At 33.2% G+C, this 57,671-nt stretch carries 48 protein-coding genes and 1 other RNA gene (1 of these 49 running past the window's edge); 25 read left to right on the top strand and 24 right to left on the bottom strand.

The window, feature by feature from the left end:
• Positions 1 to 1,120: the 3' portion of a thioredoxin-like domain-containing protein gene (locus DK508_RS00265; protein ID WP_109298734.1), read on the top strand. It extends 17 nt beyond the left edge of the window; the window shows 1,120 of its 1,137 coding nt (coding positions 18-1,137); the start codon falls outside the window, past its left edge; it ends in the stop codon at positions 1,118 to 1,120.
• A gap of 53 nt (positions 1,121 to 1,173) precedes the next feature.
• On the opposite strand, the gene DK508_RS00260 is transcribed toward DK508_RS00265, so the two are convergent.
• On the bottom strand, positions 1,174 to 1,824 hold the full coding sequence (locus DK508_RS00260; RefSeq protein ID WP_109298733.1) for a rhomboid family intramembrane serine protease: 651 nt from the start codon (positions 1,822 to 1,824) through the stop codon (positions 1,174 to 1,176).
• A 135-nt stretch (positions 1,825 to 1,959) separates the two neighbouring features.
• On the opposite strand from DK508_RS00260, the gene DK508_RS00255 reads away from it, so the two are divergent.
• The 3 genes from DK508_RS00255 to DK508_RS00245 all read left to right on the top strand — a co-directional run bounded on the left by DK508_RS00255 (position 1,960) and on the right by DK508_RS00245 (position 4,843).
• On the top strand, positions 1,960 to 2,859 hold the full coding sequence (locus tag DK508_RS00255; protein WP_109298732.1) for a lysophospholipid acyltransferase family protein: 900 nt from the start codon (positions 1,960 to 1,962) through the stop codon (positions 2,857 to 2,859).
• 94 nt (positions 2,860 to 2,953) lie between these two features.
• The gene (locus DK508_RS00250; RefSeq protein WP_255411274.1) at positions 2,954 to 3,880 is read left to right on the top strand and encodes a lysophospholipid acyltransferase family protein; all 927 of its coding nucleotides are present in this window, start codon (positions 2,954 to 2,956) and stop codon (positions 3,878 to 3,880) included.
• Between the two features lie 63 nt (positions 3,881 to 3,943).
• Positions 3,944 to 4,843, top strand: a complete 900-nt coding sequence (locus tag DK508_RS00245; RefSeq protein ID WP_109298730.1) for a lysophospholipid acyltransferase family protein — start codon at positions 3,944 to 3,946, stop codon at positions 4,841 to 4,843.
• A 42-nt stretch (positions 4,844 to 4,885) separates the two neighbouring features.
• Here DK508_RS00245 and glmM read toward each other — a convergent pair whose 3' ends face one another.
• Positions 4,886 to 6,274 (bottom strand): phosphoglucosamine mutase, encoded by a 1,389-nt coding sequence (glmM, locus tag DK508_RS00240; RefSeq protein ID WP_109298746.1) that lies wholly within the window; start codon positions 6,272 to 6,274, stop codon positions 4,886 to 4,888.
• Positions 6,275 to 6,395: 121 nt separating this feature from the next.
• Between glmM and DK508_RS00235 the strand changes: the two genes are divergently transcribed.
• The 6 genes from DK508_RS00235 (at position 6,396) to DK508_RS00210 (ending at position 11,501) form a co-directional block, all read left to right on the top strand.
• Positions 6,396 to 6,980 (top strand): ACP phosphodiesterase, encoded by a 585-nt coding sequence (locus DK508_RS00235; protein WP_109298729.1) that lies wholly within the window; start codon positions 6,396 to 6,398, stop codon positions 6,978 to 6,980.
• Positions 6,977 to 8,677, top strand: a complete 1,701-nt coding sequence (ggt, locus tag DK508_RS00230; protein ID WP_200831828.1) for a gamma-glutamyltransferase — start codon at positions 6,977 to 6,979, stop codon at positions 8,675 to 8,677. The genes DK508_RS00235 and ggt overlap by 4 nt, the downstream gene beginning before the upstream one ends.
• A gap of 10 nt (positions 8,678 to 8,687) precedes the next feature.
• Positions 8,688 to 9,359, top strand: coding sequence for a DNA alkylation repair protein (locus tag DK508_RS00225; protein ID WP_109298727.1), 672 nt, complete (start codon positions 8,688 to 8,690; stop codon positions 9,357 to 9,359).
• 77 nt (positions 9,360 to 9,436) lie between these two features.
• Positions 9,437 to 9,997 carry a Crp/Fnr family transcriptional regulator gene (locus DK508_RS00220; RefSeq protein ID WP_109298726.1) on the top strand — a complete coding sequence of 187 codons (561 nt, stop codon included), beginning with the start codon at positions 9,437 to 9,439 and terminating at the stop codon, positions 9,995 to 9,997.
• Between the two features lie 79 nt (positions 9,998 to 10,076).
• Positions 10,077 to 10,619, top strand: coding sequence for a hypothetical protein (locus DK508_RS00215; RefSeq protein WP_109298725.1), 543 nt, complete (start codon positions 10,077 to 10,079; stop codon positions 10,617 to 10,619).
• Positions 10,620 to 10,622: 3 nt separating this feature from the next.
• Positions 10,623 to 11,501, top strand: coding sequence for a sterol desaturase family protein (locus DK508_RS00210; RefSeq protein ID WP_109298724.1), 879 nt, complete (start codon positions 10,623 to 10,625; stop codon positions 11,499 to 11,501).
• Between the two features lie 145 nt (positions 11,502 to 11,646).
• Here the strand turns inward: DK508_RS00210 and dnaK are convergent, their stop codons facing one another.
• Positions 11,647 to 13,563, bottom strand: a complete 1,917-nt coding sequence (dnaK, locus tag DK508_RS00205) for a molecular chaperone DnaK (RefSeq protein ID WP_109298723.1) — start codon at positions 13,561 to 13,563, stop codon at positions 11,647 to 11,649.
• Positions 13,564 to 13,791: 228 nt separating this feature from the next.
• Between dnaK and DK508_RS00200 the strand changes: the two genes are divergently transcribed.
• On the top strand, positions 13,792 to 15,216 hold the full coding sequence (locus DK508_RS00200) for an L-serine ammonia-lyase (protein ID WP_109298722.1): 1,425 nt from the start codon (positions 13,792 to 13,794) through the stop codon (positions 15,214 to 15,216).
• A 64-nt stretch (positions 15,217 to 15,280) separates the two neighbouring features.
• Here the strand turns inward: DK508_RS00200 and DK508_RS00195 are convergent, their stop codons facing one another.
• Complete coding sequence (locus DK508_RS00195) at positions 15,281 to 15,766, bottom strand: nuclear transport factor 2 family protein (protein ID WP_109298721.1); 486 nt, start codon at positions 15,764 to 15,766, stop codon at positions 15,281 to 15,283.
• Positions 15,767 to 15,910: 144 nt separating this feature from the next.
• On the opposite strand from DK508_RS00195, the gene panB reads away from it, so the two are divergent.
• Together panB and DK508_RS00185 are read left to right on the top strand one after the other, a co-directional pair.
• Complete coding sequence (gene panB / locus DK508_RS00190) at positions 15,911 to 16,729, top strand: 3-methyl-2-oxobutanoate hydroxymethyltransferase (protein ID WP_109298720.1); 819 nt, start codon at positions 15,911 to 15,913, stop codon at positions 16,727 to 16,729.
• 24 nt (positions 16,730 to 16,753) lie between these two features.
• Entirely contained in the window at positions 16,754 to 17,449 is a 696-nt protein-coding gene (locus DK508_RS00185; RefSeq protein WP_109298719.1) for an RluA family pseudouridine synthase, read from the top strand.
• A 69-nt stretch (positions 17,450 to 17,518) separates the two neighbouring features.
• Here DK508_RS00185 and DK508_RS00180 read toward each other — a convergent pair whose 3' ends face one another.
• The 3 genes from DK508_RS00180 to DK508_RS00170 form a co-directional block, all read right to left on the bottom strand.
• Positions 17,519 to 18,379, bottom strand: a complete 861-nt coding sequence (locus DK508_RS00180; protein WP_235016233.1) for a DMT family transporter — start codon at positions 18,377 to 18,379, stop codon at positions 17,519 to 17,521.
• A 3-nt stretch (positions 18,380 to 18,382) separates the two neighbouring features.
• On the bottom strand, positions 18,383 to 20,860 hold the full coding sequence (locus DK508_RS00175; RefSeq protein ID WP_109298718.1) for a T9SS type B sorting domain-containing protein: 2,478 nt from the start codon (positions 20,858 to 20,860) through the stop codon (positions 18,383 to 18,385).
• 129 nt (positions 20,861 to 20,989) lie between these two features.
• Positions 20,990 to 22,534, bottom strand: coding sequence for a hypothetical protein (locus tag DK508_RS00170; RefSeq protein WP_109298717.1), 1,545 nt, complete (start codon positions 22,532 to 22,534; stop codon positions 20,990 to 20,992).
• A 207-nt stretch (positions 22,535 to 22,741) separates the two neighbouring features.
• On the opposite strand from DK508_RS00170, the gene DK508_RS00165 reads away from it, so the two are divergent.
• The 7 genes from DK508_RS00165 to DK508_RS00135 all read left to right on the top strand — a co-directional run bounded on the left by DK508_RS00165 (position 22,742) and on the right by DK508_RS00135 (position 28,427).
• Positions 22,742 to 23,914, top strand: a complete 1,173-nt coding sequence (locus DK508_RS00165; RefSeq protein ID WP_109298716.1) for a 2-isopropylmalate synthase — start codon at positions 22,742 to 22,744, stop codon at positions 23,912 to 23,914.
• A gap of 65 nt (positions 23,915 to 23,979) precedes the next feature.
• Complete coding sequence (gene leuC / locus DK508_RS00160) at positions 23,980 to 25,362, top strand: 3-isopropylmalate dehydratase large subunit (RefSeq protein ID WP_109298715.1); 1,383 nt, start codon at positions 23,980 to 23,982, stop codon at positions 25,360 to 25,362.
• A 4-nt stretch (positions 25,363 to 25,366) separates the two neighbouring features.
• The gene (gene leuD, locus DK508_RS00155) at positions 25,367 to 25,954 is read left to right on the top strand and encodes a 3-isopropylmalate dehydratase small subunit (RefSeq protein WP_109298714.1); all 588 of its coding nucleotides are present in this window, start codon (positions 25,367 to 25,369) and stop codon (positions 25,952 to 25,954) included.
• 18 nt (positions 25,955 to 25,972) lie between these two features.
• Entirely contained in the window at positions 25,973 to 27,088 is a 1,116-nt protein-coding gene (leuB, locus tag DK508_RS00150; protein WP_109298713.1) for a 3-isopropylmalate dehydrogenase, read from the top strand.
• A gap of 172 nt (positions 27,089 to 27,260) precedes the next feature.
• Positions 27,261 to 27,980 carry a hypothetical protein gene (locus DK508_RS00145; protein ID WP_109298712.1) on the top strand — a complete coding sequence of 240 codons (720 nt, stop codon included), beginning with the start codon at positions 27,261 to 27,263 and terminating at the stop codon, positions 27,978 to 27,980.
• A 12-nt stretch (positions 27,981 to 27,992) separates the two neighbouring features.
• Entirely contained in the window at positions 27,993 to 28,220 is a 228-nt protein-coding gene (locus DK508_RS00140) for a putative signal transducing protein (protein WP_109298711.1), read from the top strand.
• A gap of 3 nt (positions 28,221 to 28,223) precedes the next feature.
• Positions 28,224 to 28,427, top strand: a complete 204-nt coding sequence (locus tag DK508_RS00135; protein ID WP_109298710.1) for a hypothetical protein — start codon at positions 28,224 to 28,226, stop codon at positions 28,425 to 28,427.
• Here DK508_RS00135 and DK508_RS00130 read toward each other — a convergent pair.
• Together DK508_RS00130 and DK508_RS00125 are read right to left on the bottom strand one after the other, a co-directional pair.
• Positions 28,424 to 29,980 carry a GMC oxidoreductase gene (locus tag DK508_RS00130; RefSeq protein ID WP_109298709.1) on the bottom strand — a complete coding sequence of 519 codons (1,557 nt, stop codon included), beginning with the start codon at positions 29,978 to 29,980 and terminating at the stop codon, positions 28,424 to 28,426. The genes DK508_RS00135 and DK508_RS00130 overlap by 4 nt on opposite strands.
• The gene (locus tag DK508_RS00125) at positions 29,977 to 31,827 is read right to left on the bottom strand and encodes a fatty acid desaturase (protein WP_109298708.1); all 1,851 of its coding nucleotides are present in this window, start codon (positions 31,825 to 31,827) and stop codon (positions 29,977 to 29,979) included. Before DK508_RS00125 ends, DK508_RS00130 begins: the two co-directional genes overlap by 4 nt.
• An 86-nt stretch (positions 31,828 to 31,913) precedes the next feature.
• Here DK508_RS00125 and DK508_RS00120 point away from each other — a divergent pair, with 86 nt between their 5' ends.
• The gene (locus DK508_RS00120) at positions 31,914 to 32,513 is read left to right on the top strand and encodes a TetR/AcrR family transcriptional regulator (RefSeq protein WP_109298707.1); all 600 of its coding nucleotides are present in this window, start codon (positions 31,914 to 31,916) and stop codon (positions 32,511 to 32,513) included.
• A gap of 1 nt (position 32,514) precedes the next feature.
• On the opposite strand, the gene DK508_RS00115 is transcribed toward DK508_RS00120, so the two are convergent.
• The 8 genes from DK508_RS00115 to DK508_RS00085 all read right to left on the bottom strand — a co-directional run bounded on the left by DK508_RS00115 (position 32,515) and on the right by DK508_RS00085 (position 43,147).
• Entirely contained in the window at positions 32,515 to 33,378 is an 864-nt protein-coding gene (locus DK508_RS00115) for a DUF4249 family protein (RefSeq protein WP_109298706.1), read from the bottom strand.
• 11 nt (positions 33,379 to 33,389) lie between these two features.
• Complete coding sequence (locus tag DK508_RS00110; protein ID WP_109298705.1) at positions 33,390 to 36,032, bottom strand: TonB-dependent receptor; 2,643 nt, start codon at positions 36,030 to 36,032, stop codon at positions 33,390 to 33,392.
• Positions 36,033 to 36,067: 35 nt separating this feature from the next.
• On the bottom strand, positions 36,068 to 37,054 hold the full coding sequence (locus DK508_RS00105) for a FecR family protein (protein ID WP_160114500.1): 987 nt from the start codon (positions 37,052 to 37,054) through the stop codon (positions 36,068 to 36,070).
• 182 nt (positions 37,055 to 37,236) lie between these two features.
• Complete coding sequence (locus tag DK508_RS00100; protein WP_109298703.1) at positions 37,237 to 38,139, bottom strand: DUF4249 domain-containing protein; 903 nt, start codon at positions 38,137 to 38,139, stop codon at positions 37,237 to 37,239.
• A gap of 3 nt (positions 38,140 to 38,142) precedes the next feature.
• The gene (locus DK508_RS00095) at positions 38,143 to 40,491 is read right to left on the bottom strand and encodes a TonB-dependent receptor (RefSeq protein WP_235016232.1); all 2,349 of its coding nucleotides are present in this window, start codon (positions 40,489 to 40,491) and stop codon (positions 38,143 to 38,145) included.
• A 67-nt stretch (positions 40,492 to 40,558) separates the two neighbouring features.
• Positions 40,559 to 40,729, bottom strand: coding sequence for a hypothetical protein (locus DK508_RS20985; RefSeq protein ID WP_160114499.1), 171 nt, complete (start codon positions 40,727 to 40,729; stop codon positions 40,559 to 40,561).
• Positions 40,730 to 40,847: 118 nt separating this feature from the next.
• Positions 40,848 to 41,384 (bottom strand): RNA polymerase sigma-70 factor, encoded by a 537-nt coding sequence (locus DK508_RS00090; protein ID WP_255411272.1) that lies wholly within the window; start codon positions 41,382 to 41,384, stop codon positions 40,848 to 40,850.
• A 137-nt stretch (positions 41,385 to 41,521) separates the two neighbouring features.
• A complete protein-coding gene (locus DK508_RS00085) occupies positions 41,522 to 43,147 on the bottom strand; it encodes an ABC-F family ATP-binding cassette domain-containing protein (protein ID WP_109298700.1) in 1,626 nt (541 codons plus the stop codon).
• Between the two features lie 261 nt (positions 43,148 to 43,408).
• Between DK508_RS00085 and DK508_RS00080 the strand changes: the two genes are divergently transcribed.
• Positions 43,409 to 44,854 carry a peroxiredoxin gene (locus tag DK508_RS00080; protein WP_109298699.1) on the top strand — a complete coding sequence of 482 codons (1,446 nt, stop codon included), beginning with the start codon at positions 43,409 to 43,411 and terminating at the stop codon, positions 44,852 to 44,854.
• 54 nt (positions 44,855 to 44,908) lie between these two features.
• On the opposite strand, the gene fsa is transcribed toward DK508_RS00080, so the two are convergent.
• From fsa to ffs, 3 genes are all read right to left on the bottom strand, one after another.
• A complete protein-coding gene (gene fsa, locus DK508_RS00075) occupies positions 44,909 to 45,562 on the bottom strand; it encodes a fructose-6-phosphate aldolase (protein WP_109298698.1) in 654 nt (217 codons plus the stop codon).
• A 135-nt stretch (positions 45,563 to 45,697) separates the two neighbouring features.
• Entirely contained in the window at positions 45,698 to 46,519 is an 822-nt protein-coding gene (locus DK508_RS00070; protein ID WP_109298697.1) for an SDR family oxidoreductase, read from the bottom strand.
• Between the two features lie 97 nt (positions 46,520 to 46,616).
• Positions 46,617 to 46,715: signal recognition particle sRNA small type (gene ffs / locus DK508_RS00065), an RNA gene on the bottom strand.
• An 87-nt stretch (positions 46,716 to 46,802) separates the two neighbouring features.
• Here ffs and DK508_RS00060 point away from each other — a divergent pair.
• From DK508_RS00060 to DK508_RS00050, 3 genes are all read left to right on the top strand, one after another.
• On the top strand, positions 46,803 to 47,882 hold the full coding sequence (locus DK508_RS00060; RefSeq protein WP_109298696.1) for a glutaminyl-peptide cyclotransferase: 1,080 nt from the start codon (positions 46,803 to 46,805) through the stop codon (positions 47,880 to 47,882).
• Positions 47,883 to 47,964: 82 nt separating this feature from the next.
• A complete protein-coding gene (locus DK508_RS00055) occupies positions 47,965 to 49,743 on the top strand; it encodes a DEAD/DEAH box helicase (protein ID WP_109298695.1) in 1,779 nt (592 codons plus the stop codon).
• Positions 49,744 to 49,825: 82 nt separating this feature from the next.
• Entirely contained in the window at positions 49,826 to 50,587 is a 762-nt protein-coding gene (locus DK508_RS00050; protein WP_109298694.1) for a carboxypeptidase-like regulatory domain-containing protein, read from the top strand.
• Positions 50,588 to 50,603: 16 nt separating this feature from the next.
• On the opposite strand, the gene DK508_RS00045 is transcribed toward DK508_RS00050, so the two are convergent.
• The 4 genes from DK508_RS00045 to DK508_RS00030 all read right to left on the bottom strand — a co-directional run.
• A complete protein-coding gene (locus DK508_RS00045) occupies positions 50,604 to 50,969 on the bottom strand; it encodes a VOC family protein (RefSeq protein ID WP_109298693.1) in 366 nt (121 codons plus the stop codon).
• A gap of 25 nt (positions 50,970 to 50,994) precedes the next feature.
• Complete coding sequence (locus tag DK508_RS00040; RefSeq protein ID WP_109298692.1) at positions 50,995 to 51,651, bottom strand: RNA methyltransferase; 657 nt, start codon at positions 51,649 to 51,651, stop codon at positions 50,995 to 50,997.
• A gap of 1,641 nt (positions 51,652 to 53,292) precedes the next feature.
• Entirely contained in the window at positions 53,293 to 54,249 is a 957-nt protein-coding gene (locus tag DK508_RS00035) for a type IX secretion system membrane protein PorP/SprF (RefSeq protein ID WP_109298691.1), read from the bottom strand.
• A 69-nt stretch (positions 54,250 to 54,318) separates the two neighbouring features.
• Positions 54,319 to 57,671 (bottom strand): gliding motility-associated C-terminal domain-containing protein (locus DK508_RS00030; RefSeq protein WP_200831827.1); only part of this gene is annotated, 3,353 nt, incomplete at its 5' end.

The raw sequence follows: 57,671 nt of genomic DNA, 5'->3' as shown, positions 1-57,671 counted from the left end.
ACTGGCTTCAATACTATTGATTGTTGCTTGTCAAAAAGAAGAAAAGGGGTATTTGATTACCGCAGATGCCGAAGGTTTTGCCGATGGTTCTGAAATTTATGTCAATGCCATAAGCCAATCAAATCGCCCAGTTATTATTGACACGGCTATAGTAAAAGAAGGTAAAGTCAGAATTGAGTTACCTCCAGCCGAAAGTAATGATTTCAATTACTTAACATTTAAAAATCTTTCAGGAAATGTATTGTTCTTGGCAGAAAACAATCCTATACACATAACCATCTATAAAGATAGTTTAAGATCATCAGTAGTTAAAGGAGGCACAGAAAATAAATTATTTTTCGAATATTTAAGTACTCTAAAATTATTTAATGAAGAAAAATTAGAATTGAATACCCAATACCAAATTGCTTCAAAACTAAAAGAAGCAGATAAAGCTCTAAAAATAGCAACACAAAGAGAAGAATTAATTGAAAAAGAAAAGCAATACCGAAAAGATTTTGCCGATAAAAACAATTCTTCAATTGTAGCTGTGATGGCATTGACAGATTTATTAAATCTAAAAGTAGTTTCGGCAAAAGAAGCAAAAAGTCAATTTACAGCGCTAGCTGATACACTTAAAACTTCAAGATTAGGCAAAAACTTAGATCGATTAATTAATAACGCAATGGCTGTTTCTATGCAAAAAAGGATTGATATAGGTAGCGCTGCCGAAGATTTTTCTGCGCCTTCACCAAATGGTCAAACGCTATCCTTAAAAGGATCTATGGGTAAGGTTACTATTATAGATTTCTGGGCCTCTTGGTGTAAACCTTGTAGAATAGAAAACCCTAACGTAGTTAAAGTATATAATAAGTATCACGATAAAGGACTAAACATTATAGGTGTTTCTTTGGATAAAAAACAGGAATCTTGGACCAAAGCTATTGCAGATGATAATTTAGATTGGAATCATGTATCTAACTTACAGTTTTGGCAAGATCCTATTGCTCGTGCATATGGAGTAAGATCTATCCCTGCAACTTTTATTCTAGATGAAAAAGGAAATGTAATTGCAAAAAATTTACGTGGGCCTGCTTTAGAGAAGAAAATCTCAGAATTACTTGGAGAGCAATCCTTATAAACCTAATGGTTTAAAAAAGTATCAATAACGACCCTTCGGGGTCGTTATTAGTTTTACAATTTCCCTAAGCGTTGTAAAATAAATAATATGATAATTGGGACTGCTAACAAACCTATCATAAACAAGTTTTCTTGAAATAACCATGGCGCCATCAGTAATGTAATTAGATATCCTCCAACTGCTCCCCCAAAGTGAGCATCATGACCAATGTTTCCTATTTTATTTTTCATTCCAAAAATAGAATATAAAAGGTATCCTATCCCAAAAATATAAGCAGGAATAGGAATAGGTATAAACATCAAATACAAACTCATATCTGGTCTAAACAATATACCTGCATAAATGATCCCAGAAACCGCACCACTAGCTCCTACTGCACTATAATGATATTCATCCTTATGAAAAAACAATGAAAATAAGTTTCCAAATAAAAGGCTTCCAAAGTACACTACCAAAAACTTAATATTTCCTAAAAACTCCAACACTACAGGAGCAAAAAAATACAATGTAAACATGTTAAAAAACAGGTGCATCGTATCCACATGAAGAAAACCCGAAGTGATCATGCGAACTTGTTCACCACGTTTGATTCCGCCTATATTAAATTTGTATCGTTCAAAAAAAGAAAAGTCATTAAAACCTTTTAACGACATCAATACATTAATTCCTATAATTACAATTAGTACAATATCAAGTGACTGCATTAAGCTTTATTTTTGATCCAAATATACCATATTTTATGGCATAAAACACTTGGTTATTGTCTTGTTGTAATTAGGAAAAATTTATGAAATAAAAGCTCTAATAATTTTATCTTTGTATGCTTTAATTTGGTTGCAATGCAGTTGTTAGCATATCGTCTAGTTTACCCGATATTGTGGTTTATCTCTATTCTACCCTGGCGTATATTTTATATATTTTCTAGTGGGGTTTATCTATTTACTTATTACATTATACAATACAGAAAAAAGATAGTAACTGAAAATCTCTCTCTTGTTTTTCCGGAAAAAACGAAGAAAGAAATTTTTAAAATACGACGACAGTTTTATAAACATATGTGTGATATTTTTCTCGAAATGGTAAAAAGCTTGTCTATTACCAAAGAGGAGATGACCAAAAGGTTTGAAGTCGTAGATATAGATGTTTTTAAAGAGATACAAGCTAAAAACAAAAGCATTATTGTTTTAATGGGTCATTATGCCAGTTACGAATGGGCCATTGCCGCTCAATTTATAATGGACTTCCCTATAGTAGCGGTATACAAAAAAATTAAAAACAAACATTTTGATCGGTTAGTACGACGTATCAGAAAAAAATTTAATACTCGTTTAATTCATAGTCATAATGTGATTAAAGAAATTACAAGAGACAAAGTACACCATAAAATTTGTGCTTATGGATTATTATCTGATCAATCTCCAAGGTTAAAAAATGCGGCATACTGGACCGATTTTATGGGTATTAAGGTTCCTGTAATATTAGGTGGTGAAGTTTTAGCCAAAAGAATGGATCTGCCAGTAATGTTTCTTAAGGTAGATAAAGTAAAAAGAGGGTACTACCAAGCCAGGTTTATTCCGATCACGGATAATGCAAAACACTGCGACGATCATTATATTACAAAAACATACCTAGGGATGCTAGAAGAACAAATCTATGCAAAACCAGAATATTATCTATGGACTCATAAGCGTTGGAAACATAGAAATGCTACTATTCCAAAAGGAGCTATTGTTGATTAAATAAGATTTAATTTTTCACTTCTAAACGAATTCGTTAATCGGCCTTTTTTAGATTTCTTTAATATAACACAAGTTCGTTTTAACGAAATATCTTATTTTCGCGACAAACTCTACCCATTTTATGCAATTTATTATTTACTGGCTGGTATATCCAATGCTTTGGGTTATTTCAAAATTACCTTGGCGATTATTCTATGCCTTCTCAACAACAATTTTTTTCTTTGTATACTATATAATTCGTTATCGCAGAAAAACAGTGACCGAAAATATGGAACTTGTTTTTCCCGAAAAATCGAAAAAAGAAATTAATGCGATAAGAAAAGGGTTTTATCAACACATGTGTGATATGTTTCTCGAAATGATTAAATCTATCTCTATTTCTAATGAAGAAATGATGAAACGATTTAAAATCACTAATATTGAGAAATTGCATCAATTAGAAGTAAAAAAACAAAACATTATTGTTTTTATGGCGCATTATGCAAGCTATGAATGGTCTAATGTTGTTGATATACAAACAGCTTTTCAGGCGGTGGGTATATATAAACAGATCGGCAATAAATATTTTGATCGATTAGTTCATGACATAAGAGCACGATTTGGCTCTAGAGTGGTAACTACAAAAAATGCGATGAAAGTAATTACAGAAGATCAAAATACAGATGGATTATATATGTACGGATTGGCTTCCGATCAATCTCCAAAAATGCATAATGCCATGTATTGGACAGATTTTATGGGTGTAAAAGTACCTACTTTTATGGGCGGCGAAGTACTCGCAAAACGTCTCGACCTAAATGCGTATTATCTAAAAGTAGAAAAAATAAAAAGAGGATACTACGAGGCAGAATTCGTTACTATTACTGAGGATTCTAAAAACAGTGAAGATTACTCACTTGTAAAAGCGTATTTGAGGATTCTTGAAAAACAAATTAAGGATAATCCTCAGTACTACCTGTGGTCTCACAAACGTTGGAAACATCGAAATGCAGAAAAACCTGAGGGTGCTACTATAGATTAATTGATTATAATGAATTAATACTGCCAAATAAGCTTACCTTTACCTACTTCTAACTATCCATTCATGCAATTATTGATTTATAGCCTGGTATATCCTATAATACTAGGCATTTCTAAATTACCTTGGCGATTATTTTATGCTTTTTCAACTTGTTGTTATGTATTAATCTACTACATAATTAGGTATAGACGTAAAACAGTCACAGAAAATCTAATTTTAGTTTTCCCAGAAAAATCCAAAAAGGAAATTAAAACTATTAGAAAAGCTTTTTACAAACATATGTGTGATATGTTTTTAGAAATGACAAAGTCTCTTTCTATTTCTAGAGAAGAATTAATAAAACGATACAAGGTTGTAAATCTCGAAGAATTTCATGAATATGAAAAAAAGAATAAGAGTATAATTACCTTAATGGGTCACTACGGAAGTTTTGAATGGTCTAATGCCGTCGATTTAGTATCAATAAACCCTTGTGTTGGAATATATAAACAAATCAAAAACAAATATTTTGATAATTTGGCGCATAGAATTCGCGGGCGTTTTAATTCAAGACTTATTGCAAGTCACAAGGTAGCAAGGCAAATTATTAAGGACAAACAAGAAAATACAGTTTGTGCTTATGGTATGATTTCTGACCAATCTCCAAAAATTAATAATGCAAAGTATTGGACAGATTTTTTAGGAGTTAAAGTACCTATTTTTATGGGTGGAGAATTTTTAGCACAACGTCTTGATGTAATTGTTTTATACCTACACGTAGAAAAAGTAAAAAGAGGACATTACGAAGTGAAATTTATTCCGATTACAGAAAATAGTAAGGAAGAAGAAAAGTATTATGTTATCAAAACATATCTGCAATTACTAGAAAAGCAAATTCGTGAAAAACCTCAATATTATCTCTGGACGCATAAACGATGGAAACATAAAGACACTCCAAAACCCGAGGGTGCTATTGTAGATTAGCACCTACATGAAAAATCACGTAGGCGCTTTTGTTTTATCTTATTATATTCCTGCTATTTCTTTTAGAGTTGCAATAGTATCTTCAGCTAATTGATCTGCTTTTTCTTGACTTAAAGCTTCGGTATATATTCGTATTATTGGTTCGGTATTACTTTTACGTAAATGAACCCAACAATCGGCAAAATCAACTTTTACCCCATCGACTGTAGAGACTTCTTCTGAAGCGTGTTTTTTATGAAAACCGCTTAAAATCGCATCAACATCTAGGTTAGGTGTTAATTGAATTTTGTTTTTACTCATAAAATAAGATGGGTAGCTATTTCTTAACTCGCTAACACTACATTTTTTTTCTGCCAAATGTGTTAGAAAAAGTGCTACTCCTACCAAAGAATCTCGCCCATAATGTAGTTCTGGGTAAATAATCCCTCCATTACCTTCGCCACCAATGATTGCATTGTTGGCTTTCATTGTTGTTACTACATTTACTTCACCCACTGCACTAGCTTCATACGTTCCGTTGTGTTTTTGAGTAACATCTCTTAAAGCTCTACTAGATGATAAATTCGAAACCGTATTTCCTGGTGTTTTACCTAGAACAAAGTCTGCACATGCTACCAAAGTATATTCTTCGCCAAACATTTCTCCATTTTCACTCATAAATGCCAAACGATCTACATCAGGGTCTACAGTAAGACCAAAGTCTGCTTTTTCTTTAACTACTAATTCTGATAAATCCGTTAAGTGTTCCTTTAGAGGTTCTGGGTTGTGCGGGAAGTGTCCATTAGGTTCGCAGTACAATTCTACTACTTCTACTCCCATTTTATTAAGCAGCTTTGGTATTGCAATCCCTCCGGTAGAGTTTACAGCATCAACAACAACCTTAAAATTGGCATCTTTCACTATCGATACATCAACAAGAGATAAATTTAGTACTTCATCAATGTGCTTATCAATATAAGTATCGTTAACAGTAATACTTCCTAAATCATCAACTTCTGCAAAGATATACTCATCATTCTCTGCGATATCCAGAATTTTCTTTCCGTTTTCTGCATTTAAAAATTCTCCTTTATCATTAAGAAGTTTTAAAGCATTCCATTGTTTTGGATTATGACTAGCGGTTAATATAATCCCACCATCGGCATTCTCAATTGGCACAGCAACTTCTACCGTTGGTGTTGTTGAAAGTCCTAAATCAATTACATGTATTCCTAAACCTACTAGGCTATTCATTACCAATTGCTGTATCATTGATCCCGAAATTCGAGCATCCCGCCCTACAACAACTATAGGATGTTCTTTATTTGACTCTTTTTTAAGCCAACTACCATAAGCAGAAGCAAATTTTACTGCGTCTACAGGTGTAAGGTTATTTCCCACTTCACCTCCTATAGTACCTCGTATTCCCGAAATTGATTTTATTAATGTCATATTTAATATTGGTTCTTTGATTTGATCGCAAATGTACAAGGTATCCCACATTACTCCAACTTTACTATTAAAGTTTACAAAAAAACAATTTTGGCAATCTAAAAAATTGTAAATTTCGCTAATGAATTTTTTAGCTCATATCTACTTATCAGGTCAAGATCCTGAACTTAAAATAGGCAATTTTATAGCCGATTCTGTAAAAGGAAAAAAATATTTAGATTATCCAACTCGTATAAGTCAAGGAATAACGCTACATCGTAAAATCGATTCTTATACCGATTCTCACCCTATTGTAAAAAAAAGCGCGTCTAGATTATTTCCCAAATATGGGCATTATAGTTCGGTTATTGTAGATATTCTATATGATCACTTTCTGGCAGCAAATTGGGCAGATTACTCCAATATTCCTCTCGATGAATATATCCAGGAATTTTATAACCTTCTTCATGAATACTATGAGGTAGTACCGAAAAAAATTCAAGATTTCATGCCATATATGATAGAAGATAACTGGTTATTAAGCTATGCGACTATTCCAGGAATTGGCAATGTACTTTCGGGTATGAATAGAAGAACCAAAAACAGATCTAAAATGAATCTTGCTGTGATTGAGCTAGAGCAATATTATTCAGAATTTGATAACGAGTTTCGTTCTTTCTTTGAAGAACTTGAATTATACACCAAAAATGAGATAAAAACATTATGAGGCCTATATTATATCTCCTATTATTTGTTTTAAGTTTTTCATGTAAAACCAGTACCAAACAAGAACTCAAAAAAGAACCTATTAAAGGTGTCATTGCTAAAAAGGCGATGGTAGTATCTGCTAGAGAGGAAGCTTCTAGAATAGGAAAAGAAATAATGCAAAAAGGAGGTAATGCATTTGACGCTATGGTAGCTACAGAAATGGCCCTAGCAGTTGCTTATCCATATGCCGGTAATTTGGGCGGGGGTGGTTTTATGGTCTATCGTAAAGCTGATGGAGAAACTGGTGCACTAGATTATCGTGAAAAAGCTCCTTTGGCTGCATCAAAAGATATGTATTTGGATGAAAACGGAGACCCAATCGCAGAAAAAAGTCAGTTAGGAAGTTTGGCAGTAGGTGTTCCTGGTACAATTGCAGGTATTTTTGCCGTACATCAAAAATTTGGCACATTACCTATAGAAGACATTTTAACTCCTGTGGTTTCTTTGGCAAAAAAAGGGTTTGTAGTGACCAAAAAACAGGAAAAACGATTTGTCAAGTATAAAGATCTCTTTTTTAAAGTGAATGCGGATACTATCCCAATTCTTAAAGGATATAAGGCTAACGATACTCTAAAAAATCAAAAACTAGCTCAAACCCTCCAAAGAATTATAGAGCATGGTAAGGATGAATTCTATAATGGAGAAACAGGTCAAAAACTGGTTGATTTTATTCAATCTAATGGAGGAATTATTACCATGGAAGATCTAAATAAATATGAAGCAAAATGGAGGCAACCTGTTCGATTTGAATATAAAGACTTAAGTGTAATTTCTATGTCACCTCCATCAAGTGGGGGTGTTTGTTTGGCACAAATCATGAATATGATAGAACCCTATGACCTAGCGTCGTATGGTCACAATCAACTTAAAACCATTCAGGTTATTGCAGAGGCCGAACGAAGAGCCTATGCAGATCGAAGTTTTTATTTAGGGGACCCTGATTTTGTAAGAATACCTATAGACACCTTAATTAGTGACCCGTATTTAGAATATAGAATGGAGGATTTTAGTTTTGACAAAGCTACTCTCTCTTCAGAAATGAATTGTGGAAACATTCCGGGTTACGAAAGTGAAGAAACGACCCACTATTCTATTGTTGATCAATTTGGAAATGCTATTTCGGTAACAACTACACTTAATGGAGCGTATGGATCAAAATTATATGTGAACGAACTTGGTTTTTTTCTAAACAACGAAATGGATGATTTTAGTGCTAAGCCGGGTGTTCCAAACATGTTTGGGTTAATTGGTGCCGAAGCTAATGCTATTGCTCCAGAAAAAAGAATGTTAAGCTCTATGACTCCTACTATTGTAGAAAAGAATGGAGAATTTTGGATGTCGGTTGGTACACCAGGTGGTTCTACTATTATCACTTCTGTTTTACAAGCCATTCTTAATGTAAAAGAATTTGATATGACTATGCAAGAAGCGGTAAATGCTCCTCGTTTTCATCACCAATGGTTACCCGATGTGGTCGTTTTTGAACCTGAATCGTTTGATAAGAACTTATTAAATGATTTAGAACAAAAGGGATATAGTATAGATGAGGAGACTTCTAAAATAATAGGAAAGGTTGATGGTATTCTTATGCTTCCAGACGGAACTTTAGAAGGTGGTGCTGATAAGCGCGGTGACGATACAGCTGTTGGCTTTTAAATACTAAAAAATGGATTTTATACCAACTTTGATTTCAAAATTTGAAGAGCAATCAGATGCCGAAAATGCAGTTGCAATGGAAAAGTACTTGAAAAATCTTTTTTCAATGTATGGTATAAAAGCACCTGTAAGAAAATCACTTTTAAAACAAACTATTAATAAATTCAAATCTGAATTATCAAGAGATCATGTTATTAATATCGCAAATGCCTTATATAACAAACCACAACGAGAGTTACATTATTGCGCTATAGAACTGACAGATCGTTTTTTTAAAAAGAAATACGAAGTTGATGATATCAAGTTTATAGAAAAATTAATCACTACCAATTCTTGGTGGGACTCTGTAGATTTTATTGCCAAACACATTTTGGGTAATTATTTACTTCAATTTCCTAGTCAAATTCAAAAGGTTATACCCAGTTTTTCTTCTTCAGAACATATGTGGTTAAACCGAAGTGCCATTTTATTTCAACTAGGTTATAAAGAAAAAACCGATTCTAAATTATTATTTGCACTTTGCAATCAACATAAATTATCTAATGAGTTTTTTATTAAAAAAGCTATTGGATGGGCATTACGTGAGTATTCAAAAGTGAAACCTGAAATTGTTCAATTTTATGTTGCCAAAGCATCTCTTAAACCTCTATCCGAAAAAGAAGCTCTAAAAAGAATTCTATAAAAAATTATAAAGCAAAAAATATTTGTTTTAAAGCGTATTTTATATTCTTTCTGATATGTTTTTGTTAATTTAACTATGTGATTACATTTATATCTTACATACAGCAATACGTTTCAATCTCTGATGAAATAAAAAAAGAAATTTCTGACCTAATTTTGATTGAAAATATTTCAAAAGGGGATATCCTTTTAGAAGAAGGGAAGATTTGTAAAAGAATATATTTTATTGAAAAAGGAACCTTAAGAACGTATTTCTATCAAAAAGGAAAGGATATCACATATTGGATTTATCCAGATAATTCTATGGTAACATCATGGCATAGTTATCTGTCATGTAAACCATCATCAGAGTATATTCAGGCAACCGAAGATTCGATCGTTTGTTCTTTGACATATACCCAATGGCAAGAGCTTTATACAAAATATCCAATACTAGAACGTTTTGGTAGATTGATCCTCGAAGAAGTAATAGCACTCATTGATGATTTTTATAAAGGATATTATTTTATGTCATCCAAAGAAAAATATGAACTTCTTGTTTCTGTTTTTCCTGATATTACTCAAAGAGCAAATCTCGGTCATATTGCTTCAATGATCGGTATTAGTCAGGAGACCTTAAGTAGAATCCGTAGCAATTAAAAAAACACATATAATATATTTTTTGACTTAGATCAAAGAGTTGAATTTCTGGGTTAGTTAATTTTGTAAAAAATAAAATATGAAATCATCTACATTGTTATTTAGAAGTCTAGCTATTCTTATCCTTATTGCTGGTTCTGCACACTTAGTAAGTTACGCCTCAATAAATTCTGAAAGTCCAAAATCAAATAGGAAAGAAGATACAAATAACACTCCAGTTTCTGAAACAGAAAATTCTAAAACCTCAACTACTTCAGAAATAGAAAATAAAGAGTCTATCAACTACTCAACTGATTACATTATAGGTAAATGGGAGGTAGCATACACTTCTAAAGATTTTAAAGGAGTCGTTATCTATAATTTGAAAAAAGAAAAAGGCATTTTTAATGCATATACTTATCAATATGAAAATGAAAGTGGAGACATCGAACAAGCCAAAAAATCCAAAGTGTTAATAATTGAAAAATTCGATGGGTATAAAGGGGCAGGTAAGTATCTCATAGATTACGAAGGAAAACAATATGATGTGAAATGTAATATTGATATGATTAATGAGAACACCTTTAAGTTAAGTTATGACTACTATGGATATAGCGATGTTGAAACCTGGAAAAAATTATAATTTATGATTGAGTTCTTATCAAAAAAACTGAACTGGTTTGAAGTAGAATATTGGTTCTATATCCTAAATGATCTAAGTTTGGTATATATCATTCTTCCATTTTTTGTATTGGAGTTGATTCGCTATGCTTACCTAAAACGTCTTACAAAAAATTTAATCCTAGACTCTATAGCCAATATCATTACTTTTGGCGCCTTCTTTGTCATCGAAATAATATTAGGTTTACTGGCTATAACCAAAGTATATTTTTGGGTGTATAATAATCTTAGTTTACCACATCTAGAACTAAATTGGATTACCATAATCACCTGTGTTTTATTAGCCGATTTAGCTTACTATTGGGAGCATCGTATGATGCATCGTATAGGTATTGGGTGGGCAACACATACAGTGCATCACAGCTCGCCACATTTTAATATGTCTGTAGCTTATCGTTTTGGACCTTTGGATGCTATTTTGCCTATAATTTTTTCGCTACCAATTGTCTTATTGGGCTATGATCCTATTTTAGTTCTATTATCCGAAATTTTTGTACAAGTATTCCAAACACTATTACACACAGAAATTATTGGTAAACTCACAAAACCGGTTGAGTATATTTTTAATACGCCATCACATCACCGGGTACATCATGGATCAAATAAACAATATTGGGATAAAAATTATGCAGGGATTTTTATAATTTGGGACAGGTTACTAGGTACTTTTGAACCTGAAGTAGAGAAAGTGAAATATGGTATTTCTGAACCTTTGCACTCGAATAACCCTATAAAAGTGTTTTTTCATGGTTTGACTCGATTATATGATAAAATCAAAAAGACTAGTGGATTTAAAAATAAAATCTTAGTATTTGTTAAACCTCCAGGATGGGAGCCAAAATAAATGTATAGGCCTATAAGATTTAAACTTACCACGAACATATCGTAAATAAAAAACTCGCGAAATAATTATTTCACGAGTTTCATTTTTTATAAAAGTTTATTAGAAATCAAATCCCATTTAAACTTGGTAATTTACATACCTATAATTACTTCACTTCTTCAAAGTCAACATCTTCTACATCGCTATCGCTACCTTCAGAATTTCCTCCTGATTGGTCAGCTTCAGCATCAGGACCCGGTTGTCCATTTTGTTGAGCCTCGGCTTGAGCTTTGTACATCTCTTCACTTGCAACTTTCCAAGCTTCATTTATCTTATCAAGAGCTGGTGTAATTATTGCCAAATCTTTAGATTCGTAAGCTTTCTTTAATTCTTCTAAAGCATCTTCGATTGGTTTTTTCTTATCATCAGATAATTTATCACCAAACTCTGTTAATTGCTTTTCTGTCTGAAAAATCATTCCATCTGCTTCATTAAGCTTATCCGCAGTTTCTTTTGCTGCTTTATCTGCTTCAGCATTTGCTTCAGCTTCTTGCTTCATTTTCTCAATTTCTTCTTCTGTTAATCCAGAAGAAGCTTCGATACGAATATCCTGAGATTTATTTGTTGCTTTATCAGTAGCAGATACTTTTATAATACCATTGGCATCGATATCAAAAGTAACTTCAATTTGTGGAGTTCCTCTTTGTGCTGGTGGAATACCATCTAAGTGAAAACGACCAATTGTTTTATTATCTGCTGCCATAGGACGTTCTCCTTGCAATACATGAATCTCTACAGAAGGTTGATTATCTGCCGCTGTTGAAAACACCTGAGATTTCTTAGTAGGAATCGTAGTATTGGCATCAATAAGCTTCGTCATTACATTACCCATTGTTTCAATACCTAGAGAAAGAGGAGTTACATCTAATAATAATACATCCTTCACATCTCCAGTTAATACTCCACCCTGAATAGCAGCTCCAACAGCTACAACCTCATCAGGGTTTACTCCTTTACTTGGTGCTTTGCCAAAGAACTTCTCTACTGCTTCCTGCACTGCAGGGATACGAGTAGATCCACCTACTAATATAATTTCATCAATATCACTAGTAGATAATCCCGCAGCTTTAAGTGCTGTACGACATGGTTCTACAGTACGTTTTACTAAATCGTCAATTAATTGATCAAATTTAGATTTGCTTAATGTTCTTACCAAGTGCTTAGGGCCACTAGCAGTAGCCGTAACATAAGGTAAATTGATTTCTGTTTGTGAAGAAGAAGATAATTCTATCTTAGCTTTTTCTGCAGCTTCTTTAAGACGTTGTAAAGCCATTGGATCTTCACGAAGGTCCATATTCTCATCTGCCTTAAATTCTTCTGCTAACCAATCGATAATCTTTTGATCTACATCATCACCACCTAAGTGAGTATCTCCATCTGTAGATAGTACTTCAAATACACCATCTCCTAATTCTAAGATAGATACATCATGCGTACCTCCACCAAAATCAAATACAACGATCTTTTGATCTGTTCCTTTTTTATCTAACCCATAAGCTAACGCTGCTGCAGTAGGCTCATTAATGATTCTTTCTACTGTAAGTCCCGCTATTTCACCAGCTTCTTTAGTGGCCTGACGTTGTGCATCATTAAAATATGCAGGTACCGTAATTACAGCTCTAGAAACGTCTTGCCCTAAATAATCCTCTGCCGTTTTCTTCATTTTTTGAAGTGTCATAGCAGACAATTCTTGAGGTGTATACAAACGACCATCGATATCTACTCGTGGCGTATCATTATCTCCTTTTACTACTTTATAAGCAGCTCTTTTCGCCTCTTTTGCAGATTCAGAGAACTTATTTCCCATAAATCTCTTTATAGAAGATATAGTCTTAGTTGGGTTAGTAACAGCCTGACGTTTTGCAGGATCTCCTACTTTAATTTCTCCTCCTTCTACAAAAGCAATTACAGATGGGGTTGTTCTTTTACCTTCAGCATTAGGGATTACTACAGGCTCATTACCTTCCATTACAGAAACACAAGAGTTGGTTGTCCCTAAGTCTATTCCTATTATTTTACTCATTTTATACTTATATTGTTATACTATTGTTCATAATAATTTAATCCTGTTAGGTCAATGATTATGCCATTGCCATCTGTATGACAGGATGTCACTATCCTATTCTAACATATTTAGAAACAGGCGTCTATTTCGTAAAGAAAAATTAGATCAACTATTCTTTAAAAAACATCTGTATTTATTACCAAAAAACTATATTTACCCTCTAAATTGTTTCAATAATTACGAATTATGGAATGTATCAGTATTTTTGACATGCTGAAGATAGGTGTTGGTCCTTCAAGTTCCCATACACTAGGTCCTTGGCGTGCCGGAAGAAGATGGATCGCCGAATTAAAGAAAAATAATAATTTTGAATCTGTCACATCGATTACCGTCGATCTTTTTGGTTCATTATCATTAACCGGAAAAGGGCATGCGACGGATATTGCAGTAATTTTAGGTTTATGCGGTTATGACCCCCAAACTATAGATGTCTCTTCTATTTCATCCATTGTTGAATATATCACCTTTTCAAAACAACTTAAATTCAATAATGAATTTTCTGTTTCATTTGATCCAGCAACACAAATCATTTTTAATAGAGAATTTAAAGATTTTCATCCTAACGGGATGACATTTCATGCCACACTAAAAGACAACCAAAAAGTTTCTTCTTCTTTTTATTCTATTGGCGGAGGATTTGTTGTAAAAGAAGAAAGAAAGAGAAAAGAAAAAAAATTAGAAGCTTTTGAATGTTTTCCTCTTCCTATTCAAAAAGCCACAGATTTGTTAGCTTACTGCATTAACGATACTAAAAAAGTATCTGATATTGTTCTTGAAAATGAAAGATCCCTACATAGTGATCAAGAAATAGATGAAAGAATTGCTCAAATATGGAAAGTAATGCTAGAGTCTATGTATACAGGTTGTCATACAGAAGGCACACTTCCTGGTGGATTAAATGTGAGACGAAGAGCTTTTGATACTCACAAAAAATTGATTGGCGACACACGCTATAATTCTCCCGAAGAATGGATTGAAGCTATTCGTAATACGGAAGTTAAATTTCGACAGATATTAAAATGGGTATCTTGTTTTGCGTTAGCCGTAAATGAAGTAAATGCATCCCTGGGAAGAGTCGTAACAGCGCCAACCAACGGTAGTGCTGGAGTTATTCCTGCCGTTATGATGTATTATATGGTTATAGAAAACCATGATGCCAATTTTGATGATGTTAAACAATTTATGCTAGTTGCCGGAGAAATTGGTAGTCTATTTAAAAAAGGAGCGACTATCTCTGCTGCAATGGGAGGATGTCAAGCAGAAATTGGCGTATCTTCTGCTATGGCAGCAGGTGCTCTTACAGAGTTAATGGGAGGAACTCCCGAACAAGTACTAATGGCCAGTGAAATTGCAATGGAACATCATCTCGGTTTAACCTGCGACCCTATTGGAGGACTCGTACAAGTTCCTTGTATAGAAAGAAACGCAATGGGAGCCATAAAAGCCATTAACGCATGTGAGATGGCTCTGGATACTGATGCTGCCAACGCAAAAGTACCGCTAGATAAGGTTATAGAAACCATGTGGGAAACTGCCCAGGATATGAACACCAAATACAAAGAAACCAGCGAAGGAGGTTTGGCCATCAAAGTAAGTTTAAGCGATTGCTAGAACCTATTTAACCTATTTAACCTATTCTTAGATATTTTGGTAGATGTACGCCCTTTTGTATGTACTATTTACACCCTTCTTTTTTCCTAGTATCGGCTAGAGCAATTATTTTCCAGGATTTTCCATCGTTAAATAATTGAAAAACATTAACTCCACAATGGCTAAAGCTGTCATTAAGGTAAAACTCATAAGGTGTCCAAGCATTTGCAATGTTTGCATCTGCATCAATTTTAAAAAGTAGTAATCGCTCATCCCATTTTTGATCTGCAGGTCTATTTTGAATTGCGCTCAATAATTTTTCTACAGCCACTTTAACAGTCTTTAATTCTCCTTCTTTATTCTTAGCAATTGTTTGAATTGCTATATTAGGATCGATTGTCTTTTTCATTTTTGCTGTATCTCCAGAATGAAATCCTTCGAAGAATTCTAATATAGTGGCTTTTACTTCTTTTTGATAACGAGTATTATCATTTTTAGAAACATCTTTTTGAGCATGTCCATTACTTATGAAAGCAAAAAATAACAAAACAGAGGTGAGTGATTTATACATAATATCGTTTTTTTGATTTGTATAAATGTATGATTTTAATCGCTTTCTTTTATCACTTCATTTTATTTAAACAGTATAAAAGAAAATACACTTGTTCTCATATAGGTAAATGATTACTTTTACAGCTCTAAAATTTCGTACATAATGTCTACAGCAAAGAAAGATTACAAACGCGTAACAGTAAAATCTCTAGTAGAGATGAAAGCAAATGGAGAAAAAATATCCATGTTAACCGCTTATGATTATACTATGGCCAAAATTGTTGATGGCGCTGGTGTAGATGTTATTTTGGTAGGTGACTCTGCCTCTAATGTAATGGCCGGTCATGAAACTACTTTACCTATTACTTTGGATCAAATGATTTATCATGCATCATCTGTAATTAGAGCTATTGATCGAGCCCTTATTGTGGTAGATTTACCTTTTGGAAGCTATCAAAGTGACCCAAAAGAAGCATTACGTTCTGCCATAAGAATTATGAAAGAGTCTGGAGCTCATGCTGTAAAGATGGAGGGTGGAAAAGAAGTTAAAGAATCTATTAAAAGGACTTTAAATGCAGGGATTCCTGTAATGGGTCATCTTGGTCTAACTCCACAATCTATATACAAATTCGGAACCTATACGGTTCGTGCCAAAGAAGAAGAAGAGGCTAGAAAACTAAAGGAAGATGCTCTTATGCTTGAAAAAATTGGGTGTTTTGCAGTAGTTCTTGAGAAAGTACCTGCACAACTTGCCAAAGAAGTTGCAGAGAGTTTAACGATTCCAATTATAGGAATCGGAGCAGGGAATGGTGTAGATGGACAAGTATTAGTGACTCACGATATGCTCGGGATGACTCATGAATTCAATCCTCGTTTTCTGAGACGTTATTTAGATTTATATACTGAAATGACTAATGCTTTCAAAAAGTATGTAATCGATGTAAAGGCTGTAGATTTTCCTAACGAAAATGAACAGTATTAAAAAACTAATCCTTATATAGATTAGATGTCTAAAATCATCTCTACCCAATCCAATCTTCAGGTTCTTTATGAAGATAACCATGTTATTATTATCAATAAACGTCCTGGAGACATCGTTCAAGGAGATAAGACTGGTGACAAACCATTGAGTGATGTGGTAAAGGAATATATTGCCAAAAAATACAATAAACCTGGTGCGGTATATTTGGGTGTGGTCCATCGGTTGGATCGCCCAACAAGTGGCATTATTGTATTTGCACGAACAAGTAAAGCATTACCAAGGCTTAATAAAATTTTTGCAAATAAAGAAGCTCAGAAAACATATTGGGCGGTGGTAAAAGACAAACCTCCTAAAGATAACGACACTCTTATTCATTGGTTAAAAAGAAATCCAAAACAAAATAAATCATACGCCAATAAAAACGAAATTACAGATAGCAAAAAAGCCATTTTAGATTATAAAATCATCAAAAAACTAGATAATTATTATGCGTTAGAAATTGACCTTCATACGGGTAGACATCATCAAATAAGAGCCCAACTTTCCGCTATTGGATGTGTTATAAAAGGAGATTTAAAATATGGCTCTAAACGAAGTAATCCAAATGGAAGCATACATCTTCATGCCAGAAAACTTACATTTATGCATCCTGTTAAAAAAGAAGAATTAACGATTATTGCTCCTCCTCCATCTGACCCAATTTGGGATAGTACATTATAATTAATTATTCAATTAAAAATAATAAACCCTATTTTATTTTAGAATATTATTTGTTTCAAAATCGTACTTCTACTTATAGGTTCTTATACTTTCAACTACAACCGATGTCAATATTAAAGCTCCACCAATAACCGTAGAGAGAACTGGAATCTCATGTAAAAAAAGTATTCCAATAATAATACCATAAACTGGTTGAACACTACTTATAATACTCGCTGTGGTTATGGAAAAACGTTTAAAACTTTGTAAAAACAAAGTATGACCTATGGCCGTGGTTAATAAAGCTAATGTAAGCGTTGGTAACCATTGTTGTTCGATACCCGAACTATCCATTACTAACATAAAGGGTAGTAAAATAACGCTAACCACCACCAACTGATACCACATTAATATTGAGCCATTATAGTTTCTTACTTTAGTTTTCATAATAAGGTTGCGTAACGAGTAACACAATGCCGAAATGACACCAAGAACCACCGCTTTGGTATAAGAATTGCTAAAATCTAAATCGGGAACCAAAAAATATATGCCGACTAAAACTAAAAGCGTCAAAAGGATATGAATCTTTTGGAATTTTGTTTTTAATATGATTGGTTCTAATAATGCTGTAATAACTGGATACGTGAATATAGATAACATACCGATAGCCACATTGGACAATTTTAATGCGTAGAAATAGGTAACCCAATGTAAACCCATTAACACTCCGCTTAATATAATTACAAGGCGATCCTTATTACTAACTTTAAACGACATCCCTCTCCATTTACAATACATAAAAAGTAAAATCCCTGCTAGAATAGCTCTAAAACCAATTATTACAGGAACCGGCATATCGATATACCTTCCTAAAGCTCCTGAAGTACTAATTAAAAGCATCGCCAGATTAAGCTCGAGTATATTTCTTAGGTGTTGATTATTTTTGGACAAACGTTATCGAATTAAAGAAAAATTAGAATTAAACACTTTAGATACACCTTCTTCGATATATAGGACTTTAAACCAATAATCACTGGCCGGTAATAGATTACCATTGTAGGTTCCATCCCAATTACCTCTAGCGCCCAAATCTTTTAAAAGCTTCCCGTATCTATCAAAAATTAAGATTTGAGATATAATTACATTAGTATTTCCTACTATTCCCCAGGAATCATGAAAGCCATCCCCGTTTGGAGTAAAATATCTTGGATAATCTACTATTATTCCAACATTAAACTCTAGTTCTCCACACATTCGAAGATCTCGAACGTATACTATGTGTTCTCCTCTTGGAACACGAGTAAAAATATTAGATTCTTGCCAACTTCTATTATCTAATCTAAATTCATATTCTCCGTTACCCACTACCGTAACTTCAATCGTGGCATTATTAGAAAACGCTCCTGATAACACTTCTGCAGTAATATCTTCTGGCGGATAAGAGTTTATGACTGTTGTACTTTTGGATAAAGTACATCCACTAATAATACTTGTTGCTAGTACACTATATATTCCCTCGTCACTTGGTAAAAAAGAGTCTCCAGTTTCTCCTGGGATCTCATTTCCGCTAACTGGTGTAGTACCAGTAAACCATTCAAAAGTATAATCTAGAGGGTTTAGCCCGGTTTCAATACGATCTGTTGGTAATAAGTTTATTTGTGTTCCATTACCTTCTAGACACGATGTATATTCATCTTCAAATTCAATTGGATCAAGAGGGTTAGCTATTAGAGTAATATGCTCTCCAAGCCCCAAACACGAGTTGGCTACGTTGTTCTCTACTCGAACATAAAGATTTGATATAAATGGTGATGAATCATTTCTGTAATTTGAAACATTTATTATCTCATTTTCCTCGGACAGTGCGTCTTGTTCATTTTCGTAATACTGGATGGTTAAATTTTGACCTCCCGGAAATAATTGGAGAATTTGATTTGTGGCGTTGCTAAAGTTAAATGTTGCTATTCCATCTGTAGGATCACTATCATTAGCCTCACAAATTACATATGTAAGATTAAAACTTGCTGGTATCTGAGTTGTTGAAACTTCTAGATCTATTCTAGATATCGAAAAACAATTTGTAATAGGAGATGTTACTCGTGCATAAACCGTACTATTTTGTACTATTGGATTAGTATACGTTGTAAAGTTAGTGATTTGATCTGCTGTATTTCCTATAATAGCTTGCCCCTCGGTTAGATAATAAGTGAACGTTTCATTAGCTGCATTAGGTGATATTAATGAATTAGCTTCAGATAAATTAAATAATGAAAATCCATCGGTATCATCATCACACTGTAGTAAAGAAACCACACTTGCAACCATTGGTGGTGCTACAAATTCTATATTTATCGAATCCGTAGAGGTACAACCACTAGCGATTTCTACTTCTACGCTATACGCCCCTTCTAATGTAACTTCTAATTGAGCACCTCCTGCCAATAAGGTCGTTCCATCCCCTGCAACCAAAGGTAACCCATTTCTAGTCCATGTATAGGTAACACTACTTCCTGCAGAAGCATCCAAAATGATAGGAGTACCTATGCACCCCGGGTTTCCAGAAGCTAATGTTCTATCATCTCCCAAATCTCCACCAATCTTAAAACTTCCTGCAGACAAAAACACTGCCGAATCGAATGCCCCATCTCTATTTTCTGCTATAACTAATTTAATAGTATATCGCTCACCAATAATAACATCTCCAGATGCTGTAAATACTTCAGTATAACCATTAAAATCAATTGGCGCGGCACCACCTGGGGGAATTGTTCTATTATAAAAATTTTCGTTTTGAGGCGGACATTCCGAAAGTCCATCGATAACATCTTCGTAATCCCCGTCATTATTTAAGTCGACTCCTTCATTTACGGTTGTTACTTTTATAGCTGTATTCGTACCAGGTACTACTGCTAGGTTTCTTGAACTACCCGAAGAATCTGTAAGGATAAAGGCAAAAACATCAGAAAAAGTGCATGGAAATCCTCCAAAATACTCCTCTGAAGCAAATAAGAAATCAAAACTGATAAAATCTATTGTAGGAACAAAATCAAACTGAAGATAAGTTGCATTAAACAAATTGGGTGTACTCGTAATGACTCCTAAATCGTTATCTCCACCCCACGCAGTAGCATTACCTTCGGACAAAGCTACCGTTCCATTTGGACCAACGGCACTCCTAGCATTTCCTGTACTTAAAATGATTCCTTTATCAATTTCAAAACCAGAGCCATTAGACTCGAAATAACCTATACCATTAAATCCAGAACTAGTACCCGTAAAAGATGATATATTTTCTACTATAGCACAAGGACTATCTATCAATACATCTTCAACCAATTGTTCTATTGTAAAAGAACTATCATCTACGCGTATCTGACCTTGAATAGTACAAGTGAAGATTACTAAAATAAACAACAGTAATTTTTTTATCATATATCTATTTCTAATTTGCAGTATTAATGTAGGATTGTGGTTTTATAATAACATGAGTACAATATCCTCATTAAACAACAAATTAAGAGCAAAACACCCTATTTTATTCTTAAAAATTAACATATTCTCTTAACGAACAAGCGTCTTAGCCTTTTCTTTAATGATATCTGCTACCGGTCTTCCTTCAATATTGCTTTCTAGCCATGACAAAATATCTAAATATAAAAAGGCTCTTTTTTCATAGGGGTGGTCTTCGTATTTTTTTAATGTGCTATGAAGCTTTCTAAATTCTTCCTTGATTTGATGAGGAAAAATATCTCCAAGGTTTCTCAAAAATTTAATCATTTCTTTTTGTACTTCATGCAAATCATCCATCTTTATTAAAAATCTATAAGTTTCCTTTAATTGACTCTCGAGATGATAATCCATACCTGCTTCATAATGCGCAACCAAACTCAATACCCTAGAAAAACACATTAAATCTTCTCGCATTTTTAAAGCCTTGTTATTAATAATTTTTGCCAGATACTCAATACATTTTTTGTGATTTGCCATCCCAAAATACAAACAACCAATTTTATAGTATAATACCATAATATGATGATCATCTATACGATTTTTAAAATTAGTTACCCCGCTAAGAATTTCATCAACCAAATATTCTCCTTCTTCAAAAGTACCTTCCAGGAAATGAATATTCAATTTATTATTATAGATAAATTGAAAAGAAAGCACTTCAATATTATCATCCATAGGAAAAGTCTCTTCTCCAATAGTTTTTTCTAACCTATCTAAAGTATCCTGTAACTGGGTTTTGTCTTTTATTAAAAAAAGTGATTCTAATAAATAATGGTTCCCTCGTAAGAAAAAAACAGGATTAAGACCTATCATTTTGGGGTGTTCATAAAATAAATCAACCCATTTTTTTGAGTACTTATAGCATGATAAAAAATCTTGAATGATAAAACTATACCATAAATGTGCTTTATACAACCACAGTTTTTCTCGAAACCCTAGCATATTCCAATCATATGCCGGGAGTTTACCATGAAAATAATTTGTAATTATATTATGTTCTTTATCATTTCTTACATAACCACTTTTTAGCATTAATCCATACAGCTGAAGAGACAAATTAGATAACTTACTCGTTAATACATTTTTCATGCTTAACATCTTGGCCTCTACAGTTAACTCATCTGCCCTACTATTAATACTACGTGTAATGTATTGTGTCTCTATTATCTTTTCTAACTCTACAATTTCATAAGCTATATTATGTTCCTCATTTTCTTTTGCTAATGCTTTTGCTTTGTCAAGAATTTTTAAACTTTGCTTATACAAGCCTTTATGATACAAAATTGATGCAAAATCCAATTGTTCACGTATTTGAGATCGTATATTTTGGTGTAAAGGGCTTAATCTTAGACTAATTAATATTTGCTTATATAGATGAGCTTTTAGATTTGAAAGCTGTTGTTTTTTAACAATACCTTTTCTAATAATTAGATCTTCATCCAATATATCATTTTTGTCTAAGTGATTAAACAAAGCCAAAAATTTTGAATCTGTATTGACTCCTAATCGACCTACATACACTTTAAATTGTCTTTTTTCTGACTTAGAAAGCGACTTTACCAAAACAAACAAAGGATCTTTTTGATCATTAGTCATTGTATGAAAATATATAGTAATTAACTGATTAAAAGAAAGTTAAGTTTTATGTAAAACATTTTAGCATTGTAAAACATTACTTCAAATACTTCCCTTTTGAATTCCCAAAATATAAATTCGTAAGAGATTAATGAAACATCTGCTGATAATATTTCAAAAAGATGTTGTTTTAAACGAAGCACTAAATTCATAATTCACGCAATTCCTATGAGTGATAATAAAGTACAAATATTTGACACGACCTTAAGAGATGGAGAACAAGTCCCAGGTTGTAAATTGAACACGAAACAAAAATTAGTTATCGCCAGACAACTTGATTTACTAGGTGTTGATATTATTGAAGCTGGGTTTCCGGTTTCTAGCCCAGGAGATTTTGCTTCTGTAAATGAAATAGCAAAAATAGTTAATAATGCTGTAGTATGCGGACTTACTAGAGCTGTCGAAAATGATATCAAGGTAGCTGCAGAAGCGCTTAAATACGCAAAAAGACCAAGAATACACACAGGAATAGGAACATCAGAATCCCATATAAAATATAAGTTTAACTCAACTCAAGATAAAGTTATAGAACGCGGTGTTGCGGCCGTTAAGTATGCTAAATCTTTTGTTGAGGATGTTGAGTTTTATGCAGAAGATGCTGGTCGCACCGGCAATGAATTCTTAGCGCGAGTTTGTGAAGCTATGATCAAAGCCGGGGCGACCGTTCTTAATATTCCAGATACTACGGGATATTGTTTACCCGAGGAGTATGGAGAAAAAATCAATTATCTAAAAGAAAACGTAAAAGGGATTGACAATGTGATTATTTCTTGTCATTGTCATAATGATTTAGGATTAGCTACTGCTAATTCTATTGCAGGAGCCGTTCATGGTGCGCGACAAATTGAGTGCACGATTAACGGAATTGGTGAACGTGCTGGTAACACCTCTTTAGAAGAAGTAGTTATGATTATGAAGCAACATCCTTATTTAAATTTAAATACGGATATCAATTCTAAATTATTATACGAAACTAGTCTTATGGTATCAGATCATATGGGTATGATGGTACAACCAAATAAAGCCATTGTAGGAGCTAATGCTTTTGCCCATAGTTCTGGGATTCATCAAGATGGAGTTATCAAAAATCGAGAAACATACGAAATTATCGATCCGGCTGAAGTTGGAGTTACTGAATCAGCCATTGTTCTCACAGCCCGAAGCGGTCGAGCGGCATTAGCCTACAGAGCGAAAAAGGTTGGGTATGAATTAACCAAACTTCAGCTGGACGATGTGTATAAAGAATTTCTAAATTTTGCAGATTGCAAAAAAGAAGTAGTGGATGAAGATATTCACTTAATCATGAAAAATACTAACGTAACTGCTGCTATAGTAGCCTAACCATAAAACATCTTTATAACAGACCTGTTAGGTTTTTACTCCCGACAGGTCTAAAAAGTTAATTAATGAAGAAAACCTTATTTGATAAAGTTTGGGATGCACATGTAGTAAAAGAAGTCCAAGATGGCCCTCAGGTATTATATATAGACAAGCATCTTATCCACGAAGTAACTAGCCCACAAGCGTTTGGAGAACTAGAACAACGTGGAATTCCTGTTTTTAGACCTAATCAAATTGTTGCAACAGCAGATCACAATACTCCAACAGTAGATCAGCATCTGCCTGTAAAAGATGATTTGTCTAGAAATCAGCTAAGTAGATTAACCGCAAACTGCGAAAAAAATAACATAACACTCTATGGCTTAGGCCATCAATACAATGGTATTGTACATGTCATAGCTCCTGAATTGGGTATTACACAACCAGGAATGACTATGGTATGCGGAGATAGTCACACATCTACTCATGGTGCATTTGGTACCATAGCTTTTGGAATAGGTACCAGCCAAGTAGCTCAGGTATTTGCAAGTCAATGTTTACTACTTCAAAAACCAAAAAGTTTACGAGTAAGTGTAAACGGGACATTAAAACCAGGTGTATTACCAAAAGATGTTATCCTCTATATTATTGCAAAATTAGGCACCAATGCAGGTACAGGATATTTTTGCGAATATGCGGGTAATGTATTTCAAGAAATGTCTATGGAAGGTAGGATGACTGTTTGTAATATGAGTATCGAGATGGGTGCCAGAGGCGGTATGATTGCTCCTGATGAAATTACTTTTGAATATGTAAAAGGTAGAAAATTTGCTCCCCAAGGAGAAGAGTTTGAAAAAAAAGTAGCCTATTGGAAAACGCTACCTACTGATGAAGGTGCTGTTTTTGATAAAGAATATCATTTTGATGCTGCAGATATCGAACCGATGATTACATACGGTACAAATCCAGGAATGGGTATAAAGATTTCTGAAAATATTCCTGTAGAACATAATGCTTCTTTCGAAAAATCATTGGCGTACATGAATTTTGAAAAAGGACAATCACTAATTGACCAAAAAGTAAACTTTGTATTTATTGGTAGTTGTACCAATAGTAGAATAGAAGATTTTAGAGTAGCTGCTCATTTCATTAAAGGAAAAAAGAAAGCCGATAATGTAACAGCATGGTTCGTTCCGGGTTCACAACAAGTTGCGCAACAAATTGTATCGGAAGGATTAAATGAAGTTTTTGAAGAAGCTGGTTTCAAATTAAGGCAACCAGGTTGTTCTGCTTGTCTTGCAATGAACGATGATAAAATTCCTGAAGGAGAATATTGTGTTTCTACTTCCAACAGAAATTTTGAAGGTCGTCAAGGACAAGGAGCAAGAACCATTTTAGCAAGTCCTTTGGTTGCTGCTGCGACTGCTATCGAAGGAAAAATTATTGACATCACTAAACAATTGAATTAATATCATGGATAAGTTTACAAAACTAACATCCTCTGCAATACCATTATCTATAGAAAATGTAGATACAGATCAGATCATTCCAGCACGTTTCTTAAAAGCAACTAGCCGTGAAGGGTTTGGAGAAAACCTATTTAAAGATTGGAGATTTCAAAAAGATGGTAGTATAAACTCAGATTTTGTATTTAATAATTCGACATATAAAGGGCGTATTCTTGTAGCTGGAGATAATTTTGGTTGTGGATCTAGTAGAGAACATGCAGCATGGGCAATACATGACTATGGATTTAAAGTAGTGGTATCAAGTTTCTTTGCTGATATTTTTAAAGGAAATGCCCTAAATAATGGAGTGTTACCTGTACAGGTTTCTCCAGAATATCTACAAGAACTTTTTAACGAAATAGAAAAAGATCCAAATACTAAGATTGAAGTTGATCTCGAAACTCAAAAAATAATCATTTCGAGTACAGGGTCTTCTTCAGATTTTGAAATTAATAGTTATAAAAAAACATGCTTACTGAATGGTTATGATGATATCGATTTTTTGATTAGTAATAAAGAAGCCATCGAAGTATTTGAAAATAATAGAACATAAAAAAACAGATCATAATTCATGAAATTAGATATTGCAGTATTATCAGGAGATGGTATAGGGCCAGAAGTAACAGCTCAAGCTATAAAAGCTTTAGAAGCTATATCTCATAGTTTTGATCATACCTTCTTATTCAAAGAAGCATTGGTAGGAGCTATTGCTATAGACAAAACTGGAACCCCCCTACCCGATGACACTTTAGAACTTTGTGTCAATACAGACGCCGTTTTATTTGGAGCTATCGGAGACCCAAAATATGACAATAATCCAAGTGCTCCAGTTCGACCAGAGCAAGGATTATTAAAACTAAGAAAAGAGCTTGGTCTATATGCCAATATAAGACCTGTAAAAGCCTATACAACCCTAATAGACAAATCACCACTTAAACCAGAAATTATTGGAGGTACTGATATTTCTATTTATAGGGAATTAACTGGTGGTATTTATTTCGGGAAAAAAGAATTAAGCGCAGATGGTACTGTTGCATCAGACTTATGTGAGTATTCTAAAGAAGAGATAGAGCGTATCGCGCATTTGGCATTTCAATCTGCGCAAAAGCGAAGAAAAAAGCTAACGCTAGTTGACAAAGCTAATGTATTAGAATCTTCTCGTCTTTGGAGAAAAGTAGTTACCGAGATTGCCAAAGCATATCAAGATGTCTCCTTAGATTTCTTGTTTGTAGATAATGCCGCAATGCAAATGATCTTAAACCCTAGTCAGTTTGATGTAATTTTAACCGAAAATATGTTTGGTGATATTATTTCTGATGAAGCCAGTGTTATTGGAGGATCCATCGGCTTGTTAGCTTCGGCATCTATTGGTGATAGCTGTTGTATGTTTGAACCTATTCATGGTTCGTACCCACAGGCAACTGGTAAAGGAATTGCAAACCCTATTGCTGCAATACTATCTGCGGCGATGCTATTAGAGCATTTTAATTTGATAGGCGAAGCTAATGCGATAAAAGATGCTGTAGAAAAAGCTTTAGAATTAAATCTAACTACTCCGGATCTAAATACTACGAATCCTTTGTCTACCGAAAAAGTAGGGGATTTTATAGCGGATTATATTTTAAATCCTGAAGATTCGAATATTAATTTTGAAAATATTCATGTAGGACAATCTACGATTATCTAGTATAATCATATATTCTGTTTTGAAAAAGCAACTGGTAATCGGTTGCTTTTTTATTTCTAGTACATCTTCAACAATCGTTAAAACGACTCAAAAATAAAATTTTAACATATCTAATTCTTTTAAAGCTATATGTTTATTCTTAATTTAGTGAAGCTAATGAAAAAGAAAAACCATGTTGTTTCCTAGAACTAATATCGAGCAAAAATTAAACAAATTAAAAGATAAAGAGTTTGATGCTAATACTTGGAGAGATCAGCTAGAGCAAATTTTCAAAAAAGACATGGACCATGAAGAAAGAATTCTACAGAACTTAGGTACAAAATCTAAAGAGGTTATAAATAATTTTAATTTTGATATTTTAGAAAGTCAACATATCTATCACCTGGATCAGATTAAAAAAACCTGTATTGACTATCGCTTACGATTTCTGGATTCTAAATATTTTAAAGGAAAGTTACCGGTTTCAGCGGTTTCTGCTATCAAAGAATTAGAGAAAATACATCAAACCGAAATCAATGGGTTTAAAATCATAGCGCCGTCAAAACTTTTTAAACTTGAAAATGCAGACGATCCCCTACTCTTTGCTCCCTTGGGTAATGATTATTTTTATTTAATTCATAAATGGGGAAATGATTTGCACCCATTGCGTAAAAGAGTGATGTGGTTTTTTAAAAGTTTTGAAAATTTACTAGTTCTTACGTTTTTAGTAAGTCTTTTACTTACTTTTATGGTTCCAAATGGTTTGTTTAGTAAAACAAACGATACCACAACCTTTATCATGATCTTTTTGTTCATGTTTAAATCTGTAGCTGCGGTAGTACTGTTTTATGGATTTGCGTTAGGCAAAAACTTTAATACAGCTATTTGGAATAGTAAATATTTTAATGCGTAATTATCATTTTATATGTTCCCTGAAAGCGAATACGAAAGAGTATATACCGGTAGTCTAATCAATGTTCAATTCTTACAAACATTACTTCAAGATAGTGGTATCAATTCTATTACTAGAGATGATATGAAATCTGGTATGCTTGCTGGTTTTGGCGGTGGTATTCCTGATCACATCCAACTTTTTGTAAAAAAGAATGATATAAAAGAAGCTATCCCTATTATCGAAAAAAGTTTATCCTAAGTTATGGAAGAGAACAATGAAAAAAATCCTCGTAGAACATGGGATTTAATGATTGGTATTGCACTGGTCATTTTCGGAAGCCTTAGACTTTATAATCGATTGCAAAATGATCAAGAATGGGGATTTAGAGCGATCTTAACGATATCCTTTGTGCTATATGGTGCTTTTTTAATTTTTCGACACTTTAAAAATTCTTCAAAAGATTAATCTTTCTTTTCCGGGATTTTACTCATTGCCAATTCTGTAATTGCGGTTATGGATAACGACGGATTTACTCCCGGATTTGCAGATATCATGGCACCATCACATACAAACATATTTTTATATCCAAATACCTTATTATCCTTATCAATCACTCCTTTGGTTATATCCGCTCCCATAACTGCACCTCCCAGAATATGAGCTGTAGAAGGAATTCCTGCCAGTGGTTCTAATCCAAATACCGTTTCTTTTCCTTTGGCTATTGATGCATATTGCTTTGCCAAATTCAAGGACTCAGGAATAAATGCTGATGGCTTTTTACCTTCGGCTACACTGGTATTCATTGTTCCAAAAGAACTTATTCCAAATTTTAATGTACTATCTAAGGTTTGCATAAATAACAAAACAGTGGTGCTTTTGGCCCAATCTCTTGATGTATATAATTTAAGATAAGATAGAGGATGTTTTATAAAACTTGTAACCATTTTTGCAACTCGAACTATAGTATTTTTACCATGTGTTAAGGGTAGATGTGATAAACGCCAAAACCCAGAGCCTTTAGCATACCTCACGATTTCTAGATGACTGTTGTCATCGGTATTAAGAATAGATCCTATAGCAACTCCTTTAGACATATCTTTTTGCCCATCAAGATTAGTTACACTTATCAAACTTTCGTTATTTGTTCTAATGTCATGACCCAAACGGTCGGATAATCTGGGCAATGATTTTCGTTTTAATTTTAATAACAACTTCACTGTTCCTAGTACTCCTCCAGAAAAAATAACACCGCCGGTTTTTACCGTTTTTTTAGTTTTAAACAATTTTGTTGAAGATTTAAATTTTACTTCATATCCCTCTCCGGCAGGCACTACGTCATATACTTTTTGCTCCGCAAGAATTTCTGCTCCTAATCCTTGAGCGAGATGTAAATAGTTCTTGTCTAATGTGTTTTTGGCTCCTACTCTACAACCTGTCATACATCCACCACAATAATTGCACCCCGTGCGATCTGGTCCTTTACCATCAAAATATGGATCTGAAACCGTTGTATTAGGTTGCCCAAAAAATACCGCGACATCGGTAGCTTCAAACTTATCTTCAATACCCATATTTCCTGCCAGTTCTTCTAATATCTTATCCCCATCAAAAAACTTTGGATTTTTTTGAGCACCAAGCATACTAAGTGCAGTTTTATAGAAAGGAGCCAATTCGGATTGCCAATCGGCCAAATGCCCCCAACTACCAGAAGTAAAGAATTCTTTTTTAGGCACTGGTAATGTATTTGCATAAACCAAAGATCCTCCACCTACCCCTGTACCCGAAATCACAACTACATGTTTAAAAAAAGACATTTTCATGATCCCAAACCATCTAAAAAAAGGCATCCATAGCCATTTCTTGAGGTTCCAGTTCGATTTAGGAAAATCTTTAGGTGCATACCATTTTCCTTTTTCGACTACCAATACCTTATATCCTTTTTGAGATAAACGTAGTGCACTTACAGATCCTCCAAAACCGCTTCCTATAATTACGTAATCATATGTTTCTGTATTCATGATCTTAAGGTTATATTAGTTTTGGCACGACAAATACAAGGTAAGATATATCCCTGATCTCGTTCATTTTGTAATAGTGCAATTTCGGTTGTAGTATTCCATACCACCTCTCCTTCATCCAGTTTTACTTTACATGTTCCGCACTGCCCCATTCCGCAAGCATAGGGTAATTCCTGTTTTTCTCTTATAGATGCTTCTAGAATGGTCTCGGCACTATCTGCAAAAAAGGATATTTCTCTTTGGTGTAATACCGATTGTATATTATGTTTCTTTCCCGAAAGTTGTTTTCTTTGAAAAGAAAACTCTTCTATCATGATTTGATGATCGGCAATTCCTATTTTTTGTAAAACTCTTTTTGAAGCATTCATCATCGGTAACGGGCCACAAATATAACACAGCATCTCGCTTCCCAAGTGTTCCAAATGCGTACACTGTTTCTCTTCAGTCAAGATATCTAACTCTATTATACAACTAAATTGATCTGGATACAACAATGATAACTGATCAAGATCTTTCTTGAAGATTACATCTTTAACACTTTTACAACCGTAAAGTAAGGTCACTTTGATATTTGAATTCGTTAAAACAAGTTTTAAAATAGAAAGTATAGGTGTAATTCCGCTTCCTCCTGCTATTAAAACTAAAGGAGTATTTATCTTTTCTGGTAAGACAAAATTGCCATAAGGTCCTGAGACACGTAGTTTATAATTTCTCTTTACTTTATCCAACAGATGATTAGATAGTTTTCCACCAGATACACGTTTTACTCCTACAGAAAGCATACCTGTTGATGGACTTTCACAAATAGAATAGCATCTACTAATGAATTCATTTTGTACATCATCAGAAATTACCACATATTGACCTGCCTTAAAAGTAAAAGGAATATTATCTAGGTTTTTAAAAGTAATTCTAATTGTATCGTGAGTCTCTACTTGTACGTTTCCTACTTCAAGAATATAACTCCAATTTTTTCCTGTAAGTAAATCCGTATAGGTGTTTTTCTTTTTTAAGAGATAAGCATCCTGATCTCTAAAACCTTCTATTGGAGATTTTTTCTCCAAAAGTTCTTTTTCATAATCCAAAAAACAACGTTTGTATTTGTAAAAAGGAACTCTAGGAAATAAATGATGCATTAAATGATAACTTTGATATAATGATACAAATTCAAGCCCTGGAATCGTAATTACCCTTGTATTATGATATTTTCCTGTATTATGATGAGGATAATGTGGTATCCAATCAAAAGAAAATGCCAATATGGGTGCTGCAATCAATGCAGATAAAATAAATACATATAATAATGCATATCCTTCACCAATAATTATAAATGTTCCCATTAGGAATATTATCAAAAAAGTAAAGAGTATAGATTGTCCACGAATTGATTTCATTGCGGGATCATTTTTACTGTCTTTACCTAGTGTTAATCCGAAGTAATGGCCAATTAACGTTGTACATCTAAAAAAGATAGATAAAGCATTAGATCCATTTACGTAATTATCAGGATCCTTTATTGGGTCGTTTGTATGTGCGTGGTGACGAAGATGAATAATCACAAATGCACAATATGGAAACATTAAAAATAATGAAGATACCCAACCCAATGTTTTTTCAATAAAAATGAATGATTTTACTCCTCCAGAAATATTACTATGACAAGCTTCATGAGCTATAGTAAACATACCATATGCCAAAATCGCACCTATACAAGAGGTCCATCCCCCCAATCCTTTTTTATACGCATACCACAAAAAACCATACCCAATTAAGAGGCCTAAAAATAAGAATATAGTCGGCCAAGCTACCTTTCCTGTATATTTTTGCCATACTGCTTGATTCTTCATGAAATAAATAATTAAGTTTGAAGTTAGAATAAGAATTTATCGAACTATTTAATCAAATATAGTTCGATTTTGATAAATTACCAAATATGGGAAGAAAATCTATTTCTAGAAACCGAAAGGAAAAAAGTAAAAAGGTCGAAAAGTGGACACAAGCAATATTGCCAAAACTGAAACATGCCGATTTAGGAAGTTTGACTATGGATGATCTTGCCATTTTAATGAACAAAAGTAAATCTACTATATATCAATACTTTACAACAAAAGAAGAGATTTTTGAGTATATCACCGAAGTACGCATAAATAGATTATATGAATATAAGAACGAGATAACCCAAGAAATTGTGCAACTTGATTATAGATATAGTACTCTGGTTAATATCCTAACCGAAGGAGCCAAAGATATCTCCGCTTTTTACCTAAGACAACTACAAAAGTATTACCCCACGGCCTGGAAAATTATAGAAGATTTCTTATTTTCCTTATTACAGGATTTAAAACAATTCTATATATATGGCATAGAAAGTAAACAATTCAAACCTGTTTCTACTGAGCTACTGATCAAAATGGATGAATTTTTTATCCTGAGGTTAATTACTGATGACACCTTCTTTAATCAAAGTAAAGAAACGCTAGAGTCTACTATAAAAGATTATATGTTTTTAAAGTTTGAAGGATTAATGAAGTAAATCAAAAGCTCAATTCTTCCTGTTTTTCTGTTAATCTAAAACCTGCAAATACACCATACCCATCTTCGCCAATAATATTTGAAGGTGGTATTATTGGTCTAAAAAAAGGATCTCCATCATCAGATCTTCTAGAGTTTATAAAATTTGCTTTTAAAGTATTATAAATCAACTCATCTGTATGGGCAACTTTTGTTGTAATTTCAAGGCCATTGTTTATATTCACTACAGTGCCATTAGAAATAACAGGAAATCCGTCTCCTGTAACATCAGTAGCAAATCTTTGCAGGTCAAAAAAAGCAATACCTAATTCTGCATCTGGTATCCCTGCAGGTTTATATTCGGCTCCTACAATATAAAAGTTATTTGAACCTGAGATGTCATCAAATTGTACCCTAAGATTCTCTCTTCTCTGACCAAACTCATCAATTCTAAAACCCAATGAAGTATTTATTTCTTCTACCTTTTCTACAGGAATAGTGCACGAAGCGGTAAACTCTTTTCCCTTAGCCGTAACTCTCAAAGCATATTTGTTTCCAGGTTCAATAGCAAATAAACTTGATGATATTATGTACCGTTTTAAAGTATCGTCATATATCAATTCTATTGTGGTCCCATTTTCATCTGCTATAGTCACCATGGCATCCTTAATAATTAAGCCATCTTCTGTTCCAAGATAGGCATCTAGGTTTTCATCAAAAATAGATCGAGTTTCTGAAACCGAAACCTTAATTCGATCTTCCTCTGGTGAAATAAATCCGTAAATAAGGACCAGTTCTTTTCCTTCAGGTTGTGCTATATTTTCATCCACAAACTCGGTACATCCTGAAAATATCAATATCATAAAAAGTAATCTATAGTACTTCATCTGTAATATTTTTAAAATTTCAAATTATAATTAAAGGATGGTACAAATTGAAAAACATACCCTTTACTTAATACTCTCCTATTGGTTTCTAAACCAGTATTTTCTACTTTATAAAAGAAAGGGTTTTTTCTTGCATACACGTTGTAAAATGAAAACCCCCAAGTTCGTTCTCGTTTGCGTTTTGTGGTTTTATGAAATTGCACTCCTAAAACCAACCGGTGAAAATCTTCACCTTTAAAGTTATTCTTTTCTTCATTAAAAACCGAAACACCAGGAATACTTCCATCTCCGATAGGAAAATCAGTAGTAGGATCAATACCTACTGTATTGGGAACATTAAAATTAATTCCTGAAGAAAACACCCAATTTGCAGATAGTGTCGTTTTCTTATTTGGTTTTTTTGGCCTATCCAACTTGTAAACTGTCACGAGTGAAATATCATGCCTTCTATCAAAACGATCTCGAAATTTTCTGCCCTGATTTAATTCATCAAATTGTCTTTCGGACCAAGACAATGTATATCCAAGCCAACCTGTAAACTTTCCTCTTTTTTTACGTAATAGAAATTCTGATCCATATGCCCATCCTTGACCAGTCGTTAAGCCATTTACAAAATCAACAGTTTGAATAGAACTTGCGATATTTGATAGATCATTGATAGTGGCAAAGGAAGCGCCTTCTTTAAATTCAATAATATCGTCCATTTTTTTATAATAAGCCTCTATAGTGGCCTCATACATATCTTCTCCAAAATCTTTGGCCAATCCTAAGGCTACTTGTTCAGAAAGCTGGGGCTTGAGTCCATCGGTAGAAGAGATCCATAAATCAGTAGGCAACCCCAAACCACTATTTGATAACCTATGAATGTATTGATTCATCTTTGCATACGAAGCCTTTATAGCCAATGTAGGTTTTAGACGGTAAGCTACAGAAAACCTAATCTCTGGTTTAAAATATACTTTTGACTTATGTTGAAAATAACTTAATCGCAACCCTGGATTAACACTTAGCTTTTCATTAACTTCCCAATTATCTTCTATATATAAAGCACTTTCAAATGTTTTGATTTTTTGAGTATTAGAAACATTAACGTCTTCACTATCTCTAATTGTAATCGCCTTGGGAGTAAAATTGTGATATGTAGAGAGCATTCCAAATTTCAAGGTATGATTTGGAGTAGGATAATAATTAAAATCTAATTTTAACCCATAATCATCAATTCCAGAATTAGAACTATTAAAAGAAGTATTATTAATATTACTCTCAAGTATTTCATTTTTGAACCGGTAGTTACTAAAAATTAGAGAAGTATTAGAAAACAGTTTATTGTTAAATTCATGATTCCATCGTAAAGTAGAAGTGATATTACCCCATTGTATTTTTTCATCGGTTTTGTCATTTACCCCCTCGCCCTCAAACCTTTCTTTCCTTTTATATTTATCTTCTCCAAAATACAGGCTCCAATACAGCTTGTTTTTCTCGTTAAAAACATGATGGATTTTTGTGTTTATATCACTAAAATTATAACTAATATCATTATTACTTTCTAAAAAAGGGCGCACCAATAAATCTAAATATGTTCTTCTACCACTCAATACAAATGAAGTTTTGTTCTTTTTAAGCGGACCTTCTAATAAAAAAGAAGACGAAATAAGGCTTAGATTCACATTACCTTTAAGCTTTTCTTTATTCCCATTCTTTGTATCAATTTTTACTACAGAAGATAACCTACCACCATAACGCGCTGGAAAGCCACCTTTATACATTTCTACTGTTTTTATAGCATCACCATTAAAAATAGAGAAAATACCAAAAAGATGATTTGAATTATACACAATAGACTCATCCAAAATAATCAGGTTCTGATCGGGTGTTCCTCCCCTTACATAAAACCCTGCAGATCCCTCATTACCGGATTTAACACCAGGTAATAGTTGTAAAGTTTTAACCGCATCTTTTTCTCCAAAAATAGCCGGGGTGTCTCTTATTACACCTGGAGTAATACTTTCGGAACTCATTTGGGTAATCTCGCTCTTTAAAGAACCACGATCCGAATTAATTATGATCTCATCAAGATATTGAGTATCTGGCTCTAAGCTAAAGTTAAGGTTGATATCTTTAGTAAAATCAATATTTTTAACAATAGGCTTGTAACCTATAAATGTAATTAATACTTCATGTTTACCTTCTGGTGCCGATAAAGAATAAAAGCCATAATCATTGCTAATGGCCCCTATACCTTGCTCTTTTATGTATATCGAAACATTACTTAAATACTCCTGACTACCTTCTTCTAGTAGATATCCGCTAAGTGTATATTTTTGAACTCTTTTATAAATCAAAAGCTTTTTACCCAAAACTTTAAAACGATAAAGTTTTGACGGAAACAAAACTCTAAGCACTTGATTAAGAGTTTGATTATTAGCATTAATAGATGTTTTCTGAGATAAGTCGATAGTATTACCCGAATAAGTGGTTGTAAATTCGAATTTACTTTCTAGCTCGTTAAGAATATCGGCTATAGAGATATCTTTCTTTACTAGGCTAACTTTTTTATTAAGAATAGTCTGTTGTGCATAACTGCTCAAGGATAAGAATGTAAGAAGTATAAACCACTTATTTACCATTTTCACTTTTACAACCAAATCAAACATTCAAAATATTTTAGTGCAATTATAAAGAATGTTTTTTACGAATTACAATTTCCTCCTTTAATTAGGATACGATTGGTTCCAATTTTTTGATGTGTAATATCAAACAATATGGTAAGTGTTTCTAAGACATCATCCAAAGATTCGTCTTCGAAGACCGATGTTAATGTACAATCTTTTAATTGTAGATTTTCAATAACCAGCTCAACATTGTAAAACTGTTCGATATCCTTAACTACATCGCTCATAACAACATCTTCAAATTTCAATACTTTAGATTTCCATGAAATAAAATTAGGATTATCATTTACTTTTTTAAGCAAAATTCCATTTGCCTTTGCTGTAACTTTATCACCTGGTAAAAGAATTTCTTGATTACCATCGGAAGTAAATTGCACTTTACCTGTTACTAAAACGAGTTTGGTTTCCTTAGTATTTGTATCTGTTTTTAAATTAAAAGAAGTACCCAAAACCTTAGTCTCGGTATTGTTAGTGCTCACCACAAATGGTTTTTCTGGGTTTTTGGCAACTTCAAAAAACCCTTCTCCTTTAAGTTGAGAAGCTCTTGTTTTTCCTTCAAAATCCTTTTTATATGTTAGCTCGCTACCTTCGTTAAGCCATACGACTGATTGATCAGGAAGTACAAATCTGTTTTCTTCACCAGTTTGTGCAATTAATGTAACATCGGCATTAAAGTAATTCATAAAATATGCTCCCAAACCGATAATGACGGCTATAGATGCGGCTATTTTTAAGAATGCTCTATTGTTTTCTTTAGTCTGAATATCTTTTTGAGAAGATGTATTTGAAGTAAATTTATCCCACTCGTCATTTACATTTATTTTATCAAAATCGTCTATTTCTTCTGAAGCCTTCCATAATTGTTCAACTTCTTCAAAATAGTTTTTGTTTATTTCAGATTGGGCAATCCAATTTTTCACAAACTTTCGTTCGTCCTCCTGCACATCATCTTTTAAATAACGTGTTATAATTGGCAGTATGTGATCTTCTTGTTCAATATTCATATTCAATTCTAAATCCGGTTCTAAAATAGCAAATAAATAACATATGCCCCCGATCATGCTTGCTTTAAAATAGTAAAGCTCTATTCTTTCTGTATTATTAATTACTTTTATTTAACGACCAAATTATTCGTCATTACCTCATATAACAAGAGAATGCCAAAAAAATGTAAGGTTCTTTACATTTAAAAGGTTATTTCTTTTTCGGTTAATTGATATCCGGCAAAAACTCCGAACCCACTTTCTCCTTCTATATTGGTAGGTGCAATAACAGGTTCAAAAAAAGGATCGTCCTCATTATAATCATTTAAAAATGTAGCCCGCAAAGCATCGTATAATATCTCTTCTGCATTTGCCACTTGTACATTCGCTTTACTACTTTGAGAATCAAAAAATTCGTTAAAGATACCATCAACAGTAACAACAGCATTTTCTCTATTACTATCAGTAGTAAATTGTTCAAACTCAAAATCCACATCAGTAACACTATCTTCTCCACTATTAAATGCTTGAGTTACCTTTGCCCCAACAATATAAAAGTTTCTTTTATCTGCTATATCATCAATTTTTAATTTTAGTTTTTTGTTTCCAAAAGAGTCAACATCATTATTGTTTGTTATTTCGCTTTCTATGTTTTCTACCAATTCTGATGGTATAACACATGATGACTTATAATCTTTACCTTCTGCCGTAACAGCTAGAAAATATTTTCTACCGGGTAAAATAGCTAAATCTGTTGCTGGTATTTCATAACTAAATGAAGTACTAGAATAAATCAAAGTTACTTGGTTATCATTTTCATCCGTAATCGTTACTGTTGCATTACTAATCACTAAATCAGCATTGTTAGTAATTGTACTTTCTGCTCTCGATTTAGATTTAGAAATTTGCACTTTTAATGTGGTGTCTTGTGGTGATAAATATCCATTGATTACCACGAATTGTTCTTTTTCTAATAAATCACTGGCATCTACACTTGTTTCACAACTAAGAAATGTAACCCACAAGGATCCAATTAGCAGATATTGAGAGTATTTCATTAATCTTTTTGTGTAATTTTTTAATGAGTTTGATTCGATTGATTTCATGATCTAAAATTTATAAGTATAATTAATAGATGGTATAAATTGTAATATGGATACTTTTTTAAGCTGTGAATCGTCAAAATAATAAAAGAATGGGTTTTTTCTTCCGTAAATGTTATACACTGAGAATCCCCAAGTACGCTCTCTATTTTTTGCAAATTTCTTATGGAATTGTACTCCTAGATCGAAACGATGATAGCTTTCGCCTCTAAAATTATTTCGTTCGGTACTAAAAGAAGTTGTTCCGCCAGTGTTAAACAATCCAATAGGGATTGGAAAATTACTTGTGTTGGATAACGCCTCCCTATCTGGTAAATTAAAATTATTACCTGTAGAAAACACCCAGGATCCTGAGAGCGTAATTTTTTCGTTCGGTTTGTAAATTCCTACCAAAGACAAATCATGACGTCTATCATATCTCGAAAAGAATTTTCGCCCTTGGTTTAATTCATCAAACTGTCTTTCAGACCAGGACAAAGTATATCCCAACCAACCTGTTAGTTTTCCTGTCTTTTTTCTTAATAACAATTCTGCGCCATAGGCCCAACCTTCTCCTGTAGTGATGTTTTCTTCCCAATCAATTTCTCTTCCAGTCTCTAGATCTTCTAATAATAAGAATGAAGCTCCTTCTTTATAAGAAATGACATCATCCATTTTTTTATAATACCCTTCTAATGTTATAGAGTATCCTTCTTCGAAAAAATCTTTTGCTAAACCTATTGCATATTGTTGAGATACTTGTGGTTTTAACTTATCTGTAGACGATACCCATAAATCTGTGGGTAAGCCAATACCAGAGTTAGATAGCAAATGAATATACTGATTCATTTTTGCATATGAAGCTTTTAATGCAAGATCAGGTTTTATATTCCATGCTATCGTAGCTCTGGGTTCAAAATTAAGATAACTTTTTGATTTAAAATTAAAATGGGTAACTCGTACTCCGGGATTAAAACTCAAGGTATTAGAAAGTTTCCAATTATCCTCGGCATATACTGCACTCTCCAAAGATTCTATTTTTTGTTTAACATCTGCATTATCCTCTCCTGTCGCCCTAAGTCTTGATTGTTTAGGAATAAAACTATGATAGGTAGAAGCAATTCCAAAACGTACAGAATGTTGTGGGTTTGGATAATAATCAAAATCGGCTTTGATACCGTAGTCGTTGATCCCAGAACTTAGTTTAAACAAAAAACGACTGTCATTAAGTTTTTCATCATATTTAAGTCCAAAATTGTAATTACTAAAAATAAGAGACGTATTAGAGAAAAATTTATCACTAAATTGATGATTCCATCTCAAAGTAGACGTTATATTACCCCAAAACAGACGCGTTTTAAAACGTTCTCCGTTTGACTTTTCATCACCTGTAAACCTATCCTGTCCAAAATAATTACTCCAATACAATTTATTTTTCTCATTAAAAACATGATGAATTTTAAAGTTCAAATCCATGAAATAAAATCCTGCCTTAAAATCCGAACTTTGAAATGGTTTTGATAATAAATCAGCATACGTTCTACGACCACTAAAAATAAAAGATGTTTTTCCTTTCTTAATTGGCCCTTCTAATAATAATGATGATGAGATCAACCCCACGTTTACCTTTCCTGTTAGTCTTTCTTTGTTTCCATTTTTGGTATCTATTTTTAGAACCGAAGATAGTCTGCCTCCAAATCTTGCAGGAAATCCGCCTTTGAAGGTTTCTATTGATTTAATTGCATCCCCGTTAAAAACAGAAAAAATTCCAAACAAATGATTAGAATTATACACCGGAGCTTCATCTAATATGATTAGATTCTGATCCGGTGTACCCCCTCTTACAAAAAAACCTGCACTCCCCTCATTTCCTCTTTGTATACCTGGCATTAATTGTAATGCCTTAATTACATCTTTTTCTCCCAAAATTGCCGGAATATCCTGTATTTCTGATGGTTTAATTGTTACAACACTCATTTGTGTCACTTGACTTTCATTCACCCCTCTATCTGCATCTATAATTACCTCACCAAGACTCTCTGTAGACAATTCCATATCAATATTGAGCTCAATATCATCTGTAAGATTGACTACTTTCTTTACTGTTCCATACCCAACAAAAGAAACAATTAACTCATGAGTACCTCCTGGTACAGTAAGTGAAAAGAAGCCATAATCATTGGTTGTAGTTCCTACTTTACTTGTTGGAATATAAATAGATACCATGGGTAAATATTCTTGACTTCCTGTTTCTTTAATATATCCACTTATTGTATATTTTTCTGATGACGGGTCAACCTTATCAGATTGACTAAATAATACATTAATGCTCATGAGTAGCACCCCAAAAGCTAAGATTACTTGTTTTGTTCCCAATTGGCTAAGTATTTTTTATGATTATTCTTTGGTTAATTATGATTGTGATTCACAAAAAAATATGATATCACAGTATGATTCGTTGAAACCATAATCGTTGAAGCTTTTGATAATAAAAAATATTATCTTGACTTTGCGACACCCAATTTTTCACGAATGTTTCTTCCTCTGGTGTAGATTTTCCAGAAAAATATTTAATTAAAGAATACTCTAAACTACTTTGGTTTTGCGTGTTCATAACTGGTTTATTTTTGTAATAGAGTTGAAAAAAACTACTCTACTGTTGTTCATTCATATGTTATGACGAACAAAAAACCACTTACACGTAAGCATGAAGTAAAAAAAAATGAGAAATATTATAAAAGTTTAATAATCAGGTAAATAAAACTCAATGCAACAGAGATTTTTATCTTTTTAATTGCATTACTAATATGAGTTTCAACAGTTCTCTTGCTTAGATTTAACTCATCAGCTATCTCCTGATTAGTTTTTCCTCCAAATCTACTAAGCATAAATATTTTCTGATTTTGTGTTGGCAGAGTTTTTATAATTCTATGAATTTTCTCCTGTAATTCAGTATATCTAATTTGATCTGTATCTTCATCTTCGGTGTACGTCGAAGATTCATAAAGAATAGTGTCTTTATGTTGTTGACGAATCTTATGAAGCTTAATGTAATCTAAGCATCTATTTCTAACCGATGTGTACAAAAAAGATTTTAGAGATGTATGTATTACTAATTCATCCCTTTTTTCATAAAGTTTTACAAAAGTTTCTTGTGTAATATCTTTTGCTGTATCAAAATCTAACACGTACTTTTTTGCATATATGGTAAGTACCTTGAAATATTCTTTAAATACAGATTCAAAAACCTTTTCGTTTTTATTTCTGATTTGCTCTATGATAAGTTGATCGCCCAGCGTAGATTTCTATTGGTTAGTTTGTATGAATACTAATGTAACGTAAACAAAGTTTAACTAGTATACCGATAAAATACGATAAATATTTAAACATGTTGCAATCGTAACTATTACACCTTAACCGCATACATCTTCTCACGCAGTTCTTTGATCTTAGGATCGCTCATGTACTCATCAAAAGTACTATAGCGATCAATTACTCCATTAGGAGTAAGTTCTATAACACGATTACCCACTGTTTGTGCAAACTCATGATCATGAGTTGTAAAAAGTACTGTACCTTTAAATTTCTTTAAAGAGTTATTAAATGCGGTAATAGATTCAAGATCCAAGTGATTAGTTGGCTCATCTAGCATCAATACATTGGCTCTTGTCATCATCATTTTTGATAACATACATCGCACTTTTTCTCCTCCAGATAATACATTAGATTTTTTAAGAGCTTCTTCTCCACTAAAAATCATTTTACCTAAGAACCCTCTAATAAATACTTCCTCCCTTTCTTCTTCAGTGGTAGCCCATTGTCTAAGCCAATCTACTAGAGATAAGTCATTTTGAAAATACTCACTATTATCTGCGGGTAAATAAGATTGTGCAGTTGTAATTCCCCAAGCGATTTTTCCTGAGTCTGCCTTTTGTTTATCATTTAATAATTGGTAAAACGCGGTGGTAGCCCTAGAGTCTTTTGAGAAAATAACTACTTTATCTCCTTTATTTAAATTAACATCTATGCCTTTAAATAATGTTTCCCCTTCAATACTCATTGCTAATCCATCAATATTCAGGATTTGATCTCCTGCCTCTCTATCTCTTTCAAATATGATCGCTGGATAACGACGACTAGATGGCTTAATATCTTCGATATTAAGCTTTTCTATCATTTTTTTACGCGACGTTGCTTGTTTTGATTTGGCAACATTAGCGCTAAATCGCGCAATAAACTCTTGTAATTCTTTTTTCTTCTCTTCAGACTTTTTATTCTGTTGAGCTCTTTGTCTTGCTGCTAATTGAGAAGATTCATACCAAAATGTATAATTACCACTGAAATGATTAATTTTAGAAAAATCAATATCCGAGATATGTGTACATACTGCATCCAAAAAGTGACGGTCGTGAGATACTACAATAACTGTATTATCATAGTTACCCAAAAAAGTTTCTAACCAACTTATAGTTTCATAATCCAAATCATTGGTGGGCTCATCCATAATAAGTACATCTGGACTACCAAAAAGACATTGTGCAAGTAATACTCGTACTCTTTGTTTGGTATCTAGATCAGACATCTGTGTATAATGTAGATCTTCTTTTATTCCCAAATTCGAAAGCATTGCTGCTGCATCACTATCTGCATTCCAACCGTTCATCTCTTCGAACTCTACCTGAAGTTCTCCTATTTTTTCGGCATTTTCATCAGTATAATCCGCATACAATGCATCAATTTCCGTTTTGATCTTGTATAATGGTTTATTACCCATAATTACTGTTTCGAGAACAGTAAATTCATCATATGCGTAATGGTTTTGTTCTAAAACAGACATTCGTTTTCCTGGCTCCAGGTGCACGTGACCCGAAGTAGGCTCCATAATTCCCGAAAGGATTTTTAGAAAAGTAGATTTTCCGGCTCCATTAGCGCCGATAATACCATAGCAATTACCTTGAGTAAATGCAGTATTCACTTCGTCAAAAAGTATACGCTTACCAAACTGAACTGAAAGATTAGAAACTGATAACATGATAAAATAGATTGTTAATTCGAATTCGGCGCAAAAGTAGAAAAATGGTTTCACAACCTGAAACAATCTATCATTAATTTATAGGTATACTGTATTATATTTTTAAGCAGAGATCAGTTGTCAATTCATTCTTTATTTCTATTTTTTTCTATTTCTAATTTGGATAGAATATTAATTACTAAAGAATTAACGAATAGTTAACAAATGTGGAAAGGGTTTAGAATTATTTTTGGCTAATTGTTAGTTAATTTGGTACCCAAAATGCAGTTCTACCCATATAGATATATCGCATCTATTTCACTTTTATGGTGTTGTTTATGTAGTTGTGAATCTTCGGAGAAAATCAATAGAGAATACACCTACTTTGGTGGTGAAATTGTGAACCCTAATTCGGATTATGTTGTCATTTCTAAAAATGATGAACCAGGTGATACAATACCCTTAGATAGAAATAATCGTTTCTTTTATAAAGTTGAAAATCTAGAAGACGGTCTGTATTTATTCAAACACAAACCAGAAAATCAATTAGTTCTTTTAGAAAAAGGTGATAGTCTACTTATCAGACTTAATACTTTAGAATTTGATGAATCTCTTGTTTTTTCTGGCGACGGCTCTCGAAAAAACAATTTCTTGATTGATATGTACTTGCTAAATGAGCAAGAAAGAGCAAAATTGAAAAGGACCGATCTTCAGTTATCACCATCTTACTTTAAGAAAAATCAAGATTCATTACTAAAACAAAAATTAAAGGCGTACAATAAGCTTACTAACAAATATGAACTGAGTGCGCTTGCAAAAAAGCTTGCCCAAGCAAGTTTTATATTTGACTACTATACACGTCATGAATTATATTTTCATAGTAGATATGGTATCGGAGGTATGGATTCTGCAAAAGATTTACCAGCATCTTTCTTTGACTTTAGAAGAGATATTAATTTTAATGACAATGATCTAAAAAAATTATACGCCTACAATAGGTATTTAAATTATTACTTCACAAATTCTTCTCTTTCTAATTATTCTAATAGTTCATCTTATTATAAAAGAAGAACAGAAAGTGTTGTACATAAATTAAATCTGATCGATAGCTTAGTCGATCACCCGTATATCAAGAATAACCTTTTAAGAAGAGTAACCACTAACTTTTTATTAAATAGTAAGAAAAACTACGATTCTAACAAAGTATTAAAACACTACTTATCTGTTAGTTCTAATAAAAAGTCTCAAAAAGAGTTAAAAAAATTATCAAGAGCGATTTCTAGATTAAGGCCTAATAAAACTCTTCCCGATCAAGAATTGATTGCTTCTAATGGAGATCGAGTAAAACTTTCTTCTCTTTTTAATAAATCCATAACTGCATTATATTTTTGGTCTATGGAGAGCAAAGATCATTACATAAGAGCCCATAAAAAAGCATCTTACCTTAGTGCTTTATATCCTGAGATCGAATTTATTGCTATTAATACTGATGATGATCAAACAAAGAATTGGTTAAAAACCATAAAAAGACATCACTATAACTTGGGCAATGAATATGAGTTTAAATACCCCAAATGCTCTTCAGAAGAACTTGTAATACATTCTAGTAACAAAGTTATTCTTGTTGATCAAGATGGGAAAATAATAAACGAAAAAGCTAATTTATTTTCTTCTGTTTTTGAAAAACAACTTATGCAATACACAAGGTTAGCTAGTTTAGGTAACTAAAAAAAGCTACTCTTTTCAAAGTAGCTTTTTCAATATACATCTTAATTATATTTTCTAGTTTCCTTTTTTATAATCTGCAAGGAATTTTGCTAGTCCAATATCTGTTAAAGGGTGTTTTAACAATCCTTCTATTGAAGAAAGAGGCCCTGTCATTACATCTGCGCCAATTTTTGCACAGTCAATCACATGCATTGTATGCCTTACAGAAGCTGCCAAAATCTGAGTATCAAAACCATAATTATCATAAATTAACCTGATTTCTGCAATAAGATTAAGTCCATCTGTAGAGATATCATCCAATCTTCCAATAAAAGGAGAAACATATGTAGCCCCCGCTTTTGCTGCCAATAAAGCTTGACCTGCAGAAAAGACCAAAGTACAATTTGTCTTAATACCTTTATCACTAAAATATTTGATAGCTTTTATCCCATCTTTAATCATTGGCACCTTTACAATAATCTGATCATGTAGTTTAGCCAACTCCTCACCTTCTTTAATGATACCTTCAAAATCCGTAGAGATAACCTCTGCACTTACATCTCCAGTAACAATATCACATATTTTCTTATAGTGATTAATAATATTTTCTCTTCCTGTGATACCTTCTTTAGCCATCAATGATGGGTTAGTTGTAACCCCATCCAAAACACCAAGATCTTGTGCTTCCTTTATCTGATCCAGGTTTGCAGTATCAATAAAAAACTTCATAGTATTGTATTTAAATTGTTGTGTATAGTAATTATATATTTTTCATTTCCGGTGCGAATATAAAGATATTCCTTCTTGATTGATAGTATCCTGCATTAATTGCGCTTAAATATTTTTATTTTTTAAGTAAAAAAATTATAGCTTATAATGATTCATTAATAATTTCTCGTATACCCTATCTGGCAATATTCTTTTTAGAACAACAGAGAATTTTTGCATAAATACCCCTACCTTATAATGAACCTTAGGTTTTTTTGTATTTATCACTTTAAAAACGACCTTAGCCATTTCTAGAGGGTCACTTCCAGCATCAACATGGTCATCCATTAATGCTAATGAATCTCCATACGATTTTTTATACGGTGAATCTGATAATACCGGTGCGTGATATCGGCCCGCTGCGATATTCGTTGCAAAATCTCCAGGAGCAATATTTGTCATATTAATATTAAAGCTTTTTAGCTCCATTCGCCAAGCTTCAGTAGTAATTTCTAATGCAGCTTTAGATGCACTATAAACGCCTCTAAATGGTAATCCCATATATCCAGCTATTGAGGTGATATTAATTACAAGACCACTTTTTTGTTCTCGCATTAAGGGTAATACTGCTTTAGTAACATTAATAGCTCCAAAATAATTCGTAGTAAAATTGCGCTGTATTTCTTCTTCAGGAATTTCTTCTAATGGCCCTGTAATCCCCGCGCCTGCATTGTTTATTAAAACATCTATACGACCTTGTTCTTCTTGGATCTTCTTAATTGCAGATTGAATTGTAGAACGATCAGCAACATCCAACTTCAGTAATGTAAAAGGTTCAAAATTAGGTAGTTTTGAAGGGTTACGGCTAGTGCCGTATACAATATATCCTTTTTGTTTAAGATAAGTACCTATTGATTTTCCTATTCCTGAAGAACCACCGGTAATTAAAACAACAGGAGTTTTTTGAGCTACATTCATGATCGCAAATATACAATTATGATTTACGAATAATATCTAAAAACAAATTGAATTACAATGAAATGAAAATTGGTCAAATGAAAATTAAGAGCACAAAAAAAGGCAAGCTACCTACATCACACTGCTACAACCGTTTACCTTTGCTGCGTTCCCGCCCTGGAGGATTCAACAGGAGCTAGTTGTGTAGGACTTGCCGCTGCAAAGATACAATCTTTACTAGATAAAACAACGATTTTTTAAACCCAATTAAAATAAATATCTTGCTTCAAATTTAATCATTGCAATGAACATTCGTAACTCCTTATTCGTCATAACATTAAGCTTAGTCATTTTTTCTTGTGGAAGCAATCATGATAAGAAAAAAAAATATTTTTCTGTTGTTACAGAAAATGATCAAGCAATATTCAAGCTAGGCGAAACGATAAAAGCGCATGTCAAAAATGATCAAAATATCACTATAGATTCCGTTACTTATATCTTGGACGGTAAAAAAACGCCTTCGAAAACAGACTATAGCTTTGAAGAAAAAATAGATACCGAAAAGTTAGGTACCCATATACTTAAAGCACATGTTTTCTATGATGGAAATATTGATACTATTACAAAAAAAATTACTTTACTTTACAATACATCTCCCAAACTATATTCCTATAAGATTGTAGCTGAATATCCCCATGATAAAGAAGCTTTCACCCAGGGATTAGAATTTTTTGGTGATACCTTATATGAAAGTACAGGAAAAAAAGGAAAATCATCATTAAGAAAAGTCAACTACAAAACGGGAGAAGTGCTTATTAAAAAAGAAATCTCGAACGAATATTTTGCCGAAGGGATAACTATAGCAAATAACAAAGTATACCAGCTCACATGGTTAGCCAAAGAAGGTTTTATATATGACCTTTCTACTTTAGAAAGAACCGGGAGTTTTGCATATAACACAAGTAAAGAAGGTTGGGGATTATGCAATGATGGTCAACGAATCTATAAGAGTGATGGTACAGAAAAAATATGGATTTTAGATCCGCAAACCTTAGCCGAAAAAGAATATATCCAAATAGTTACTAATAAAGGTCTGAAAACGAAATTTAATGAATTAGAATGGGTGGACGGAAAAATATATGCGAATACATGGCCAAAACATGGTTCGACAAACAAATCTAATCTCAAAACCAGTATTACGATTATTAATCCAAAAAATGGAGCAATAGAAGCTGTGGTAGATTTAAGAGGGCTACGAGACAAAGTGACTCAACATCAGGATCTTGACGTTTTAAATGGTATTGCCTACAAGGCCGATACCAAACAGCTATTTGTTACTGGAAAGAATTGGGATAAGCTTTTCGAAATCGAAATCATCAAATAGATAATTGCAACATCATAATAACTACCTCGTTATTGTAATAGACAGATAATAAACCGTACCTTTGCGGCTTATTTTTATTTATATGAACAAATTTGAAGCTTTAGGCCTCGGTGATGAAATTCTAAAGGCGGTGAATGATATGGGGTTCGAGACCCCAAGTGAGGTGCAAGAAAAGGCTATTCCTATATTACTTAACGAAGATACAGATATTGTAGCATTAGCGCAAACTGGTACAGGAAAAACAGCAGCCTTTGGTTTTCCTTTAATCGAAAAAATAGATAGTAAAAGTAGAATTACTCAGGGATTAATTTTGTCTCCTACGCGAGAACTTTGTTTACAAATTACCAATGAGCTAAAAAACTACTCTAAATATGTTTCTGGATTGCACACTGTTGCAATTTATGGTGGAGCTAGTATTACTGACCAAGCCAAACAAATCAAAAGAGGCGCCCAAATTATTGTGGCTACTCCTGGACGTATGCAAGATATGATCAACCGTAAACTGGTAGATATCTCTAATATTGGCTACTGTGTATTGGATGAAGCTGATGAAATGCTAAATATGGGATTCTATGAGGATATCAATGCCATACTATCTCATACTCCAAAAGATAAAAACACATGGTTGTTTTCTGCAACCATGCCCAAAGAAGTATCAACAATAGCAAAACGTTTTATGAACACCCCGGTTGAGATAACCGTAGGTCATAAAAACACGGGTTCTAAGAACGTTTCTCACGAATATTATATAGTGAACTCTCGTGATCGTTATGCTGCTTTAAAACGATTGGCAGATGCTAATCCTGATATTTTTTCTGTGATTTTTTGTCGTACCAAAAGGGACACTCAAAAAGTAGCAGAAAATCTTATTGGAGATGGGTATAATGCCGCTGCATTGCATGGAGATTTAAGTCAAAATCAACGTGATTTGGTGATGAAAAGTTTTAGAAATCGACAAATACAAATGCTAGTTGCAACAGATGTCGCAGCCCGTGGTATCGATGTTGATGATGTTACCCATGTTATAAATTATCAACTACCAGATGAGATTGAAACATATACGCATCGAAGTGGTAGAACAGGGCGCGCCGGTAAAAGCGGAGTCTCAATGGTAATCGTATCTAAAAGCGAAGTCAGAAAAATAAAATCTGTAGAACGCATCATTAAAAAGAGTTTTGAGAAAAAAGAAATTCCTAGTGGTGAAGAAATCTGTCAAGTACAACTATTTCACCTTGCCAGTGATATCGGTAAAGCTGAAATAAATCACGAAATTGATACATATTTACCTTCTATTAATGAAGTTTTAGAAGAATTTTCTAAAGAAGAACTTATAAAAAAGTTTTTCTCTGTAGAATTCTCTCGTTTTCATAACTACTATAAAAATGCCAGAGACCTTAATGCCTCAGGAGGCGAAAGAGGTGGAGATTCTGATAGTGGTGATGGTAGCACAAGATACTTTATTAATGTAGGAGAGAAAGATGGATTTGATTGGATGACTCTTAAGGATTTCCTTAAAGAAGTACTCGAATTAGGAGGTGACTCCTTATCACGTGTTGATGTTAAAGAGAGTTTTTCTTTCTTTAATACCAGTGCAGAACATCAGGAAAGAGTACTTTCTATTTTCGAGGATTTCAAAATGGAAGGTCGTAAAGTTAATGTAGAAATCTCTAAAGGCTCAGGTTCTGGTGGCCGTAGAGGTGGTGGAAGACGTCGTCGTGATAATGGTGGCGGCGGATTTAAAGGAAAACGTCGAAGCGATGGTTTTAAACCTAAAGGTAAAAGACGTTTTGATAAAAATGATAGTAAAGATAGTGGCGGTGGCCTAAGAAGAGATCGCAGAAAACGTAGTGATCGCAGATAATTTTATGTGGTTTTAACAACTGTATTTAAATTTTGGCGCGATTTTTATGTTATATTCAGATAAATTGAACGTCTTATAGTGTATGAAGAACATATTATTTTACATATTACTTATTTCAGGTATAACAGCTTTTGCTCAAAATGATCCAGGTATAGTAACTGGTAAGGTATTAAATGCCGCTACTGATCAAAAGTTAGAAAACGTACATATTGTTAACTTAAGTCAAGTGATTGGTACTATTACTAATAAGGATGGAGATTTCACAATTAAAGCCCAGGTAAACGATACTTTGTACTTTTCATATATTGGCTATAAACCACTACGGGTAAGAGTGACCAATGACTGGATTAAGTTTGGGGATGTTAAAATTAAAATGACCGAGCTTGGAATAGCTTTAGAAGAGGTTGTTGTTGCTGATGTTCAATTAACAGGGTATTTAGAAATCGATGCCAAAAGAATCCCGGTATACAATAATTATAGATATAGTATTGCAGGATTAAGTTCTGGATATGAAGGAGGAAGCCGACAACCTGGAGCGGTCAATAAGGTTTTAGGGGCTATATTTAATCCTGCGGATTTTTTGTATAATATTTTTAGCAAACGATCCAAAGAGCTTAGAAAACTTCGTAAAATGAAGAAAGATGATGAAATCAGAAACCTTCTCGAAAATAAGTTTGATCGTGCTACGCTAATGGCTCTTCTTCAGGTAGAACGTCTTGATATAGATGAAATCCTACGTAACTGTAATTACTCTGTTGATTTTATAAAATTTGCCAATGATCTTCAAATCCTTGATGCTATCAGTGAGTGTTACGAGGAGTATAAGGTTTTAGATAGAAAGTAAGCAGTATATTCAATGCCTATTTGGAAGAATGTAATGCTATTCTGTTTCCTTCAGAATCCATAAAAAAAGCCATATACCCATGGCTTTCGGATATTTGTTTTTTATCAGATATTACTTTTCCTCCTGCAGCTACTACTCTACCGATTTCGTTTGCAACATCATCACATGCAAAATATACTAAAACGCCATACTCACTAGGTGTATAATGTTCTTTGGCATGTATAAGTGTACCCGTAGCTATTCCCGTTTCATTTTTGTTCGGAAACCACCCCATTTCTATACCGTCTAATTGATGTCGTTGTAGCTCAATATTAAACACTTTTTCATAAAAGGTCATTGCTCTATTCATATCCATAACCGGAATTTCAAACCATGCTACCATAATTGTTTCTTTTTATTGTTTTTAATCACATATTTTCATGATGATATCTTGCTATAATTTGCTCATGACTTTTAATTATCTTCTTAGCCCATTCCATTCGCTTCTCTAATTTTTCCTCTTCTGATAATTCCCAATTTAATTCTGTAGCTCTTAACTTAGATGTAACATCTTGTAATATTATGGCCGCCGAAACAGAAATATTAAGACTCTCTGTAAATCCCACCATTGGTATATGTAATTTACAATCAGCTGCATTAAGAACCACTTCACTTAGACCTTGTTGTTCTTGCCCAAAGAAAAACGCAGATGGTATATTTACATCAAAATCACTTAATGTCTTAGAATCATCATGAGGTGTAGTCGCTACAATCTGATATCCCTTTTCTTTTAAAGTTTTTATGCATTCATTAGTTGTGGCATATCTATTAATATCTACCCATTTTTGTGCTCCCATTGCTATCTCCCGATCTATCCGCTTGGCATTAATTTCTTCAATTACATGTACATTTTGTACGCCAAAAACATCACAACTTCTAATCACGGCACTTGTATTGTGTAATTGATACACATCCTCTACCGCTACTGTAAAATGATTCGTTCTTTTATCTAATACTTTTTTATATAAAGCCAACCTTCTTGGGGTAAGAAATGACTCTAAATATTCTAGAAGTTTTATATCCATAATAATGCTAAAGTATAAAAATAACAATTAGGAAGATATATAAAAAAGCTGCCAGATTATATAACCTGACAGCCATCCTAAATCTACATTTAAGCTAAAAACACTTAAAATCTTAAAATGCTTATTTATACGTAACAAGCATACATATTTTTCACAAAAGTAAAACCCCCCGGAATTACCCCTAAAGCCGAGGGGTTTAAAGTAAACACATCGTCAAAATGCATCGTTATAACTATACACCAAAAACGGCGAATAGTTTATTTCTTTATTCTTTATTAAATTTCATATCATTCATTATTATACAACACATATGATTATTAAATGATCATGTAATCATATATGATTTATTAAGGCGTTCAATAGTCATATGATTATATATCATATAGATTATACGCATTGAAAATTTTGTTAACAAAGTCTTAAAAACAATAAGGGAATACCGTAAATGAGAGATAGAATTCCTATATTTCGATCTGATTTTGATCAAAATAATAAGAATACATTTTTCTTTAAGAAAAAGATAAATGTTACTTGGATATAGAACATATCCGATAAACACAAGAAGTGAAAATCCACTCATAATGGTTAATTTAATATTAATCGTTATTCAGACCCTGCTTTTGTTGGCTCGCCAAAGTTTTACAAATAGCGGGGTTGTTTTTATTCATTTAGATTATTTCTATTAAATTTATAGAAATACTAATTTCTAAATTATCAACCCTAAACTCATATATTTCAGATGGATATTATTTCTAATTATCATATACCTGTCAATATTAGTTTAATATATATCTCCTAAAAGATATATCCTTTCTATACATTATGCAAGGTGTTTACTATAAAAAAGTGATACTATAAATATATACCACTATAAAATATTTGTTTTATATAATTATATAAAACTTAATTAAATACTAAAGCTCAGTGAGGGGTAAGAAATTAAGCTTTTGTACTCTAAATTAATAATATTGTTTCTCATAAAAAAAACAATACCTAAATATAATCACAATTTGCTTAATCTACCTACATTAAGACATCATAATAATTACGGTTTTACCTTAAAAAATATGATATTCTATGAAACTAAGGAAGTTTTAACATTTCCAATCTATTGCAAACTGCTAAAAATCTAATTTACAAACCCTTACAAATCTCACTTATTTGATAAATCTCTTTCTATTTAATTTTCAAATAGAGAAAAAGATTTTATAGTTCCTATTATTCGGCTTTTCGCTTTTAATTTCTGCTCATTAACCATTGATACATATCTCTAAAAAACACTCTTTTATTACAGATAGTCCATAAAAAAGAGGGATACAAAAACGTTTTCTCCTAATAGTCTGATTGTTAACATAGCTTTTAGGCCTACTTACATCCTTATTATGCTTTCTTCAACAAAAAAATTCTCGAAACGCTTATTTCTTATTCAAAACTATTTCAAAAATTGTTTTCAAACTAATTGAGCAAGTATACAATCCGGGTTAACTATTGATTTAATTAATTGCCCATACTTAACTTATTAAATTAACCTTCTTTTCAAACCTCTATAGTGCACAAATATGCATTCCAACAATTTTCAAGGTTATTAAATTCAGAAAAACATCAACATAATCACTAGGTTCTATTTTTTTTAGGAATAGATTAAAAAAAACGTGGGGTTAGCATTCTATTGTACTTTTTGAAAAGTTCAAACCGTAACATTACTTCGTAACTACCATCATTGAATTGAGATTGCCCTAACTCTGTAGTTTCTCTATCATATGAAAAACCAATCATCATGGAGTCTGATATTTGAAAAGCCACTTGCCCTGTTACTGCAGCACTCCAACGATATGCAACTCCTAAAGTTAATTTTTGATATAGTAAAAAATTACCTGACACATCTACTTGTAAGGGAGTTCCAAATACCAATTTGGTTAATACGGCTGGTTTAAATTTTAAATCATCAGTAAGATCAAAAACATGACCAGCAATGAGGTAATAATTAATACGTTCTTCTGCCAAAAAACTAACTGCATCACTGCTACTGCTTGTCGTACTCTCATCAAAATGATCAGTTTCTAAAAGATTTGGCACACTAAAACCTAAATAAAATTTATTAGTATGGTAATACACCCCAGCTCCCACCTGAGGACTAAACTTATTATCAATATTAGTCTCAAATAAAGCATCATTAGCATTAATTCGACTTAACTCTTGCAGATTAACATTTAATAATTGCATTCCTCCTTTTAATCCTAAACTCAATTTTCCATTTTCTGATGTACGTAACGTATACGAAAAATCAATATCAATATAGGTTTCATCAGTAGGCCCGATTTCATCATTAACAATTGATAATCCTAGACCAATTCGTTCATTGGTTCCGATAGGAGAATTTAAAGTTAAAGTTTGGGTGCGTGGAGCTCCGTCTAAACCAACCCATTGACTCCTATGTAATCCCATTACACTCATCACACCACGACTACCAGCATAAGCTGGATTCACACTTATAGTATTATACATATATTGCGTGTATTGAGCATCTTGTTGTGCATACGTATTAAAAAACACAAGACTAAAAATTGTTAAAGCAATAATTGTGTATATTTTTTTCATTCCCTTCAATTTACGTTTTCTCTAACCATAAGTAGAGTCTCTACTCATGAGTACTTTAATTTTGATCAATTATCGGTTAATGTACAAGTATCCCATTCTACTCTTACGTTCTCCAGATCCAAGAACATACTCCAGAACATAATAATAGGTTCCGACTGGTAATTGATCTTTGTCAGAAATTGTTGTTCGTCCATTAGAAATACCACTAAAGAAATTATCATTCCTACCATAATTTTTAGATTCAAAAACCTTTACACCCCAACGATTATAAATTTCTAACTTGTTTTCAAACCTCTCAATTCCGTCAATCATAAACACATCATTAACTCCGTCACCATTTGGTGATAATCCTGAAAAAACCGTGACTCCATCTTCTCCTGAAGTAAAGTTTGGCTCTAAATAATCTGGTATTCCATTATCATCACTATCAAAAGCATCTTCTGGATTTCCATTACCATCGGGGTCTGGATTTTCATCAATAGTCAATAAACCATCGTTGTCATCATCTACATCCTGAAAATCATTTGTACCATCAGCATCAGTATCTTGTATTGGGTAATTTATTATTCCAGAATCTTCTTCCCCAACTTCTTGGACATTATCAGGTATTCCATCGGTTCCAACAGTACCTTCTATTCTACCGTCAGGCGAAATAACCAAACTTTCGGTTTCAACTCCAGACTCATATACATCCAAAACGCCATCGCCGTCAGCATCAAGATCCAATCGATCTACGATACCATCACCATCAGTATCCAAATTAGGATTTCCATTTTGTTCTACATCATCAGGTATACCATCATTATCATCATCCAAATCAACAATATTTGGTACTCCATCTCCATCACTATCCAAAATACTTATAGTAGCATCATCAGGATCACCATCCATATCAAGATCTTCATCGGTCGAGTTATTGGGATCATCAGAAGTTTCAGAAATCATATCTCCTGACGGGGTTACTCCTATGACTTCCGCTCTGTTTATTACTTGTCCATCAATAATATCTTGTTCCGTGACTATATGCTCTGCTATCACTGTTGTTATACTACCAACAACCAAGGTCGTAATTGGTAAGCCAGAAACAATTGTTGCGTTATTATCAATGACAGTTATATTGTTAAGAGTAACTGTTCCTACGTTTTCTATTTCAATCGTATATGTAATTCTATCTCCAACAGTCGAAAAAGTACCACGATCTGCTGATTTTGTAACACCTAATCTACCCACTGGAGCTAAACCAACTTCAGTTTCTGTAGCATCATCTGGATCTGGAGTAGTTGGGTCATCAGACATATCGGTTATTAAAATCGCATCAGGAGTATTTGCAGCTACATCTGCCCTATTAATTACAATACCTGCATCAAGATCCGCTTGAGTAATAGTATGTTCAGCTGTTACTGTAACACTATTTCCTGGAGATAAATTGGTAATCATATTTGGTAAAATACTTCCAATATCTGCATTTGCATCAGATACTATAATGTTCGAAAGTGTCACGTTTCCTGAGTTAATAACTTCTAATGTATACGTGATTACTTCGCCAAGAGTATCATATAGGCCATCGGTAGCATCATTTGCTACTTTAGTTAATGTTACTATTGGATTTTGATTTAGGATTGTTACTGTATCATCATCTGGATTATTATCTCCATCTTCATCTATATTAGTTGTATCATCAGGATCATCTGATAGACTAATAATAGTATTGCTATTTATATCTGTACCACTTACGGTAGCACTATTTGCAAAAGTTCCATTGTCGATATCTGCCTGTGTAATAGTATAAATTGCTGTATAGGATGTATTATCCATTACACCAGGAGGTAATACAGGTATTGGAGTACCAGTAACAACAACTAATGGATCGGTAATCGTGACATTTGTTATTATAGAACTCCCTGTATTTGTTATTCTAAACTCATAGGTAATTGTGTCTCCTTCATTAACAATGCCGTCCCCACCATCATTTAAAGTATCAATTTTTTCTACAATAATATCAATTACTCGTTCCCTCCAGTTAGGCTCTCCTCCTGGGTTATCGGTATCTGGGAAAGGGTTATTAGCCGTTTGACCGTTATTGGTTGGATCTAAATTGGCATCATCAATATCATAATTATCATCCAATCCATCTCCATCGGCATCGTTATTTGCTAAAACTATTTCAGGAATTCCATCATTATTAGTATCATAAGCCTCTATTGAATCGCTTTCTCCATCATCATCACTATCAAGATCTATATAATCAGGTAAATTTTCTGAAGTATTTCCATCGGTATCGACAGGAACAATAGAATTTCCTCCATTATCAGGATCATAACTATCATCTATGCCATCATTATCTGTATCATTTCCGCTCGGAGCTATATATCCTACAGTTAACTGACCTTCGATATTATCAACAATTCCATCATTATCCGCATCTATATCCAAGTAATTAGGATTTACATCTGAATCTGAATTAGGAATAGTTAATGCCGTTCCTGTGATTACTTCCCCTGCTCCACTTCCACTATCTATAGTGTCCAAACTATCATCTAAACCGTCATTATCATTATCTATCATACTCGTTGGATCTCCAGAAATTGGATAATCAGTTTCTCCATCTCCATCGCCATCCGTTCCACCTGCTTCTACAATATCAACAATTCCATCATTATCACTATCTCTATCCAAATAATTAGGAATTCCATCACCGTCAAAATCTAAATTATCATTGATACCGTCACCATCATTATCTACATAACCTATAATATCCGAATCTTCAAAATTCAATACTCCATCATTATCATTATCTCCTGTTGGATCTATACCATCACTCTCTATGGTATCTGCAATACCATCATTATCATCGTCAAGATCAATATTGTCTGGTATTCCATCTTTATCACTATCAATAGTTATTGTTAATACATTAGTAATACTTGTACACACCACACTATTCAATGTACTAGTATCCACTCTACGGAACCATGTATTACGAAGTAATGTTCCATGATCGTACGTGGCTGTAGTCGCTGTAGCAATATCACTAAAGCCAGCACTATCGCTAGTGGTACTGATCTGCCATTGATAGGTAATTGTACCATCAGCAGTAGTACCCGTAGTCTCACTAAAGCCTGCTACATCTCCACCAGAACATACCGTCTGATCTGCAGCAATGACTCCTGCAGTAATATTGTTTACCGTTACTGCTAACACATTAGTGGTTGCTGTACACGCTACACTATTTAAGGTACTGGTATCTATTCTTCTAAACCAACTATCCGCTGTTACTGTACCATGATCGTACGTCGCTGTAGTCGCTGTAGCAATATCACTAAAGCCAGCACTATCGCTAGTGGTACTGATCTGCCATTGATAGGTAATTGTACCATCAGCAGTAGTACCCGTAGTCTCACTAAAGCCTGCTACATCTCCAC

The sequence above is a fragment of the Aquimarina sp. AU474 genome (genome assembly GCF_900312815.1).
In the GTDB taxonomy this organism is placed as follows: domain Bacteria; phylum Bacteroidota; class Bacteroidia; order Flavobacteriales; family Flavobacteriaceae; genus Aquimarina.
The sequence above is the reverse complement of the archived record's forward strand: the minus strand, read 5'-3'. Positions and strand labels throughout refer to the sequence as shown.

What these genes read in the sequence shown, in the direction of transcription:
- DK508_RS00170 (WP_109298717.1), bottom strand. Translation starts at nt 22,534, where the DNA reads ATGACTAATGATCAAAAAGATCCTTTGTTTGTTTTGGTAAAGTCGCTT.
- DK508_RS00200 (WP_109298722.1), top strand. Translation starts at nt 13,792, where the DNA reads ATGGAATGTATCAGTATTTTTGACATGCTGAAGATAGGTGTTGGTCCT.
- ggt (WP_200831828.1), top strand. Translation starts at nt 6,977, where the DNA reads ATGAGGCCTATATTATATCTCCTATTATTTGTTTTAAGTTTTTCATGT.
- DK508_RS00120 (WP_109298707.1), top strand. Translation starts at nt 31,914, where the DNA reads ATGGGAAGAAAATCTATTTCTAGAAACCGAAAGGAAAAAAGTAAAAAG.
- DK508_RS00070 (WP_109298697.1), bottom strand. Translation starts at nt 46,519, where the DNA reads ATGAATGTAGCTCAAAAAACTCCTGTTGTTTTAATTACCGGTGGTTCT.
- DK508_RS00260 (WP_109298733.1), bottom strand. Translation starts at nt 1,824, where the DNA reads ATGCAGTCACTTGATATTGTACTAATTGTAATTATAGGAATTAATGTA.
- DK508_RS00165 (WP_109298716.1), top strand. Translation starts at nt 22,742, where the DNA reads ATGAGTGATAATAAAGTACAAATATTTGACACGACCTTAAGAGATGGA.
- DK508_RS00105 (WP_160114500.1), bottom strand. Translation starts at nt 37,054, where the DNA reads ATGAATATTGAACAAGAAGATCACATACTGCCAATTATAACACGTTAT.
- DK508_RS00235 (WP_109298729.1), top strand. Translation starts at nt 6,396, where the DNA reads ATGAATTTTTTAGCTCATATCTACTTATCAGGTCAAGATCCTGAACTT.
- DK508_RS00100 (WP_109298703.1), bottom strand. Translation starts at nt 38,139, where the DNA reads ATGAAATCAATCGAATCAAACTCATTAAAAAATTACACAAAAAGATTA.
- DK508_RS00115 (WP_109298706.1), bottom strand. Translation starts at nt 33,378, where the DNA reads ATGAAGTACTATAGATTACTTTTTATGATATTGATATTTTCAGGATGT.
- panB (WP_109298720.1), top strand. Translation starts at nt 15,911, where the DNA reads ATGTCTACAGCAAAGAAAGATTACAAACGCGTAACAGTAAAATCTCTA.
- DK508_RS00225 (WP_109298727.1), top strand. Translation starts at nt 8,688, where the DNA reads ATGGATTTTATACCAACTTTGATTTCAAAATTTGAAGAGCAATCAGAT.
- DK508_RS00145 (WP_109298712.1), top strand. Translation starts at nt 27,261, where the DNA reads ATGTTGTTTCCTAGAACTAATATCGAGCAAAAATTAAACAAATTAAAA.
- DK508_RS00085 (WP_109298700.1), bottom strand. Translation starts at nt 43,147, where the DNA reads ATGTTATCAGTTTCTAATCTTTCAGTTCAGTTTGGTAAGCGTATACTT.
- DK508_RS00130 (WP_109298709.1), bottom strand. Translation starts at nt 29,980, where the DNA reads ATGAATACAGAAACATATGATTACGTAATTATAGGAAGCGGTTTTGGA.
- dnaK (WP_109298723.1), bottom strand. Translation starts at nt 13,563, where the DNA reads ATGAGTAAAATAATAGGAATAGACTTAGGGACAACCAACTCTTGTGTT.
- DK508_RS00045 (WP_109298693.1), bottom strand. Translation starts at nt 50,969, where the DNA reads ATGGTAGCATGGTTTGAAATTCCGGTTATGGATATGAATAGAGCAATG.
- DK508_RS00185 (WP_109298719.1), top strand. Translation starts at nt 16,754, where the DNA reads ATGTCTAAAATCATCTCTACCCAATCCAATCTTCAGGTTCTTTATGAA.
- DK508_RS00060 (WP_109298696.1), top strand. Translation starts at nt 46,803, where the DNA reads ATGAACATTCGTAACTCCTTATTCGTCATAACATTAAGCTTAGTCATT.
- leuC (WP_109298715.1), top strand. Translation starts at nt 23,980, where the DNA reads ATGAAGAAAACCTTATTTGATAAAGTTTGGGATGCACATGTAGTAAAA.
- DK508_RS00035 (WP_109298691.1), bottom strand. Translation starts at nt 54,249, where the DNA reads ATGAAAAAAATATACACAATTATTGCTTTAACAATTTTTAGTCTTGTG.
- leuB (WP_109298713.1), top strand. Translation starts at nt 25,973, where the DNA reads ATGAAATTAGATATTGCAGTATTATCAGGAGATGGTATAGGGCCAGAA.
- DK508_RS00135 (WP_109298710.1), top strand. Translation starts at nt 28,224, where the DNA reads ATGGAAGAGAACAATGAAAAAAATCCTCGTAGAACATGGGATTTAATG.
- DK508_RS00080 (WP_109298699.1), top strand. Translation starts at nt 43,409, where the DNA reads ATGCAGTTCTACCCATATAGATATATCGCATCTATTTCACTTTTATGG.
- DK508_RS00040 (WP_109298692.1), bottom strand. Translation starts at nt 51,651, where the DNA reads ATGGATATAAAACTTCTAGAATATTTAGAGTCATTTCTTACCCCAAGA.
- DK508_RS00055 (WP_109298695.1), top strand. Translation starts at nt 47,965, where the DNA reads ATGAACAAATTTGAAGCTTTAGGCCTCGGTGATGAAATTCTAAAGGCG.
- DK508_RS00255 (WP_109298732.1), top strand. Translation starts at nt 1,960, where the DNA reads ATGCAGTTGTTAGCATATCGTCTAGTTTACCCGATATTGTGGTTTATC.
- DK508_RS20985 (WP_160114499.1), bottom strand. Translation starts at nt 40,729, where the DNA reads ATGAACACGCAAAACCAAAGTAGTTTAGAGTATTCTTTAATTAAATAT.
- DK508_RS00175 (WP_109298718.1), bottom strand. Translation starts at nt 20,860, where the DNA reads ATGATAAAAAAATTACTGTTGTTTATTTTAGTAATCTTCACTTGTACT.
- DK508_RS00210 (WP_109298724.1), top strand. Translation starts at nt 10,623, where the DNA reads ATGATTGAGTTCTTATCAAAAAAACTGAACTGGTTTGAAGTAGAATAT.
- glmM (WP_109298746.1), bottom strand. Translation starts at nt 6,274, where the DNA reads ATGACATTAATAAAATCAATTTCGGGAATACGAGGTACTATAGGAGGT.
- DK508_RS00050 (WP_109298694.1), top strand. Translation starts at nt 49,826, where the DNA reads ATGAAGAACATATTATTTTACATATTACTTATTTCAGGTATAACAGCT.
- DK508_RS00195 (WP_109298721.1), bottom strand. Translation starts at nt 15,766, where the DNA reads ATGTATAAATCACTCACCTCTGTTTTGTTATTTTTTGCTTTCATAAGT.
- DK508_RS00215 (WP_109298725.1), top strand. Translation starts at nt 10,077, where the DNA reads ATGAAATCATCTACATTGTTATTTAGAAGTCTAGCTATTCTTATCCTT.
- DK508_RS00140 (WP_109298711.1), top strand. Translation starts at nt 27,993, where the DNA reads ATGTTCCCTGAAAGCGAATACGAAAGAGTATATACCGGTAGTCTAATC.
- fsa (WP_109298698.1), bottom strand. Translation starts at nt 45,562, where the DNA reads ATGAAGTTTTTTATTGATACTGCAAACCTGGATCAGATAAAGGAAGCA.
- DK508_RS00125 (WP_109298708.1), bottom strand. Translation starts at nt 31,827, where the DNA reads ATGAAGAATCAAGCAGTATGGCAAAAATATACAGGAAAGGTAGCTTGG.
- DK508_RS00110 (WP_109298705.1), bottom strand. Translation starts at nt 36,032, where the DNA reads ATGTTTGATTTGGTTGTAAAAGTGAAAATGGTAAATAAGTGGTTTATA.
- DK508_RS00245 (WP_109298730.1), top strand. Translation starts at nt 3,944, where the DNA reads ATGCAATTATTGATTTATAGCCTGGTATATCCTATAATACTAGGCATT.
- leuD (WP_109298714.1), top strand. Translation starts at nt 25,367, where the DNA reads ATGGATAAGTTTACAAAACTAACATCCTCTGCAATACCATTATCTATA.